Source organism: Microbacterium sp. CFBP 8801 (genome assembly GCF_014839455.1).
In the GTDB taxonomy this organism is placed as follows: Bacteria; Actinomycetota; Actinomycetes; order Actinomycetales; family Microbacteriaceae; genus Microbacterium.
Genome location: NZ_JACYNU010000003.1, coordinates 170,566 through 227,471, shown reverse-complemented (window position 1 = coordinate 227,471; position 56,906 = coordinate 170,566). Strand labels below are relative to the sequence as shown.

Genomic DNA, 56,906 nt, shown 5'->3' with positions numbered 1-56,906 from the left:
ACCGCACCTCTGTCGGAGCCGTCGTCCCCCGCCGCCTGTTCGGCTCGTTCGTCGAGCACATGGGCCGCTGCGTGTACGACGGCATCCACTCCCCCGAGCATCCGACCGCCGACGCCGACGGCTTCCGCGCCGACGTGCTCGAGCTGGTGCGCGAGCTCGGCGCCACCGTCGTGCGCTACCCCGGCGGCAACTTCGTGTCGGGCTACCGGTGGGAAGACGGCGTCGGCCCCCGCGCCGACCGACCGGTGCGGCTGGATGCCGCGTGGCACAGCACCGAGACCAACCAGGTCGGTCTGCACGAATTCGCCACCTGGGCCGACGCGGCGGGCGTCGAGCTGATGGAGGCGGTGAACCTGGGCACGCGCGGGGTGGCCGACGCCGCCGACCTGCTCGAATACGCCAACCACCCCGCCGGCACCGCGCTCAGCGAACGACGCCGCGCGAACGGCCGCGACGAGCCCTTCGGCATCCGCCTGTGGTGCCTGGGCAACGAGATGGACGGCCCCTGGCAGATCGGCCACAAGACCGCCGACGAGTACGGCCGCCTCGCCGCCGAGACCGCCCGCATGATGCGCTTCATCGACCCCACCGTCGAGCTGGTGGCCGCCGGCAGCTCCAACCACGAGATGCCCACGTTCGGCACCTGGGAGCGCGGCGTGCTCACCCACACCGCCGGTCTCATCGACCACATCTCGGTGCACGCGTACTACGAGGAAGACCCGGCCGACCCGGCGAGCTTCCTGGCCAGCGGCGCCGCTCTCGACCGCTACATCGGCGACGTCGCCGACATCATCGACGAGGTCGGCGCCACGACCCCCGACGGGGGCACCGTCGGCATCAGCGTCGACGAATGGAACGTGTGGAACCAGACCCGGTGGAACGAGGTCGACAAGCCGCGCGTGTTCACCGGCGACTGGCCCGTCGCCCCCCGTCTGATCGAAGACGACTACACCGTGACCGATGCCGTCGTCGTGGGTTCGCTGCTGATCACCCTCATCCGCCGGTCGGAGCGGGTGTCGATGGCCAACCTCGCCCAGCTGGTCAACGTCATCGGCCCCATCCGCACCGAGCCCGACGGCGGAGCCGCCTGGCGCCAGAGCACGTTCCACCCGTTCAAGCTCACCGCCGAAGCGGCGTCGGGCCGGGTCGTGGTCCCCCTCATCGAGGGCGCCACGATCGACACCGCCCGCCACGGCACCGTCGACGCCGTCGACGCGGTCGCCACGATCGACGGCGACCACGTGTCGGTGTTCCTCGCCCACCGCGACCTCGACGCCCCCACCGAGGTCGCGCTCGAGCTGGGCGCCATCGCCGACGTCGAGGCGGTCGTCGTCACGATCCCCGCGGGCGGCGACCGCCACACCACCAACTCCGCCGACGCCGAGCCCGTCGCCCCCGCCGAGCTCCCCGTGAGCGTCGGCGACGACGGCATCCTGCGTCTGACCCTCCCCGCCCTGGCCTGGGCGCGCATCCGCGCGCGGCTGGTCGACTGACACCCGAAAGACACCGTGACGACCTTCACCATCGGCGAGACCGACTTCCTGCTCGACGGGCGACCGCACCAGGTCATCTCGGGGACGCTCCACTACTTCCGCATCCACCCCGAGCACTGGGCGGATCGCATCCGCACGGCCAAGGCCATGGGCCTGAACACCATCGAGACCTACGTGGCGTGGAATGCCCACGAACCCGTGCAGGGCGAGTGGGATGCCACCGGGGCGAACGACCTCGGACGCTTCCTCGACCTCATCGCCGACGCGGGCCTGCACGCCATCGTGCGCCCCGGGCCCTACATCTGCGCCGAGTGGCACAACGGCGGGCTGCCGGTGTGGCTCACCTCGACGCCGGGGATCGGCATCCGCCGGTCGGAGCCGCAGTTCGTCGCGGCGGTGTCGCAGTACCTGCGCCGCGTATACGAGATCGTCGCTCCCCGCCAGATCGACCGCGGCGGCAACGTGGTGCTCGTGCAGATCGAGAACGAGTATGGCGCGTACGGCTCCGACAAGGAGTACCTGCGCGAGCTCGTGCGGGTGACGAAGGACGCCGGCATCACCGTGCCGCTGACCACCGTCGACCAGCCGATGCCCTGGATGCTCGAGGCCGGGAGCCTGCCCGAGCTGCACCTCACCGGCTCGTTCGGCTCGCGCTCCGAGGAGCGTCTGACGACGCTGCGCGAACACCAGCCCACCGGCCCGCTCATGTGCAGCGAGTTCTGGGACGGGTGGTTCGACTGGTGGGGCAGCATCCACCACACCACCGACCCCGCGGCATCCGCCCACGACCTCGACGTGCTGCTGGCGGCGGGCGCCTCGGTGAACATCTACATGGTGCACGGCGGGACGAACTTCGGCACCACGAACGGCGCGAACGACAAGGGCCGCTTCGATCCCATCGTCACCTCATACGACTACGACGCGCCCATCGACGAGTCGGGCCACCCGACGGCGAAGTTCCATGCCTTCCGCGAGGTCATCGCCCGGTACGCCCCCGTCGAGGGCGAGGTGCCCGCCGAGCGTGCGGCGGCCCCCGCGCTCGAGGTCGCCCTGACCGGCGAGGGCGAGTGGATGCCGGAGGCCGCCGAGGCCGCGATCACCGACGCCCCCGCCAGCTTCGAGCAGCTCGGCCACCTCGGCGCACTCGTGCGCTACGACGTCGACCTGCCCGCGTTCGACGACGCAGCGGGGGTCCTCGTCTTCGGCGAGGTGCGCGACCTCGCGTGGGTCGAGGTCGACGGCGTGCCGGTCGGGCGACTGTCGCGGTCGTTGCACGAGCGCGCCCTCGCGATCCCCGCGGGCGCGCACCTCACGGTGCTCGTCGAAGACCAGGGGCGCGTGAACTACGCCGATCGTCTCGGCGAGGCGAAGGGGCTCATCGGCGACGTGACGATCGACGGGCAGCCGCTCACCGGGTGGACCTCGACCCCGATCGAGGTGACGGCCATCGCGGCCGCCCGCTCGGGCTCGGACTCGGGCGTCGTGGGCCGCTCGGCCCTGCGCGGGTCCTTCTCGCTCGACGCTCCGGCCGACCTCTTCCTCGACACCGCGGCCTGGGGAAAGGGCTACGCCTTCGTCAACGGGTTCTTCGTCGGCCGGTACTGGCGCACCGTCCCGCAGAACACGATGTACGTGCCCGCCCCCGTCACCCGGGCCGGCGCGAACGAGATCGTCGTGCTCGAGCTCGAGCAGGTGCTCGAGCCCGTGGCACGGTTCGTGGCGGCACCGTCGCTCGGGCCGCTCGAGGAGTAGGCCGCTCGGGCAGGCCTCCGCGAGACGCGACGGACCGGTCGACACGACAGGTCCACTTCCCCGCGCTCCCGGTGAAGTACGGTCAGAGAAGGCCTCTCTCGTCGAGCGGAAGTGGGGAAACGACGGTGCCGCTGTTCGAGATGGAAGTCAGCCCGCGGGGGCGGTTCCGCGTCTTCCTCCGGGCTCAGCTCCCCTTCACGCTCGGGGTGGCGTTCCTCGTCGGCGTCGCCGGTCTCGCGGTCCCCTCGATCGCCACCACCGGGGTCGTCGTCGCCGGCCTCGCCGTCACCCTCCTCGCGACCCTGGCGGCGCTCGTCGTGCCGTGGGAGCGCCTCCCCCTGGCGTGGATGATGGCGGTCGCGGGTCTCGACCTGCTCGCCGTCGCCCTGCTGCGCGCCGAGTTGCTCGCGCTCTTTCCCAGCGTCACGATCCTCGCGATCTTCCCCGTGCTGTGGCTCGCCTACGGCTTCCCCTGGTACGGCATGGCGGTCGCCGTATTCGGGGCCGGGTTCATCACCTCGTTCCGCTTCGCCTACGTGGGCGCGTGGCCCGCGAACGCCGTCGAATGGGTCACCGTCGTCACCCTGCCGACCTTCATCGTCGGCGTCGCGGTCATCGTGTTCGTGGCCGCGCGGCACCTCCGCCGCAACTCCCGGCGCCTCGCCGATTCGTATCGCGCACAGGCCGCCGCCCTCGAGGAGGCACGGGATGCCGAGACCGTCGCCAGCGCCATCGTCGACACCGTCAGCGCGGGGGTGGCGTTCTACGGACCGACCGATCAGCTCGAGGTCGCCAATACCCGCGCGCACCGCTTCGCCGAGCTGGGCGGGTTCGACCTCGACACCCGCCCGTTCGCGGGACCCCACGTGCTCGCCGCCGATCGCGCGACGCCGATCCCCCCTCGGGCGCAGGTCCTCCCCCGCGCCCTGTCGGGCGAGGCCGTCGTCGACGAGCTGCAGTGGTGGGGAGCGGCCGGGACGCAGGCCGCCGTGCTCGTCTCGTCGAGCCGACTGCGGCGACCCGACGGGCGCATCCTCGGAACGGTCGTCGTGATCCACGACGTCACCGAGCTCGCCGAGGCGATCGAGGTGCGCGAGGAGTTCCTGCACACCGTCTCGCACGAGCTGCGCACCCCGCTCACGAGCATCACCGGGTTCCTCGACCTCATCGATGAGGCGATCGACCCGGAGCAGGTCACCCTGCGTCGCTACGTCGACGTCGCGACGCGACGCACCGCCGATCTGACGCAGCGGGTCGGCGAGCTGTTCGCCGCGGGCGAGAGCGAGAAGACCCTGCGTCCCGCCTCCGTCGACCTGGTCGATGTCGTGGCCGCGGCGGTGCGCGGTGTCACCTCGCTCGCCGAGACGCACGCGCATACGATCGAGACGACCTCGACGGGCCCCTCGCACGCCCATGCCGACCGCGCCCAGCTCGTGGTCGCCATTCGCGAGCTGCTCACGAACGCCGTGAAGTTCGGCATCCCCTCCCGCCCCATCACCGTCGCCCACGGGGTCTGCGAGGGACGGGTGCGTATCGCCGTGACCAACACCGGGCCCGGCATCGGGCGCGCCGAGCAGCGCCGTGCGTTCGACCGCTTCTACCGCACGCCGCTCGCACGCTCGCGCGAGATCCAGGGGTTCGGGCTCGGTCTCACGAACGTGCGGTCCATCGCCCTCGCCCACGGCGGCACGGTGCACATCGACAGCGTGCCCGGCGAGTTCACCACCGTCACCCTCGACCTACCCGCGACGGCCCCGGCCGCCTGAGCGCCCCCGCCCGGCGCGCGGGCGGGCGGGTGCGGCGGGCGGGGCGGGCGGGCGGGCGCGGCGGGTTTGGGGCGCATTCCGTGCACCGGGGCGCACGGTGACCGCCCCGCTGCACCGATCGCGCCCCACACGCGGCCCCGGTCGAGCCGCTGCGCGGCAGGCGCGGCAGGCAGGCGCGGCGCGCGGGCGCCGCGGGTTTGGGGCGCATTCCGTGCAGCGGGGCGCACGGCGACCGCCCCGCTGCACCGATCGCGCCCCACACGCGGCCCGCGACCGGCCACAGCGCGGCAGGCGCGGCGGGCAGGCGCGGCGCGCGGGCGGGGCGGCGGGCGCGGCGGGTTTGGGGCGCATTCCGTACAGCGGGGCGCACGATGACCGCCCCGCTGCACCGATCCCGCCCCACACGCGGCCCGGGACGAGCCGATGCCCGGCGGGCGCGGCGGGTGGACGCGGCAGGCGCCGCGGGCGGGGCGGGCGCCGCGGGTCTGGCGGGCGAGCGCCGCGGGTGTGGGGCGCATTCCGTGCACCGGGGCGCACGGCGACCGCCCCGCTGCACCGATCGCGCCCCACACGCGGCCCGGCACCGGCTACAGCGCGGCAGCCGGGGCGCGGCGGGCGTGACGGCCTCAGCCCGCGACGCTGCTCTCGCGCACCACCAGCGACGTCGGCACCGACTCGGCCACCGGCTCACCGCCCTCGATCGCCGCGATCAGCGCGACGACGACGCGCACGCCGAGGGCGTCGAAGTCCTGGCGCACGGTGCTCAACGGGGGCCGGTACTCGCCGGCATCCACGATGTCGTCGAAACCGACCACGGCGATGTCGTCGGGCACGCGCCGTCCCGCCTCGGCGAAGGCCCGCAGCGCCCCGAGGGCCATCTGGTCGTTCGCGACGAAGACGGCGGAGGCCTCGACCAGCGCACGCGCGGCGCGGTGACCCGAGGCCGAGGTCCAATCGCCGCGGACCGGTTCCGGCACAGTGACACCGGCCTCGACGAGGGCCGCGCGCCACCCGCGCTCGCGCTCGGCGGCGGCGAAGGAGCGCACCGGACCGGCCAGGTGGTGCACGGTGTCATGGCCGAGCGACAGCAGGTGCTCTGTTGCGGCGCGCGCCCCGGCGGCGTGGTCGGTCTGCACGATCGAGAAACGCGGGTCGGGCGGGGAGTCGACGACGACGAGGTGCAGATCGGCCGGGGGCTCGACGTCGCGCGCCAACTCGGTCGCCTCGTTCAGCACGACGGCGCCGTCGACGCCCTGCGAGCGCAGCCGGGCGAAGGCGTCGCGGATGCCGCGTTCTTTGACCGTCACGACGGCGAGGGCGTAGTCGCGGGCCGCGGCCGCCTCGGAGATCGCCTGCAGCATGCGGGAGTTGCCGACCGAGGCGAGGGTCGACACGACGAGGCCGATGGTCGAGGTCTGGCCGGTGCGCAGGGCGCGCGCGGCGCGGTGCATGCGGTAGCCGAGATCGGCCATGGCCTTCTCGACGCGGGCGCGGGTGGCCGGATCGACCCGGGGGCTGCCGTTGGCCACGCGCGACACCGTCTGCGCCGAGACCCCGGCCCGAACGGCCACGTCGGCCATGGATACGCGCATGATTCTCCCTCGATGTTGACGATAGCACGGGCGCGTTGTAGCGTGTTATCGTGAACACGGACACCCCCTCCGCGGTGCCTCTCGGCGCCGGAGTCGTCAAGCGCCCGACGGTGCTCGCCGACGGCCGCGAGCTCATCTACTTCGACGATCCCGGCACCGCGCTCGGCGCCGAGCGCTCGGTCGACGCCCGCACGCTCGACCCGCGGCCGACCACCGCGACCATGCGCCAGGACGTGCTGACCGGCGACTGGATCACCGTGGCATCCAACCGCCAGAACCGCGCGTTCCTGCCCCCCGCGCACCTCGACCCGCTGTCGCCGCAGACGCCGACGAACCCGTCGGAGATCCCGTCGCTCTACGACGTCGCGGTGTTCGAGAACAAGTCCCCGTCGTTCGGTCCCGCGCTCGACGTCGCGCTCGGCGACGTTCCCGCCGCCGTCGACCCGCCGCGCGGCGACGACGACCTCGAGCACCTCGGACTCGGTCGCACCCGCACCTCGGTCGGTCGCTGCGAGGTCGTCTGCTTCAGCCCCGCGCACGAGGGCTCGTTCGGTTCGCTCTCGCGCACCCGCGCCCGCACCGTGATCGAAGCGTGGGCCGACCGCACGGCGGCGTTGTCGGCTCTGCCCGGCATCCGCCAGGTGTTCCCGTTCGAGAACCGGGGGCAGGAGATCGGGGTCACCCTCGCCCACCCGCACGGGCAGATCTACGCCTACCCGTACGTCACCCCGCGCACGCACCGCCTGCTCGACACGATCTCGCGGAGCTCGAACGATCTGTTCGCGCGCATCCTCGAGTTCGAGTCGGCGGGAGAGCGCGTCGTGCTGCGGGGCGAGCACTGGACGGCGTTCGTGCCCTTCGCCGCGCGCTGGCCCGTCGAGGTGCACGTGCTGCCGCACCGCCACGTCGCCGACCTGGCCGAGACCACCGACGCCGAGCGCGACGAGCTCGCCCCGTTCTACCTGCGGCTGCTGCGCGGCATCGATGCGCTGTACGACACCCCCACGCCCTACATCGCCGCGTGGCACCAGGCCCCGGTCGGGCGCGGACGCGAAGCCGTGCGCCTCAACCTGCAGATCACCTCGCCCCGCCGTGCCGCCGACAAGCTGAAGTACCTCGCCGGATCCGAAGCCGCCATGGGCGCCTGGATCGGCGACGTGACCCCCGAGTCGCAGGCCGAGCGTCTGCGCGCCGCCCTCGACACCGTTCCGGAGGTGACGGCATGACCGCCGTCGACGACGCCCGCACCCTTCTCGCCACGCTGACCGATCGCCCCCTCGCGGGAGTGTGGTCGGCCCCCGGTCGCGCCAACCTCATCGGCGAGCACACCGACTACAACGAGGGCTTCGTCTTCCCCTTCGCGATCGCCCAGCGCACCGCCGCCGCCGTGGCCCTGCGCGACGACGACCTGATCCGCGTGCGTTCGACGTTCTCCGACGACACCGTGGAGGTGTCGCTCGCCGACCTCGACGCGCGCATCGCCGCCGGCGGCCTCGACTGGGCGGGCTACCCGCTGGGCGTCGCGTGGGCGCTGCGGCGGGCGGCCCCGGATGCCGTGACCCGCGGCGTCGACCTCGCCCTGGCGTCGGAGGTCCCCGTCGGCGCCGGACTGTCGTCGTCGGCCGCGATCGAGGGAGCCGTGGCCTCCGCCCTCGACGACGTGTGGGGCGCCGGGCTCGACAAGGTCGCCCTCGCCCGGGTCGGCCGCGTGGCCGAGAACGACGCGGTCGGCGCCCCGACGGGGATCATGGACCAGATGGCGTCGATGCTGGGCGTCGCGGACGCCGCGACCTTCCTCGACTGCCGCACGCTCGAGACCCGCCCCGTGGCGCTCGGGTTCGCCGAGGCGGGGCTGTCGATCCTCGTCGTCGACACGCTGGTCGAGCACGCGCACTCCTCGGGCGGCTACCGCGAACGCCGTGCCTCGTGCGAGAAGGGCGCCGCCGCCTTCGACGTGCCGGCACTGCGCGACCTCACCGTCGACGATCTGCCCCGCGCCGCAGAGATCCTGGATGACGTGACCTTCCGCCGCGTGCGGCACATCGTCACCGAGAACCAGCGCGTGCTCGACACCGTCGCCGCCCTCGACGCCGACGGTCCCTCCGCCATCGGCGACCTGCTCACCGCCTCGCACGTCTCGATGCGCGACGACTTCGAGATCTCGGTCCCCGAGCTCGACCTGGCCGTCGAGACGGCGCTGGCCTCGGGCGCCCTGGGCGCCCGCATGACCGGCGGCGGCTTCGGCGGAGCGGCGATCGCGCTGATCTCCACCGACCTCCTCCCGGCGGCGACCGAGGCCGTGCGCGCCGCGTTCGCGGCATCCGGGTTCCGCGCTCCGAACATCTTCACGGTGACCCCGTCGGAGGGCGCGCGCCGCGACGCGTGACGACCCTGCCGCGGGTGGTGGCAGGGGCCTGTACGCACCACGGGCCGCGGGCGTACCCTGCCGACAACCGGGAGGGACCATGAACGACGACGACGTGCTCGCCTGGCTGGCCGACAGCGACCCGAGCCTGCGATGGAAGGTCGAGCGCGATCTGCTCGACGCACCCGAGGAGCGATGGCGGGCCACCCGCGCCCGCGTCGCGCACGAGGGGTTCGGCGCACGCCTGCTCGCCGCCCAGGGCGACGACGGGCTCTGGGCCGGTGGCGCGCACTTCCCGGCGGACTTCACCGGAGAGGAGCCGCAGCCGTGGACGGCCACGTCGTGGTCGCTCATGAGCCTGCGCGAATGGGGGGTGGATGCCACGGCCCTGCGCACCGACACCGCCGGCCTCCTGGAGCGCAACGCCCGCTGGGAGTACGAGGACCGTCCTTTCTGGCACGGCGAGGTCGATGCGTGCATCAACGCGTTCACCCTCGCGAGCGGAGCGTGGCTGGGAGCCGACGTCGACGGCATCCGGACCTGGTTCGTCGCCCACCGACTGCCCGACGGCGGGTGGAACTGCGAGTGGGTCGAGGGGTCGACCCGGTCATCGTTCCACTCGACGATCAACTCCGTCATCGGCATCCTCGACGACGAGTGGCGCACCGGCGGAACGCCCGAGCTGCACGCCGCGCGCAAGGCGGCCGAGGAGTACCTGCTCGAACGGCGTCTGCTCCACCGCCTGTCCACCGGTGAGCGGCACGTCTGGGCGCATCACCTGGGCTATCCCTTCCGTTTCCGCTACAGCGCGCTGCGCGCGCTCGACCACTTCCGCGCCGCCGCGCTGCACGACGGCAACGGCCCCGACCCGCGTCTCGCCGATGCGATCGACCGGGTTCGGGCCTCGCGCGACTCCGACGGCACCTGGCATCAGGCGTATCCGCCCGAGGGCCGGGAGTGGTTCCCCGTCGACGTGCCCGCCGGCGAGCCGTCACGGTGGCTGACGTTCTTCGCGCTGCGCGTGCTGCGGTGGTGGGACGGAGCTTCGGGCACCTCGCGTGCGGGGGACGGGCGCGACGCGGCAGGATGAGGGGATGGATGCCGCTCCCCTCGCCGTGACCTCGAGAGGGGCGGTGCGCGGGTTCCGACGCGGGCCCACCGCCGTGTTCCTCGGCATCCCGTTCGCCCAGGCGCCCGTCGGGGCCCTGCGATTCGCCGCGCCGACCCCGGTCGAGCCCTGGGAGGGTGAACGCGACGCGACGGCGTACGGCCCCACCGCCCAGCGCGGCGACGCGGGCATCACCCTCATCCCCGAGCCGAGCGTGCCCGGAGACGCGACGCTGAACGTCAACGTCTTCGCTCCGGTCGACGCGACCCCGGATGCCGCCCTCCCCGTGCTCGTGTGGATCCACGGCGGGGGCTACACCTCGGGGTCTCCCGCCAGCCGCTGGTACGACGGCGACGCGTTCGCGCGCGACGGGGTCGTCACGGTCGTGATCTCGTACCGCATCGGGTTCGACGGGTACGGGCTCATCGAGGGCGCACCCGCGAACCGGGGGCTCCGCGATCAGATCGCCGCGCTGGAGTGGGTGCGCGACGAGATCCGCGCGTTCGGGGGCGACCCCTCCCGCGTGACGGTGGCGGGGCAGTCGGCGGGCGGCGGGTCGGTCCTCGCGCTGATGACGAGCCCCGCGGCATCCGGGCTCTTCCACGCCGCCCTGGCCCTCTCGCCCGCCATCGGCGCGGTGCACGCCGACCAGGCGCGGCGCTTCGCCGACCGCGTCGCCGCGCTCGGCGGGGTCGCGGCCGATCGGCGAGGGTTCGCGTCACTCCCGGAAGAACGGCTCGTCGTCCTGCAGAAAGCGGCCGGCACCCCGGAGCGCGGGCATGTTCTGGCCTCGATCACCGCGCTGCTCGACGACGGGCTGCCGATCGGCCCGGTGATCGACGGTGACCTGGTGCCGCGGCATCCGCTCGACGCCCTCGCCGACGGGGTGGCCGCCGACGTGCCGCTCCTGATCGGATCGACCGACGACGAGTTCACCATGCTGACCGCGAGGTTCCGTCGCCTGCTGCGCCTCGTCCCGGTGCCGTTCGCCCTGGCCGTCCTGGGGCTCGGCCGTTCGAGGCGTCGGGAGTATCTCGGGCGCACACGGCGGCGCGGGGCCGCGGCGGTGCTCGGCGGCTACGCGTCGGATCGGGTGATCCGCGCGACGGTGCTCCGTGTCGCGCGAGCGCGGAGCGGTGCGGCCACGTGGGTGTACCGCTTCGCCTGGCGGTCGCCGTCGCCGAAGCTCGGGGTCGCCTGCCACTGCCTCGACGTCCCGTTCTGGTTCGACCACCTCGACGCCGACGGGGTCACGACCATCGCCGGGATCGCACCGCCCTCCGACCTGGCCACCCAGCTGCACGGCGCCGCGATCTCGTTGGTGCGCGACGGCGATCCCGGGTGGCCGGCCTGGGATGCCGCGTCGCGACGCGCGCGCGTGTTCGACGCTCCGGCAGCCGTCCCACCCGTCGAGCTCGACGCCTACGCCGAGGTGGCTCCACTGGTTTGACGTTCCGCTCGCCCGCATGTGCGAAGTCGCGCGTCACGCGGGACGATGCGGGGCCGCGCTCGACCCGCCCGGGGCCTGCCACCGGCTCAGAGGTGCGGGATGACCGCGCGCTCGAACAGCGAGATGCCCGAGGTGTCGTACGCCGCCTCGGGGAAGTAGTGGATCGCGTAGCCGAGGCCGTGGGCGGCGCGTTCGCGCAACCGCTCGACGATCTGCTCGGGGGTGCCGAAGCCGTCGGAGGAGCGGTAGTCGGCCTCGATGGCGTCTGCCCGCTCGTCTCCCACGTGCGGGCGCAGCCGCGCGACGACCGCCGCGAGACGGTCGTTGGCCTCGGCCTCGGTCGCGGCGACGATCGTGTTGAAGTTGGTCGAGCGGGTGATCTCGCCGGCATCGCGACCGAGCGCCTCGCAGTGCCCGCGCAGGACCTCGGACTTGTGGTCGAACTCGTCGAGCGAGCCGCCGAAATTCGTATACGAGGCGTACTTCGCCGCGATCTTGAGCGTGACCTTCTCGCCACCTCCGGCGATCCACAGCGGAATTCCGCCCGGCTGCAGCGGACGCGGCTGCACGATCGCGCCGTCGACCTCGTAGTACTTGCCCGACAGGGTGGCTTCACCGGTGGTCCACGCCTGGTGCATGATCTCGACGCCCTCGCGCAGGCGCCCGAGACGCTCGGCGATGGGCGGGAAGCCGTAGCCGTAGGCGCGCCATTCGTGCTCGTACCAGCCGCCGCCGATGCCCATCTCGGCGCGACCTCCCGAGATGATGTCGACGGTGGCGGCGACCTTGGCGAGGTACGCGGGATTGCGGTAGCCCATGCACGTGCACATCTGACCGAGGCGCACGCGGTCGGTCGCCGCGGCGAAGGCGGCCATGAGCGTCCAGGCCTCGTGGGTCGCCTCGGCGCTGGGCACCGGGGTGGTGTGGAAGTGGTCGTAGACCCACAGCGACGCCCAGGGCCCGTCGTCGGCGCTCTGCGCGAGCGAGTTCATCACCCGCCAGTGCTCGGCGGGGTCGATGCCCACCAGGTCGAAGCGCCAGCCCTGCGGAACGAAGATGCCGAATTCCATGCGCTCACCCTAGGCGTGGCCGCCGACATCGCGCACCCCCCGGCCGGGTCCCGCCGCACCCCGATGCGAGACGCCGCGGTGCCGCGGGACGGAGCCCGCGGACCGGAGGCTCAGGGCCCGACCCGGCGCTGCTGCCAGGGCAGGGCGCCCATCATGCTCAGCACGGCGACGATCGCGATCCCCAGGGCCGCGGCGGCCCCCAGCAACGGCGCGACCACGGGCGGCAGGCCACCCCGCGCGGGCGGCACGAGACCGGCGGCCTGCGGCTGGGTGGTCACCGGGGCGTTCATCGCGAGGAACGAGGCCGCGGACGCGGCGGCGGGGATGCTCGCCGGTGCGCGGCGCAGCGGGTTCTCGGGCGCCGCCCCGGCGACCCCTCCGGCGCCCCCGCTCGAGGGGGGAGCCGCGACGGGCGCGGTGGCGTCGTAGCTCACCGTGACCGGCGACGCCGGCTTCGCGGCATCCCGGACTCCCCCGGTGGTGAGCCAGTATCCCTGCTGCCCCGTCTGCCGGTGGAAGTCGACGAACGACTGCGGGAACGATCCCCAGTAGGCCTCGTTGATCCCCGAGCGGGCCACCTGGCCGGCTCCGACGCTCACCACTCCCCGGAACTCGGGCGTGACCGAGAAGCCCCGGTCGGCACCCACGTCGGCGGAGCGGATGTCGGCGAGCACCACCTCTTGCTCGGCGATCGGATTCCACACCGTGACATCGTCCATCGACGCGCCGAACCCGCTCGCCGTCGCGACCAACCGGCCCGCGCCCGAGGCGTCGAGCGTGAGCCGAGGGTCGGTCACACTCCAGTACGTCATGCCGCCGTAGAAGGCCACGGTGAACGACCCCGACCACCGGATGTCGAGCGCTCCGTCGCGGCGCTGTCCGGTTCCGCCCTCGATGACGACCTGATTGCCCGTCGTGCTCGAGGTCGACGACACCGTCACGGCGGCTCCCGTCGGGTCGAGGCACTTCGTCTCCCACGACGCGGTGGCGAACTCGCCGTCGGCGGTGGGCTTCTCGACGCGCACCGCCCCCTCCTGCGCGCGGTAGAGCCCGTCGTCGCGCGTCCACACCCGGGATCCCCCCGCGTCGCCCGCGCGTCCGGCGCTGAGGAAGTTGCATCCGCCCGCGAAGGCTCCCCCGCCCGACTCGGCATTCAGCCCCCACCGCAGTTGCGCGTTCGAGATCGCGCCGTCGCCCCCGCCCGATCCCGTCGGCCCCGGCACCGTGACGATCACGTCGCCCGGGCCCGCGGCCGCCGCCGACAGGGGGACGCCCGCCACGAGAGCCACCGCGACGGCGATCCCCGCCCGCAGCATCGTCATCGACCTCATCGGGGTGCTCCCGCCGAGAGAGGCAGGGGTTCAGTCGGCGACGCCGCGGGCGCACCCGAGCCCGCGGGCGGCGCCGACGCCCCCGTGGGCGCGACCCGAGCCGCGCGGCGGGCCCGACGGCGCGCGCGAGCACGGACGAGGGCGGTGATGACGCTCGTGACCACCAGCGCCATCGACAGCACGATGCACGCCAGCAGCACCACGATCGCCCAGGTCGGAACGACCGGCGTCGTCTCGGCGACGGTCGCGCTCGTTCCCCCCGTCACGCTCACCTCCGCCTCGGCGACACCGCCGGAGCCAGCCCCGCGCAGCGTGATCAGGTGTGTCCCGTCGCGGATGTCGCGCGGAACCGGGAGGGCGGCGGCCACCTCGCCCTGCGTTCCGGCGGTCAACGGCCCCACCGCCGTGAGCCCGCCGTCGAGGGCGGCGACGATCTGCTCCCCGGGGGTGAACCCCTGCCCCGTGAAGACGATCGAGGAGCCGGCGACGACGCTCCCCGCCTCGACGCCGACGCGCACCGCTCCCGCCGCCACCGGCGCCGACCCGGCGGGTGCCGATTCGGCGGGGGTCGACTCGGCGGGGGCCGTCGCCTGGAAGGACAGTGGGGTGAAGGTCTCGTTGTTGGCGTTCTTCACGCCGTGCGCTCCGATGGTGATGATGCCGCACGTGACACGCCGGCAGTCCACCTCGCTGACGCGCCCCTCGCGATCCTGACTCTCGAACACCGCCCCCGGGATGACCATGCCGATGGACCACGACCCGTCGGCGCCGAGCGTGCCGTTCGCGGAGCTCTCGGTCTGGCTGCCGGGGAAGGCGAGGAACCGCTGATACCCGTTGTTCTCGGCGGACTCCGCGTCGGGAACGTATCGGTAGTCCTCGCCGACGACACCGCCCGCGCTCGGTCGCCACGACCCGCCGCCGGCGTCGTCGACCCAGCCGAAGAGCACGTAGATGCCGCCGAAGCCGTTCGGGATCGACTGGAAGCCCGACCCCGACACCGTCACCTCGGTGGCGTAGTCCGCATCGACCGAGGCCGAGCCGGAGGGGCCGGTGACCGACACGGATCCGGCGGCCCACGCGGGGGCGTCGGTGACGCCGACGACGCTCGCCGCCACGACCAGCGCGGTCGCGACGGCGACGAAGGAGCGGGTGAGGTTCTTCATGCGATGCGTTCTCCGGGCTCGGGGGGAGGGGCGAGGGAGGGGGCGACGACGACCAGCAGCGTGCCGCGAGGTCCGTCGATGACGTCGATCGGATGCCGGTACACCCGCGTGAGCAGGGCCGGATCGAGCACCTCGCGCGGCGGCCCGGCGGCGACGACGCGACCGTCGTCGAGCAGGGCGATGCGGTCGGCGTAGGCCGCGGCGAGTCCCAGATCGTGCAGCACCACGACGGCGGCGCCCCCGGCATCCACCCGCTCGCGTGTGCGCGCGAGCACCCGGTGCTGATGGCGGATGTCGAGGCTCGCGGTGGGCTCGTCGAGCAGCGCGATCGCGCACTCCTGGGCGAAGGAGCGGGCGAAGGCCGTGCGGGCGCGCTCGCCGCCCGAGAGCGCGGTGACGGGTCGTTCGGCGAATGCCTCGACCTCGCCGGCGGCCATCGCCGCAGCCACCGCGGCGTCGTCCCGCGACGCCGCGGGATGCCGACGCCAGGGCGCCCGCCCCATCCGCACCACGTCGTGGACGGCGAAGGGGAACGACACCTCGTTGCTCTGCGTGAGCACCGACCGTCGCCGCGCGCGCTCGGCGACCGGCCAGGCGTCGAGCGTCGCTCCGTCGAGCTCGACGGAGCCCTCCACCGGCGCCCGGTCTCCCGCCAGCACCGACAGCAGCGTCGATTTGCCCGCGCCGTTCGGTCCGACCAGCGCGAGGAGCTCGCCCGCCGAGAGATCGAGGTCGACGCCGTCGAGGACCCGGCGTCCGCCCACCTCGACCGACACTCCGCGTGCGCGCAGCACCGGCGTCATCCCCATCCTCCCGATCGGCGACGCGCGCGCCGCAGCAGCCAGAAGAAGAAGGGGCCGCCGATGAGGGCGGTGAGCATGCCGATCGGCAGCTCGGACCCCGGTACGGCGGTGCGCGCGACGAGGTCGCCCGCCACGAGCAGCACCGACCCGCCGAGCGCACTGGCGGGGAGCAGCAGCCGGTGCCCGGGGCCGAGCACCATGCGCATGAGGTGCGGCACGACGAGGCCGACGAAGCCGATGATCCCGCAGAAGGCGACGGCCGCGCACGTGAGCAGCGCGATCACGACGATGGCGACGACCCGCAGTCGCTCGACGCGCACGCCGAGATGCTCGGCCTGCCGCTCACCGAGGGCGAGCAGATCGAGGCTGCCCGCCAGGAACAGGCACGCGGTGATCCCCACCGCGGCGATCGGCGCGACGATCGCCAGGTCGTCCCAGCGGGTGCCGTTGAGCGAGCCGAGCTGCCAGAAGACGATCTGTTCCCGCTGCTGCGTCGACCCGAGGTAGGTGAACAGGGCGATCGCGGCTCCCCCGACGGCGTTGACGGCGATGCCGGTGAGCACGAGCGTGACGACCTCGGTGCGCCCGTCGGCGCGGGCGGAGGCGTACACGATGACGATCGCGATCAGTCCGCCCGCGAAGGCGAGCACCGGAAGGGTGAGCGGCCCGAGGAACGTCAGCCCGAAGACGATGGATGCCGAGGCCCCCACCGCCGCTCCCGACGAGATGCCGATGACCCCGGGCTCCGCCAGGGGGTTTCGGAAGACGCCCTGCATGACCACACCGGCGGCGGCGAGCGTGGCCCCGACGAGCACCGCCATGATCAGGCGGGGCATGCGGATGAGCCACAGCGTCGCCTCGCCGTTGACGTGCGCGATCGCCGCCCCCGGGGCCACCGCGAGCGCATCCAGCCCGAGCGCGCGCACACCGTCGTTCCAGGCACGTGCGAAGGCGCCCAGCACCTGGTCGGGAGGGATCGAGAGCTGACCGCTGCCGGCCGAGACGACGACGAGGACCACCAGCGCCGCGGACAGCGCGCCGAAGACCGCGGGGATCCGCAGGCGGGATCGCGCCGCGGGCGCGGCGACCCGCACCCGCTCGCGCGGGACGACGCCCGCGCTCACCCCGCGGCCTCCGGCGCGTACACGGCCACGGCGAGCGCGTCGAGCACGTCGGCGGCGGCGGGGCCGAAGCTCAGCACGGTGGTGTCGGACATGTCGACGATGCGGCGGTGGCGCCCGGCGTCGGTCTGCGCGACGGCGGGCAGATGCTCGACGAGCCCGTCGACGCCGTCGACCGACTCGAGGCCCTTCGTCATCATGATGAGCAGGTCGGGATTGGCGTCGACGAGCGCCTCGTCGGTGATGGGCCGCATCCCCGTCCACCCGATCTCGCCGGCGACGTCGATGCCGCCGAGCGCCTCGATCAGGCTGTCGGCGCCGGACTCCTCGCCGAAGAGGTAGTAGACGCCCGACTGCCCGCGCACATAGAGGAACATCATGCGGAGCTTGCGGGCGGGGTCGGCCGGTGCCACCGCCGCGATCTGGGCGATCTTGGCCTCGACGTCGGCGGTGCTGCGGGCGGCGAGGGCCGCCGCGCGCTCCGGGACGCCCAGCGCGGTTCCCACCTGCGCGATGAGTGAGCCGATCGAGTCGAGCGAGCGGTGGGAGTCCACGACGACGACGGGGATGCCGGCATCCCTCATCTGAAGGATCGTGTCCCACGGCCCGAGGCTCGAGTCGGTGAGGATGACGGTGGGGGCGGCGTCGAGGATCGCCTCGGCGTTGAGGTCGTGCCCGTTCTCGGTGACCACGGGCAGGTGAGCCGCCTCGGGGAAGGCGCTGGACACGTCGCGCGCGACGACGTGGTCGCCGAGGCCGAGCTCGAACACGATGCGCGAGAGCGAGCCGTAGATGTCGAGCGTGAGGATGCGCGTGGCGTCGGTGACGGTGACGGCGGTGCCCTGCGCGTCGGTGACCGTCGCCGGCAGCGTCTGCGCACCGTCGGTGACGGGGTCGATGGGGGCGGAGGCGGCGACCGCGGTCGATGGGCCCTCCCACGCGAGCGGGTCGCCGAGCGGCGTCACCTCGGCCAGCGGCGGCGTCGCGGCGGCCTCGCCCCCGTGCGCCGATCCGGCGGCGTCGCATGCCGTCACGGCGAGGGTGACCACCATCGCCAGGGCGAGCGTGGCGAGGGCGCGGGTCGTTCGACGAGTCATGAAAAGACCTCCAAGTAAGGTGAGCCTATCCTTAACATTGCCCCGCCGCGCGCCTTCTGCTTAGGTAAGGCTAACCTGTCCTCTCGCACCCACCCTCGGGTGCATCGACGCACGCCGTCGGGCCGCACCGGGGACAGAGAAGGGAATGACCGTGGACTCCTCCACGCGCAGGCACCGGTTCGCACGCCTCTCGGCAGCGACCCTCGCCACCACCGCACTCGCCCTGGGGGGCGCTCTCGTCGCGGCCCCCGCGCACGCCGCCGACACGAGCATCGACGACGCCGTGTTCCGCTGGGGCATCAACGCCGAGTCGAACGCCGCCGCCTTCGCCCCCGGCACGGTGAACCTGCTCTCGGCCGGGATCGTCACGGCCACCTCGGCGGCCGACCGCGTGACCTCGTCGAACTGGAAGCAGAGCGACGGCAACACGTCGATCCTGAAGCGTCAGTCCGACGGAAGCTACGCCGCCGCCACCTTCGCGGGACTGCGGACGGATGCCGCCGGCACGACCATCACGACCGGCAACGGCCTGAACTCCGGACACGTCGCCGAGATCACCGGCGGAACCGGCACGGTCGACGTCGACGCCAACACGGCGGTCATCCAGTGGACCGGCTCGTTCACGTCGGCCTACTACTCGGGCATGACCCGTTCGTGGATCACCGACCCGAAGCTCACCGTCGCCTCCGACGGCACCGGCACCGTCACCGCCACGCTCGGCGGCTACGGCACCTCGATGGACGACCCCGACAAGTTCGAGACCCTGACCCCGGCGACGAACGTGGTCGTGGCCACCCTCACCGGTGTCGACGTGACCCCCACCGGCTTCACCGTCACCCCCGACTACCTCGGCCGCACGATCACCGTGCCCGAGGGCTCGGTCGCCCAGGTCACCGGTGGGGCGAACGCCGGTGCGTTCCCGCAGTCGTTCGTCGACTTCCAGGGCAAGACCGGCCAGGGACCGTACTGGTACTCCTCGGGAGGCGCCGCCGACGCGCGCAAGCCCGCCAGCGCCCTGTCGGTCGCCTACACCGCGGCCCCGGTCGCCGCGACCCCCACGGTCACCGTGTCGAAGACCTCCGGCCTCGCGCAGGGCGAGACCGTCACCGTCAGCGGGAGCGGGTTCCTGCCCTCGGGCACCGCCACCAACGGCACGCGCCCGCCGCTCGCCGGGCAGTTCAGCGGCACGTACGTCGTCTTCGGCAAGTTCGCCGACACGTGGAAGCCCTCGGCCGGAGCCGCCTCGTCGGCGCGCTCGGTGATCGCCCAGAAGTGGGCCGTGCCCGCCGCGAGCATGGCGACCATCGGCGGCGTGAACGGCGGCGCCGTCGAGCTGAACGCCGACGGCACCTTCTCGGTCGACCTGGCGCTCACGACCACCGAGGCGCAGAACCTCGCCGCGGGCACGTTCGGCATCTACACCTATGCCGGCAGCGGCGCCGTGTACGCGCCCTTCGAGACCGCCACCCCCGTCACCTTCGCCTCGTCGTCCGACGTCATCGTCGAGGTTCCGGCGTGGGTCGAGAGCCCCACCGGTTCCTTCGGCTGGGCGTTCGAGGGCACCTCGCCCGCCAACCTCGGCACCGCCGTGCAGGACGGCGCGAACTTCGTGGCATCCGGATCGCTCACCAACCTCGTCGTGACCGACACGCGCGCCGGGGGCTCGTCGCCCTACACCTGGAGCATCTCGGGCCAGGTCGGCGACTTCGCGTCGTCGTCGGGCGGGTCGTTCTCGGGCGGACTGCTGGGGTGGAAGCCCAAGGTGGTCTCCGCAGGCAGCAGCGTCGCCGGTGGCGCCGAGGTGACCTCGACGCGACTGGGCGGCACGGGCCTGGGCGCGTCGCGCGTGCTGGCCTCGTCGACCTCGGCCGTCAGCGCGACCGTGGGAGCCGACCTCTCGTTGGTCATCCCGGGCACCACCCCCGCGGGCGACTACACCAGCAAGCTCACCATCACCGCCCTGCAGTAAGACACTCCCCGGGGGTCCCGGCTTCGGCCGGGGCCCCCTTTCCCATCGACCCGGAAGACACCGTGACCGCCTCGCCCTCCCTTCGCGTCCTCGCCCTCGCCGGCACCCTCGTCCTCGGACTGTCGACCCTGCCGCTCCCCGCCGCGGCGGCCGACGGCGGTGTGGCGTGGAGCGTGCAGACCGCCGACAACGCCAACGGCACCGGACGCGCCAACTTCTCGTACGACGTCGAGCCCGGCGCGGTCGTGACCGACACCATGGTCGTCGTCAACACCGGCACCGAGCCGCTGCCCCTGGCCGTCTACGCGGCCGACGCGTTCACCGCGCCGAGCGGCGAGATCGACGTGCTCGTCGACGGGGCGCCCTCGCTCGGCGCCGGCACGTGGGTCGCCGTGCCCCCGACGGCCCTGCAGCTGGCACCGGGCGAGTCCGCCGACGTCGCGTTCACGATCAGCGTGCCCGCCGACGCACGCCCCGGCGACCACGCCGCCGGGATCGTCACGTCGCTGACGAGCCAGGACGCATCGAGCACGCTGTCGGTGGACCGCCGCCTCGGCACCCGCATCAACCTGCGCGTCGCCGGGGAGCTCACCCCCGCCGCCGCGGTGACGGGCGTGACCGCGAGCTACGAGGGCTCGTGGAACCCCTTCGATTCGGGCCGCCTGATCGTGCGGTACTCGCTCGAGAACACCGGGAACACCCGCCTGACGGGCCTCGAGACGGTCACCACCTCGGGCCTGGCCGGGGTGCTGTCGACGACGACGCCGCCGACGCAGGTGACCGAGATCATCCCCGCCTCCACGATCGACATGGAGCGCGAGGTGCCGGCCTTCTCACTCGGCTGGATCACCGGCACGCTGACGATCGCCCCCGCGGGCGTCGGACTCGGGGCCGGAGCCGTGAGCGAGGTGGTCACCGACTTCGCGATCCCGGCCGTGCCGTGGAGCCTGTACGGCCTGATCGCCCTCGTCGCGGGTGCGGCCGTCGCGATCGCCCTGGTCGTGCGACGCTCGATGCGCCGCCGCGACGCGGGTCGCCCCGCCGCGGACGCTCAGGCGGTCTGAGCGGCCTTGGCCCGCGCCAGGTCGACGAACAGCTCGGTGTTGAAGCGGTAGGCGACGAGCACCTCGGCGATGACGCGCTCCTTCTCGTCGTCGTCCCAGGGGGCGGCGTCGAGCTGCTCGCGATAGACGCTCTTGAAGGCCTCCGGGTCGGCGATGTCGCCGAAGAGGTAGAACCCGATGCCGTTGGTGTCGAAGCCGAAGCGACGCTGCATGAGGCGACCGATGAACTGGCCCCCCGACAGGTCGCCGAGGTAGCGCGTGTAGTGGTGCGCGACGAAGCCGCCGGGCCAGGTCGCCGCGACCCGGCGGATGCGCGAGACGTAGGCCTGGGTGGTGGGCAGCGGCGAGACGAGGTCGCGCCAGTCGGCCCCGAGCAGGAACGCGAGGTCGGCCTCGAGGGCGGGGAGGCGCGTGAGCTTGTCACTGAGGAACACGGATGCCACGGGGTCGCGGCGCATGCGATCGGTGGCCTCCTCGAGCGCCTCGTAGATGAACCAGTGCTGCACGACGAGGGCGACGTAGTCCTCCCGCGTGCCGGCACCGCTCATCAGGTCGTTCATGAACCCGGCGTGCTCGCTCGTGGAGTGGGCGCTGCGCGAGCGCTCACGAAGAGCCGTGGAGAAGGAGATGAGGTCGCTCATGGGGCCATCATACGCAGGAAGTTAGGTTCACCTAACCTCCATTTTCCGATCAGTGGGGGCGTGGCGTCAGGCCCAGTCGCGCGCAGGCCGCGTCGTACAGCGCCACCACCTCGCGGCGCACCTCCCGGCGCTCGGTGATCGACCCCGCCGGCCAGGGAATCCGCACCGACGACGTCGCCCCCTCGTCGGAGGTGACGTCCCAGTCGCCGCCGTCGCCGTCGAATCCGGTCATGACCGCGGTCGACACCACCGGGTGCGGTCCGAACGCGCGGACGATCAACACGTTGTCGTCGAGGTGGTCGGCGTTCATGTGCGCGAGGACGGCGCGACGGGTGTCGAGGTCAAATTCGTGCGTCATTAGGCAAGCCTAACTTGGCACCCTCCCGCACGCAGAAGGGCGCGTCGTCCCCGCCCCCGGCGGGTCGACATTCCACGACTGCAGGTCTCGCTCCCAGACATCGGGGCGCAAAACGTGCGCCGGGGCGGTCGCCAAACGCCCCGATGCACGAAACACGCCCCGCTTCCCCCGCACACCCCACCACGAACGACAACCGAAGCGCGGCCTGACCGGTCGCGGCGGGGCCAGGATGCCGCTGCACCGAAGCGCGGTGCGGCCGGGGTGCCGCGACGCCGGGGCGCGGCGCGACCGGGGCGCGAAATGTGCACCGGGGCGGTCGCGGAACGACCCAACGCACAGAATGCGCCCCGCTGCAGCTTGAACACCGCTCTCCGCCCAGCGAGTTCCGCGGAGCAGCCGCTCAGGACGATCAGGGCGAGAACGCTCCCCACGGGCGGCGCCGTCGGCGCGCTCGCGCCTCAGCCGCGCACGGAGGCGTGGGGCAGACGCTTTCGCATCACGGCCACCGCGTCGGCGTTGTCGTCGATGAGCACCGCGTCGCGCCCGAGGGGGGCGGCGACGGCGCCGAGGGTGCCGCTTCCGGCGAACATGTCGAGCACGCGGTCGCCGGGGCGGCTCGACGCCTGCACCATGCGGCGAAGGACGCCCTCGGGCTTCTGCGTCGGGTACCCGGTCTTCTCGCGTCCCGTCGTCGGCACGATCGTGTGCCACCAGACGTCGGTGGGCATCTTGCCGCGGGCGGCCTTCTCGGCCGTCACCAGCCCGGGGGCCATGTACGGCTCGCGATCGACGGCGTCGGAGTCGAAGAAGTACCGCTGCGGGTTCTTCACGTAGACCAGGATCGTCTCGTGCTTCGTGGGCCAGCGGCGCTTGGTCTTCGCCCCGTAGTCATAGGCCCAGATCAACTCGTTGAGGAACTTGTCGCGCCCGAACAGCGCGTCGCACATGACCTTGGCGTAGTGCACCTCGCGGTAGTCGAGGTGCAGGTACAGCGTGCCGTCGTCGGCCAGCAGGCGCCAGGCCTCCACCAACCGGGGTTCGAGGAAGCCCCAGTAGTCGTCGAACCGGTCGTCGTAGGTGCGCAGGTCACCGCGCAACCGCGCGTACTCGCGCCCGTGGAAGCCGCGCTGCACCACGGGGGGCGGCGGCGGCTCCTCTTCGGGGAACACGAGCATGTTCGGGTCGTCGACCGATGCCGCCGCCTCGGGCTTCTCGGCATCCGGGGTCTCGTCGACCGGGGCCTTGCGCGTCGCCGACTCGACCGCTTTGGAGCGCGTGCGCCCGGTGTTGAAGGGCGGGTCGAGGTAGACCAGGGCGAAGGAGCCGTCGGGGTAGCCCGGGGTGACGGCCAGGTTGTCGGCGTGGTGGATCTCGACGCCGCCCGGCTCGGGGGCGTCGGTGGGGATCGGGGCGCTCACGGGACGCGCTGCAGCCACGCGTCGGTGGCGAACTTCGACTGCACGAGCGCCTCGGCCTCGGCGTACTCCTCGTCGGTGATGTGACCGGGGGTCGCGCCGTAGAGGGTCGTGAACGTCTGGATGAAACGCTCGATGACCTCGTCGCGCGGCAGGCCCGTCTGGCTGCGCAGCGGATCGACGCGCTTGGCGGCCGAGACCGTGCCCTTGTCGCTGAGCTTCTCGCGGCCGATGCGCAGCACCTCGGTGAGCACCTGGCCGTCCATGTCGTAGCTCAGGGTCGCGTGGTGCAGCACCCCGCCGTTGGCGAGGCGCTTCTGCGCGGCCCCGCCGATCTTGCCGTGGGGGCCGGCGATGTCGTTGAGCGGCTGGTACACCGCGTCGATGCCCAGCGAGCGCAGCGCCTGCAGCACCCAGTCGTCGAGGAAAGCGTACGAGTCGGCGAAGGTCATGCCCGCGACGAGGGAGGCCGGCACGTACAGCGAGTACGTCACGATCGAGTTCGCGGCCATCATCATCGCGCCGCCGCCCGAGATGCGACGCACGATGTCGAAGCCGTGCTTCTCGGCGCCGACGGGATCGACCTCGTTGCGCAGCGACTGGAACGAGCCGATGACGACGGCGCTCTCGTTCCACTCCCACAGGCGCAGCGTGGGTGTGCGCAGCCCCGCGCCGACGCGGGTGGTGAGCACCTCGTCGAGGGCGAGGTTCATGCGCGGCGAGACGGGGGCGTCGTGCACGACCTCCCACTCGAAGTCGGCCCAGCCGGGGGCGGTGACGAGGGCGCGGCGGATGGCCGTGGCGACCGACTCGGGGGTGAAGCCGAGCAGCTGCGCCCCCTCGGGCAGCGCGGCGCGAATGGCCGCCGCGATCGTGGGGACGTCGGACTCCACCGGCAGACCGGTGACGGCCGCGTCGATGTCTTCGAGGGCGTCGTCGGGCTCGAGGAAGAAGTCGCCCGCGAGGTGGAAGCCGTGGATGCGGCCCTCGCGCTCCTCGAGGTCGACGACGACCAGCTTCCCGCCGGGGACCTTGTACTCGCCGTGCATGCTCTCAGCCTACGGCGACGGCGGCGCGACGAGCACGGGGCCGTCCATCGCCCGGGGCTCCCGCTCGGCGAGCGCACGGCGGTGTCGGCGCTCGATGGCCTGACCCGCGTACGACGCGGCGATCACCAGCGCGGCGCCCGCGAGGCCGGGGAACCCCACCGCCTCTCCCCCGATCGCCACCCCCACCGCCAGCGCCCACACCGGCTCGGTGCCCATGAGGATGCTCGCGCGCGTCGCCGAGGTGCGGCGCACGGCCCACAGCTGCACGACGAAGGCGAACACCGAGCACATCAGGCCGAGGAACAGCACGTGGGCCCATCCGGATGCCGTGAGCCGTCCGACCGCCGGCGGCAGGTCGGCGCCGGCCACCGCCGACGAGGTCGCGGCGCACACGACGAGTTGCACGAACACCACGGCGAGGGAGCTGTCGGAGCGTCCGCGGGTGAGGCGCGCGCTGGCGGTGACGTGCACCGCCCGCACGACGGCGGCCGCGATCACGAGGGCGTCGCCGATCGTCGGGGCGCGCAGGCCTCCCCCCGACACGAGCAGCGCCACCCCCACCACCGCGGCGACCGCCGCGACGAAGTACGACCGCGGCAGCCACGACCTGGCCGCGAGGCTCTCGAGCACGGGGGTGAAGACGAGGGCGAGGCTGATGAGCACGCCCGCGTTGGTCGCCGAGGTCAGGTGCACGCCCGCGGTCTCGAGGCCGATGACCGTCGCCTGCGAGCAGCCGAGCAGGGCGGCGACGGCGAGGCCCCGACCCCGCGGCATCCGCTCGCGCCGCGCGAGGCAGATCGCCCCCAGCGCCACCGCGGCCACGACGAAGCGCAGCGCCACGGCGGGGGCGACGCCCACCTCGTCGGTGAGCGCCTTGGCCGAGAGGAAGCTCGCCCCCCACACCGCCGCCACGGCGAGCAGCAATACGTCGACGACGATCTCGGCGGGGCGGTGGGTCATGTCTCCAGCGTCGTCGCGCCCACTCGGAAGAACAACGGCCTGTGTCTTCACCGTCACGTAAGTTGTGACTTATGGATGCCGCTCACCTGCGCCTGCTGCGCGAACTCGGCGATCGGGGCAGCGTGGCCGCGGTCGCCGCCGCCCTGCACATCTCGGCCTCGGCGGTGTCGCAGCAGCTCGCGACCCTGCAGGCCCACGCTCCGGTGCCGTTGACCGTGCGCCGGGGGCGCGTGCTCACCCTCACCCCCGCGGGCGAGGCCCTCGCCGCCGCGGGCACCCGGGTCGATGAGGCGCTCACGGCCGCGCGCGAGGCGGTCGGAGCGTTCCTCGACGCCGCGGATCGCCCGGTGCGGGTCTCGGCCTTCCATAGTGCGGGGCTGGCCCTGTTCGGTCCGCTGCTGCGCGAGCTCGACGGCACCCCGCCCCTGCAGCTCGCCGACGCCGACGTCGCGCACCGCGACTTCCCGGGCCTCACCGCCGACCACGACCTCGTCATCGCGCACCGCCTCGCCCACGATGCGCCCTGGCCGCGCGACCGCGTCATCGCCACGGCGCTGCTCGCCGAGCCCCTCGACATCGCACTGCCCGAGGCGCATCCCCTCGCCGCGCGCGATCGCCTGCGCGCGGTCGACCTGGTCGAGGAGACGTGGGTGTCGGTGCACCCGGGGTTCCCGCTCGCCGGGGTGCTCGACCACCTCGCGGCGCACGTCGGTCGGCCGCTGCGCATCGCCCATCGCATCAACGAGTTCTCGGTGACGGCCGAGGTGGTGCGCACGGGCGCGGCGATCGCCGTGCTCCCCCGCACGACCGCGCTCCCCCTCGCCGTCGACGGACTCGTGCTGCGCCCCCTCGCCGACCTCGAGCTCGTGCGACACGTCGACGTCCTCGCCCGCCCGGATGCCCTCGCCCACGCCGCGGTACGGCACGTGCTGCGCGCACTGCGCACGGTGGCGGAACGGGCTACGGCCGCCGCGGGCTGAGACGCCGCGCGACGAGTTCGGCGGCACCCGTCGTCCGCTGTCGGGCCCGCCTCAGGCGGGAAGGAACGCGGCGGTGAACGACTCGGGCGAGAGCGCGTGCTCGATGGCCAGCATGCTCGCCCCCCGCACACCGGCGTGCTCGGCGGCGACCGACTGCACGATCGAGAGGTACTCCGTCGCCAGCGGCGTCGAACGCGAATAGACCACTTCGCGCACCCCCGCGATGAGGTGCTCCCCGACGCGCGCCATCGACCCGCCGACGGCGATGACCGACGGGTTCATCAGGCTGACGCAGGTCGTGAGCACCTCGCCGATGTCGCGGCCGGCCTGGCGCACCGCCTGGATCGCGTCGATGTTGCCGCGCTTGACGAGGTCGACCACGTCGGAGCCCGTGTGCGCCTCGATGCCCTGCGCGCGCAGAGCGCGGGCGATGGCGGGACCGGATGCCAGGGCCTCGAGGCATCCGCGATTGCCGCACTGGCACGGGATGTCGGCGCCGCGCGCGACCTGCACGTGCCCGATGTCGCCGGCGATGCCCTGCGCGCCGCGCTGCAGGCGGCCGTCGGAGATGATGCCGGTGCCGATACCGGTGGCGATCTTGACGAACATGAGGTGGTCGACCCCCGGCCAGGCGAGCCCGCGCTCGCCGAGCGCCATGATGTTCACGTCGTTGTCGACGAGTACGGCAACCGGCATGTGCTCGAAGATCCACGCGGGGATGTCGAAGTGGTCCCATCCGGGCATGATCGGCGGGTTCACCGGCTGACCGGTCGAGTGCTCGACGGGCCCGGGGACGCCGATGCCCATCGCGGCCACGTCGTCGACGGTGCGCTCCACCGAGGCGAGCAGTTCGCGCGCTCCGTCGACGAGCCACGTCAGCACGGGCTCGGGCCCGAGGGCGATGTCGAGCGACGCGCTCGTCTCGGCGAGCACGGTGCCGGCGAGATCGACGATCGCGACGGTCGCGTGCGAGGCGCCGAGGTCGGCGGCGACGACGACCTTGGCGGCCGGGTTGATCGCGAACTGCGACGGCGGGCGCCCGCCGGTCGACACCGCATCGGCCACCGGGGTGATCAGTCCCATACGCATGAGCTCGTCGACGCGGACGGCGACGGTGGATCGCGCGAGACCCGTGGTCTTCGCCAACTCGGCCCGGGTGCGCGGGATCCCATCACGCAGCAATTGGAAGAGCTGACCGGCACCGTTGGCCGTCTGCACCGCATCTGTGCTCATCCGCTTCACGCCCTCAGTACACCATCACTTGCTATCGACACGATCCGCGAGCCGACGGTGACTGCACGGAAAGCGCAGTCACCGTCGGCAGAAGTCGCGCCTCAGCCCCGGCCCGGCGGGCGGGAGAAGCGCTGCTGCAGAAGGACCGCGACGACGATGATGACACCTTTCGCGACGGCCTGGACCGACGACGACAGGTTGTTCTGGATGAAGACGTTGGTCAGCGTCGCGAAGATCAGCACCCCGAACACCGTGCCGGTGATCGTTCCACGACCGCCCACGAGCAGGGTGCCGCCGACCACGACCGCCGCGATGACGTCGAGTTCGAGCAGCTGCCCGTTGGTCGAGCTGCCCGCGGTCGTCCGGCCCAGGAACATGACGCCGGCGATGCCCGACGCGAGCCCGACGAGCACGTAGAGCCACATGACGTGACGCCGCACGTCGATGCCGGCCAGTCGCGCGGCCTCGCGGTTGCCGCCGATGGCGACGGTGCGACGCCCGAACGTCGTGCGGTTGAGCAGCACCCACCCGAGCACGGCGACGATCGCGAAGATCCAGATGAGCATGTTCACCCCGAGGATGTCGGCGTTCATGAAGGTGATGAACCCGCGGTCCTGCACCACGAGGGTGCGCCGCTCGGCGAGGATCTCGGCCAACCCGCGGGCGCCGACGAGCATGGCCAGGGTGGCCATGAAGGCGACCACGTTCCCGTAGGCGATGACGATGCCGTTGATGAGGCCCGCCACCGCACCCACCGCGAGCGCGAAGAGCACGAAGACGATCCAGTGCATCGAGTCGGCGAGGTCCTGCACGACGGCGAGGGTGCCGACCACCGAGGCCAGCCCGGTGACCGAGCCGACCGAGAGGTCGATGCCCCCGGCGATGATCACGAGGGTCATCGCCACCGCGATCACCCCGGTGATCGAGGCCTGACGCAGGATCACGAAGACGTTGTCGACGGTGAGGAACGTGCCCGGCGCGGTGATCGCTCCGACGACGAACATCACCAGCAGCGCGATGACGAGTCCGATGTTGCGCCCGGCGGAACCGGACAGGACGCGCCGCCAGGCCGGGGTCGAGGTGGCCGACGGGGAGAGTCCCGCTTCGGCGGGGACCGTGCGTGCACGGGTCGGGGTGGTCGGCTCGCTCACGCGGCGGATCCTTTCATGACGAGGTCGAGCACGCCGTGCTCGTCGATCTGGTGGGAGGGGAGGGTGTCGAGGATCCGACCGTCGGCGACGACGAGCACGGTGTCGGCGAGGCCGAGCACCTCCTCGATCTCGCTCGAGACGATGACGACCGCGTTGCCGGCGGCGGCGAGGTCGCGGATGAGCGTGTAGATCTCGGCGCGGGCACCGACGTCGACACCGCGGGTGGGCTCGTCGAGCAGCAGCACGGTCGTGCCGTGCACGAGCCACCGCGCGAGCAGGATCTTCTGCTGGTTGCCGCCCGACAGGGTGCGGGCGGGGCGATCGGGGTCGGCGGGACGCAGTTCGAAGGCGTCGATCTGCTCGCGCGCCACGCGGCGGGCGGAGCGGTCGTCGAGGAACCCGCCCTTCGCGAACCGCTTCATCGAAGCGAGCGCGATGTTGACGAAGATCGGCTCGTCGAGCACGAGCCCCTGGCTCTTGCGCTCCTCGGGGGACAGTCCCATGCCCGCACCGACCGCGGCGCGCACCGATCCGCGGGGCAGCACCGCATCGCGCACGGCCACGCGTCCGGCCGAGGACTTGCGCGCCCCGTAGACCGTCTCGAGGATCTCGGAGCGCCCCGAGCCCACGAGGCCGGCGAGACCCACGACCTCGCCCGCGCGCACCGAGAACGACACGTCGGAGAAGACCCCGGCCAGAGCGAGTCCCTGGACGTCCAGCACGACGGGGGCGTCGGGTTCGATGGGCGCCCGCTCGGGGAAGACGTTGGCGATGTCGCGCCCCGTCATCAGGCGGATGAGTTCGGCGGTGGGGGTGTCGGCGGCCGCGAGACCCACGGCCGTGGTGCGTCCGTCCTTCAGGACCGTGATGCGGTCGCCGATCTCGCGGATCTCCTCGAGCCGGTGCGTGATGTAGACCACGGCGATGCCCTCCGCGGTGAGCTCGCGCACGACCGCGAACAGGTTCTTCACCTCTTCGGTGTCGAGGACGGCCGAGGGCTCGTCCATGATGATGAGCCGGATGTCGTGCGACAGCGCCCGCGCCATGCTCACGATCTGCTTGTTCGCGGCGCTGAGGCTTCCCACCTCGGTGTGCGGCGACAGGTTCGCGTGCCCCAGGCGCCTCAGCAGTTCGGTGGTGCGCCGGGCGGCCTCGGAGCGATGGGTGAAACCGCCGCGCGAGAGCTCGTGCCCGAGGAAGACGTTCTCGGCGATGGTGAGCCCGTCGACGACGTCGAGTTCCTGGTACATCGTGGCGATGCCCAACTCGATGGCCGCGTCGGGGTCGGCGATCTCGACGGTCTCGCCTCGCCACACGAGTTCTCCCCCGTCGGGACGGTGCACGCCGGCGAGCGTCTTGATCAGCGTCGACTTGCCGGCGCCGTTCTGCCCCAGCACGCAGTGCACCTCGCCGGGGACGATGTCGAGATCGACGCCGCGCAGGGCCTGGACGCCCCCGAACGACTTGGTCACGCCCCGGGCGACGAGTAATGACTGTTCATGGTCAACTTTGATCACGCGGCGAACATAACACGGTCGCACGCCGGACGCGAGAGGCGTTCGATCCGCGCCGACGGCAGCACATCCGCCGGGCTGATGAACCGTATGGCCCCGGTATTGCGGTGCTCGTCCCGCGCATTTCGCTTTTGACGAGGCTCGAACAAAAGTTGACTATTCGAAGAACCATTCTGCTAGCGTGAGCCCCGTCAAAGTGGACTCCTCCTCGGATCGGGGCCGCATTGGCACCTGCCGCATCACATTCAAGGAGGAAAGACATGCGCTCACAGCTGACTTCGCGCTCCCGCCTCATCCTGACGGGAACCGCCTTCGTCGCGGCCATCGGGCTGCTGGCCGGCTGCACCGGTTCGAGCGGCGACAACCAGAACGTCGTCGACCAGGGCACCACCACCGAAGAGAACGCCGCCAGCGGCGACACCGTCACCATCGGCTTCTCGGGCCCCGCCGCCGACCACGGCTGGCTCGGCGCCATCAACTCCGGTGCGCTCGCCGCCGCCGAGAGCTTCCCCGACGTCGACCTGCAGGTCGCCGAGGGCACCAACGACGTGAACGCGCAGATCGCCGCGGTCGAGACCTTCATCAACAACAAGGTGGATGCCATCGTGCTGCTGCCGAGCGACGGAGCCGCCCTCACCGAGGTCGCCACCCGCGCGATGGAGGCCGGCATCCCGGTCGTCAACGTCGACCGGGAGTTCTCGAGCCCCTTCGCCGCCCGCTCGACCGTGCTCGGCGACAACTACGGCATGGGCGTCAGCGCCGGCACCTACATCTGCGAGCAGCTGAGCGGCCAGAGCGACGCCGTCGTCGCCGAGATCGCCGGCATCGACTCGCTGCCGCTCACGCAGGACCGCTCGGCCGGGTTCAAGGACGCCCTGGCGGACTGCGGTCTCGACGTCGGCCCGCGCGTCGCGGCCGACTTCACGGTGGCCGGTGGCGAGGCCTCGACCTCGCAGCTGCTGTCGGCCAACCCGAAGATCGACGCCATCTGGAACCACGACGACGACCAGGGCATCGGCGTCCTCGCCGCCATCACGGCGGCCGGTCGCGACGAGTTCTTCATGGTCGGCGGCGCGGGAAGCCGTAACGCCATGGAGGCCATCCAGGCCGGGGACACCCCGCTGCAGGCGACGGTGATCTACCCGTCGACCCAGGCGGCCGACGGCATCGCCCTGGCCCGCCTGATCGCGCAGGGCAAGACCGCCGGCGACCTGATCACGCCGAGCGTCCCCAACCGCATCGTGCTCGACGCGCCGGTGGTGACGAAGGACAACGTGGACTCGTACATCGACCTGTCGTTCGAGTCCTGATCGATCGAACCACCACGGGGGCGTCTGCGATCGACGCGGGCGCCCCCTCCCCTTCCCCCATCGAAAGGCCGCGATCATGACCTCGCCCCTCCGCATCGCCATGATCGGCGCCGGATTCATGGGTGCCGCGCACTCCCAAGGGTGGCGCGTGGGCCCCCGCTTCTTCGACCTCCCCCTCGCCCCCGAGATGAGCGTGCTCGTCGGTCGCGACGCCGCACGCACCCGGGATGCCGCCGACACCTGGGGCTGGAACGAGAGCTCCACCGACTGGCGCGAGATCGTCGAACGCCCCGACATCGACGTCGTCGACATCGTCACCCCGGGCGACTCCCACGCCGAGATCGCCCTCGCCGCCCTGGCTGCCGGAAAGCACGTCCTGTGCGAGAAGCCCCTCGCCAACACCGTCGACGAAGCCCGCCGCATGGCCGCGGCCGCCGACGACGCCGCCACCCGCGGCATCCGTTCGATGGTGGGGTTCACCTATCGACGCCTGCCGGCCACCACCTTCGCGCGCGACCTCGTCGCCGCGGGTCGCTTGGGCGAGATCCGCCAGGTGCGCGCCGAGTACCTGCAGGACTGGCTCAGCGACGCCGACGCGCCGCTCACCTGGCGCCTGCAGAAGGACCGGGCCGGCTCCGGCGCCCTGGGCGACATCGGCGCCCACGCCGTCGACCTCACCGAGTACATCACCGGTCAGCACCTCACCCGCGTGGCGGGAGTCCTCGAGACCATCGTCTCTGAGCGCCCGGTGCTCGCCGCGTCGTCGGGACTGTCGGGCACCGCGGGCGCGGACCGCGGACCCGTCACCGTCGATGACCTCGCCCTGTTCACCGGGCGTCTCGAGAACGGCGCCCTCGCCTCGTTCGAGGCGTCGCGCTTCCGCCTCGGCCGCAAGAACGCCCTGCGCGTCGAGATCTCGGGCAGCGACGGCGCGCTCTCGTTCGACCTCGAGAGCCCCAACGAGCTGCAGTTCTACGACGCCACCCTGCCGGCCTCCGAACAGGGCTTCCGCCGCATCCTCGTCACCGAACCCGAGCACCCGTATATGGGGGCGTGGTGGCCGACCGGTCACATGCTCGGGTACGAGCACGGGTTCACGCACCAGGCGAAGGACTTCGTCGAAGCCGTCGCCGACGGCCGCGATCCCCGCCCCTCCTTCGCCGACGGCCTGCACGTGCAGCGGGTGCTCGACGCCGTCGCGCAGAGCTCCGGCGCCGACGGCGTCTGGACCGGCGTGGACCGGGCGAGCGCCCCCGCCTCCGACAGCCGCACGTTCGCGGCATCCTGAATCGACGAGAGGACTGACGCGATGACGCGACCGATCACGCTCTTCACCGGCCAGTGGGCCGATCTGCCCTTCGAGGAGGTGGCCCGCCTCGCCGGCGAGTGGGGGTACGACGGCCTCGAGATCGCCTGCTGGGGCGATCACCTCGACCCGTGGCGCTGGGACGACGAGGAGTACGTCCAGGGCAAGCTCGACGTGCTCGAGCGCAACGGCCTGAAGGTCTGGACGATCTCGAACCACCTCAAGGGCCAGGTCGTGTGCGACGACCCCATCGACCAGCGCCACCGCGACATCGTGTCGGACCGCGTCTGGGGCGACGGCGACCCCGAGGGCGTGCGTCAGCGCGCCGCCGAGGAGCTGAAGAACACCGCGCGCCTGGCATCCAAGCTGGGGGTGAAGACCGTCACCGGCTTCACCGGGTCGAGCATCTGGAAGTACGTCGCGATGTTCCCGCCGGCCACCGAGGAGATGGTCGAGGCCGGGTACCGGGACTTCGCCGACCGGTGGAACCCCATCCTCGACGTGTTCGACGAGGTGGGCGTGCGCTTCGCCCACGAGGTGCATCCGTCCGAGATCGCCTACGACTACTGGACGACGAAGCGGGCGCTCGAGGCCATCGGCCACCGCGAGGCATTCGGGCTGAACTGGGACCCCTCGCACATGGTGTGGCAGGACATCGACCCGGTCGCGTTCCTCTGGGACTTCCAGGACAAGATCATCCACGTGCACTGCAAGGACACGAAGAAGCGTCTGACCAACGGCCGGAACGGCCGGCTGTCGTCGCACCTGCCGTGGGCCGATCCGCGGCGCGGGTGGGACTTCATCTCGACCGGTCACGGCGACGTGCCGTGGGAAGACGCGTTCCGCATGCTGAACGCGATCGGCTACGACGGACCACTGTCGGTCGAGTGGGAGGACGCCGGCATGGACCGGCTCGTCGGCGCACCCGAAGCGCTCGGATTCGTGCGACGACTGTCGTCGTACGAACCGTCGGGTGAGGCATTCGACGCGGCGTTCAGCCAGCGCTGAGACCCGAGGGGGCATTCGGGAGCAGGGGGGCGTGGGGCCGGGCGCGGGGGGCGTCCGGCCCCACCGTCGTTCCCGGGCCCCTTCCCGCCGCGCGAGATCACGCACCGTCGTCGAGACACCACGACACGACGGGTGATCTCACCGACGCCGTGTGATCTCGGCATCCGATCACGCACGCCAGGTCAGGCGCGAGCGGGGAGGCGCGCGTCGAGCCAGGCGAGCAGATCGGCGCGCACGTGCGCCTGATCGATCTCGGCGAAGATCTCGTGGCGCGCGCCCGGGTAGACCAGCGTCGTGATGTCGGTGAGTCCCGATCGATCGCGGTAGGCGTCGGCCAGCAGGTGAACGCTCCGCGGGCCGCCGACGGTGTCGTCTCGACCCACCAGGAGCAGCAGCGGAAGGTCGACGCCGAGATCGCGGCGCGGGCGGCCGAACAGCTTCGCGGCCTCGATCGGCCCGAACAGCGCGAGCAGGGGCTTCGAGGTGGTCAGCGGGTCGGCGACGAAGTCGCGTCCGACCTGTTCGTCGCTCGAAAGCCACTCCATGCCCGACCCGCGCTGATGCTTCCACGGAGCGTTGAGGTCGCCGGCGTTCAGCGCCCCCGGCCACCGCAGGGCCGAGCCGCTCAGCACGACCGCGTCGTAGGCATCCGGATGCCGATCCACCAGCATCTGCGCGAGGAACGACCCCCACGAATGCCCGAGCAGCACCAGGGGCAGGCCGGGGTTCTCTTCGCGGATGCGCTGGCTCAGCGTCCAGACCGCGTCGCGGGCGGCGCCGAGACCACCCGGCCCCAGCCGGCCGAGCTTGCGGTGATCGCCGTTCCACTGGCGCAGTCCGGTGCGCCCGTGCCCGCGGTGGTCGTCGGCGTAGACGGTGTACCCGTCGGCGACGAGGGCCTCGATCAGGGCGCCGTACCGACCGGCGTGCTCTCCGACGCCGTGCAGCAGCTGCACGATCGCCCGCGGCGTCTCGGCGACGTGCACGTCGTAGACGATCGTGATCCCGTACGCGTCGACGAACTCCGGCATGGGGTGAGTCTAGGGGCGGGGTGAGGGTGACCGGCCGGCCGAGTCCGCCCGCCAGCGGTGGGCCGGAACACGCTCGCGGCGGGCCGGGTGACGCGACCGCCATACCGTTAGCAAGACTAATGAGCAAGACTAATGAGCTAGACTAACGATCACGAACATGAATGACAGCGTCGACGAATCCCCCCTTCACGACCTGACTTCTGCCCGCGGCGCTGAGCCCTCGCACGATCTCAGCGCCGCGGCATCGCAATTGCGCATGGCGACGTTCCGCCTGGCCCGGCGCCTGCGGGCACAGCGGGCCGTCGACACCATGAGCGACGGGCAGTTCGCCGTGCTCGCCGCCCTCACCGTGCACGGGGCGCACACCCTCGGCCAACTCGCCGACCGTGAGCGCGTCACCGCCCCGTCGATGAATCGCACGGTGTCCCTGCTCGAAGAGGCCGGGTACCTCACCCGCACCCCCGACGAGGTCGACCGGCGCAAGGTCACGATCGACCTCACCGACGACGGACGCACCGTCGTCGACGAGACCGTACGCCGCCGAGACGCCTGGCTCGAAGAAGCCCTGGCGGGGCTCTCGCCCGACGACCGTCACACGCTGGCCCAGGCCGCGGAGATCATGAGAAAGGTGGCCGAGAGATGAGCACGTCGATGTTCCGGTCCCTGTCGATCTTCAACTACCGCGTCTGGTTCTTCGGCGCCCTCGTCTCCAACGTCGGCGCGTGGATGCAGGCGACGGCGCAGAACTGGGTCGTGCTCACGCAGCTGACCGACAACGACGCCGCCGCGATGGGCGTCACCATGGCGCTCCAGTTCGCCCCGCCCCTGCTGCTGGTGGGCGTGACCGGCTGGGTGGCCGACCGCTTCGATCGCCGCAAGCTCATCATGTGCACGCAGGCGTCGCTGCTGCTGCTCGCCCTCGCGCTGGGGACACTGCTGCTCACCGGCCTGATGACCCTGCCGATGATGTACGGCTTCGCCCTGGCGCTCGGCGTCGTCACCGCGTTCGACAACCCCGCGCGCCAGGCGTTCGTGTCCGACCTCGTCGCGCAGGAGAACGCCTCGAACGCGGTGGCCCTCAACGCCGCGTCGTTCAACACCGCACGCCTCATCGGCCCCGCCGTGGCCGGCGTGATGATCGTCGTCGTCGGCACGGGATGGGTGTTCCTCGTCAACGCGGTGACGTTCCTCGCGATGATCGCCGCGCTGCTGCTCATGCGCCCGCACGAGCTCGTGGTGCACCACCGCCGTGGCGGGCCCGCGCGTCTGGCCGACGGCTTCCGCTACGTCGCGCGCCGCCCCGACCTGATCGTCACGTTCGTCATGGTCTTCCTGCTCGGTGCGTTCGGCATGAACTTCCCGATCTTCGCCTCGACCATGGCGCTGGAGTTCGGTCGCGGGGCCGACGGCTTCGGGCTGCTGAGCTCGTTCGTGGCCATCGGCTCCCTCGCCGGAGCCCTGCTGGCCGCACGCCGCGAGCGCGCGCGGATGCGCGTGGTGATCCTGGGCGCCGGCGGCTTCGCCGCGGCATCCACCCTCTCGGTCTTCGCCCCCAGCTACGGCGCGTACGCGGCCACGCTCGTGTTCACCGGCTTCGCCGTCGTGACCACCCTGACCACGGCGAACGGCTACGTGCAGACGACCACCGATCCGGCGCTGCGCGGACGCGTGCTGGCGCTGTACATGGCGATCCTGCTCGGCGGCACGCCGGTGGGTGCCCCGATCGTCGGCGCGATCGCGAGCGAGTACGGCCCGCGCGTGGCCATCGCCCTGGCCGCCGCCGTCGCGCTGATCGCCTGCGGCATCGGTGTCGTCTGGACGCTCGCCTCGGGGCGCGTGCACCGGCACGAGACCAAGCGCTTCCGCCTCACGCTGGATGAGACGCAGCCCCTGCACACGATCACGCCCGAGCCCGAGGACTTCAGCGACGAGGTGGCCGGCACGACGCCGCTGCCGCTGCCGCCGGCGGACCGCACGCCGCGCCTGACGTCGCGCCCGCGCCACGGCGGCTGAGTCACGCCGGCTGGGTTACGGCGGCCGAGTCATGCCGCGGGGTGACAACACCGGAGCCACGGCACCGGGCGGCACCCGGCGCGATGGGTCGTGCGCAAGAAACGGGCTAGATAGCTAGAAAAGCTAGCGATATACTCGTCGCATGGACACCGTCGGGAACCGCACCGGGCGCCGCTGGGCGGGGCTCGTCTTCATCAGCATCGCCGTCTCGCTGATCATCGTCGACTCGACGATCGTCAACGTCGCGGTGCCCTCGATCGTCGAGGACCTGGGGATCTCGTCGACCGAGGTGCAGTGGGTGCAAGAGGCCTACACCCTGGTGTTCGCCTCGCTCCTGCTCGTGTTCGGCAGCCTCGCCGACCGGTTCGGGCGACGCCGACTGATGCTCGTCGGCGTCGTCGTCTTCGCCGCGGCCTCGATCGCCGCCTCGTTCGCCCCCACGGGCGAGCTACTCATCGCCGCGCGCCTCGTGCAGGGAATCGGCGGGGCGATGATCCTGCCCACCACCCTGTCGCTCATCAACGCCACCTTCCGCGGGCGGGAGCGCGGCATCGCCTTCGCCGTGTGGGGCTCGACCATCGGGGGAATGGCGGCCGTCGGCCCCCTGCTCGGCGGCTGGCTGACCACCGCGTTCTCGTGGCGGTGGGCGTTCGGCATCAACATCCCGCTCGGGGTGATCATCGTCATCGGCGTGCTGCTCACCGTCGCCGAATCGCGCAGCGATCGCGCCGAGCGCATCGACGGCGTCGGTGCCCTGCTGTCGGTGCTGACCATGGCTCCCCTGGTCTTCGGCCTGATCGAGGGGCGCACCTACGGCTGGTGGACGGTCGACGCCGTTCCGCAGGTCGGCGGGTGGACCTGGCCGTTCGCCCTGTCGCCCGTTCCCCTCGCCTTCGCCCTCGCGCTCGCCGCCCTCGCCGCCTTCATCGCCTGGGGCCTGCACCGGCAGCGGCAGGGACGATCCACGCTGCTCGCGTTCGCCCTCTTCCGCATCTCGTCGTTCCGCAACGGCAACATCGCCGCCGCCGTGGTCTCGCTGGGCGAGTTCGGCATCATCCTGGCGCTCCCGCTCTGGCTGCAGTTCGTCGTGGGCTTCGACGCCCTGCAGACCGGCCTGCTGCTGCTGTCGCTGGCCGTGGGCTCGTTCGTCGCGAGCGGTGTCGCCGGAGCGCTCAGCGGCCGGGTCGCCCCGGTCTGGGTCGTGCGCGCCGGCCTGCTGGCCGAGATCGTCGGCGTCGCCGGCGTCGCCCTGACGATCGGTCCGGATGCCACGTGGGGACCGCTCATCCCGCTGCTGTTCGTCTACGGACTCGGGGTCGGCCTGGCCACCGCCCAGCTCACCGGGGTCGTCCTCGCCGAGGTCCCGCCCGCAGCCAGCGGACAGGCGTCGGGCACGCAGTCGACCTCGCGGCAGTTGGGTGCCGCTCTGGGCGTCGCGATCCTCGGCACGGTGCTGTTCTCGACGACGGCCGGGGTTCTCGCCTCGTCACTCGATCAGCGGGGAGTCCCCGCCGATCAGCGCGATCAGGTCGTGTCGCAGGTGGTCGACAGCGCCGGCGCCGCGATCGCCGGTCTCGCCCAGTCGCCCCAGACCCAGGGCGCCGCCGCCGACGCGCGCGCCGCCTTCAGCGACGGCACCCGGGCGGCGGCGTTCACTGCCGCGGGCTTCCTCACCCTGGGCCTGGCGTCGACGCTCGCGCTCGGCGCCGGCGGCTCTCGCCGGCATCCGAAAGGCGCGCCGGTCCACGAAGCAGGGAAAACCGACACGGCCTGAGACCACCCGGGCGGGATCGCTGGCCCGGTTCCGGTCACGGCGGCCCGTTCGTTTCCGGGCGGCCGGTCTGCCGCCGAGCGCCCCCGGCCGCCCGGAGGCGGCCGGGGTGCGACTCAGAGGGTGCGGGCGAACGGGTCGAAGTCGCGCGGCACCGCCGGCACGGGCCCGCTCAGCGAACTCCGCACCGGCACGAAGCCCGCTCCCGCCACCGATTCCTCGGCCGAGAGCAGCACGTCGAGCACGTGGTGTCCGAGCTCGCCGGTCGCCACGTGGGGGCGCACCTCGGCGGTGGCCCGCACCATGTCGAGCACCCCGAGCCCGCGCCCGACGACGACGCCCTCCTGCGGCACCGCGATCCGCGGCTGCTCCGGCCGGTCGTCGTCGAGCAGCACCCCGAGCGGTTCGATGCGGGCGATCTCGCCCTCGAAGTGGTTCGGGTCGGGCAGCACCAGCGTGCCCTCGGTGCCGTGGATCTCGAGCACGCCCGCGCGCTCGAGCGCCGAGTCGAAGCTGAACTGCCCCTGCGCCTGCTGACCGCCCTCGAACGCGGCGATGAGCTGCACGGTGGTGGCGACCTCGACGTCGAACACGTCGCCGGCGGCGGGCCCGGTGTGGATGCGGCGCTGCCGCCGCGGGCGCGTGCCGACCGCGGCCACCCGGTCGACCGGTCCCAGCAGGCTGACCAGCGCGCTGACGTAGTACGGCCCCATGTCGAGCAGCGGTCCCGCGCCGCGCGCGAAGAGGAACTGCGGCCCCGGATGCCAGAGGTCGGGCCCCTGCGTCTGGAACGACGCCTGAGCGAACAGGGGTTCTCCGATCGCCCCCTCGAGGATGGCGCGCTTGGCCGACTGGAACCCCGGGCCCAGGAGGGTGTCGGGGGCGGAGCCGATGCGCAGCCCCGCAGCCTCGGCATCGCGGAGCAGCTGCGCGGTGCTCTCGCGGTCGAGCCCCAGCGGCTTCTCGGTCCACACGTGCTTGCCCGCGGCGATCGCGGCGGACGAGACCTCGACGTGAACGGCCGGGACGGTGAGGTTCACGACGAGCTGCACGTCGGGGTGGGCGAGCACGTCGTCGGCCGTGCCCCACGCGGGCACGCCGTACTGCTCGGCGCGCGACCGCGCGCGCTCCGGGTCCAGGTCGGCGACGATGAGCACCTCGACGTCGGGGAACGCCGTGAGGTTGCTCAGGTAGGTGTCGCTGATGACGCCGGCTCCGATGATGCCGACCCCCACGGGCCCGCTCATACCGCGAGGCCGTTCTCGAGCAGGAACGCGTGGCTGGCGGCGATGTCGTCGAACACGTCGCCGGGCGACTGGTCGTACTCGATGACGGCCCACCGCACGGCATCCGTCGCCCGCATCGCCTCGACGAGCGGAACCTCGCCCTCGCCCGGGCGGCGCTGGTCGAGGTGACGGGTGACGGCACGGTCGACGTCGGGGGCGAAGGGGTTCTCGGCCGGGACGAAGCCGTCCTTGACGTGCACGGCGAGCAGACGCGAACCGAGACGCTGCACGAGGGCGGGCACGTCCTGGCCGCCGGTGAGCGCCCAGAACAGATCGAGCTCCACGGCGATGCGCTCGTCGGTGTGCGCCACGACGTACTCGAGCGCGCTCGCGCCGTCGATGTCGATGAGGAACTCCTGCGCGTGGTTGTGGTACCCCACGGTGAGTCCGTAGCCGGCCGCCAGATCGGCGACGGCGTTGAGCCGATCGGCGATCTCGGCGACGCCGTCGACGGTCGCCCAGCGCGCGGGCTCGACGAAGGGGTCGATCACGGTGCTCAGCCCCAGGGTCGCCGCCGCCGCCAGCACGGCCTCGGGCTCGGGCGTGGGGATGGAACCGTGGGGAGTCCACAGCTCGGTCGACAGCAGGGGCGCGTGCCCGGTCGGGGCGGTGAGCCCGCTGGCATCCAGAGCCGCGCGGATCTCGGCGGGGCGGCTCACGAAATCGAAGGCCTCGACGTGGCGCAGGCCGATCGCGGCGAGGCGATCGAGCGAGCGAGCCGGATCGGCACGGAATTCGTCGACCAGCGTGTAGAGCTGGACGGAAGAGGTGGGGAGCGACATCGGGCCTTCCTTGTTCGTCGTCGAACGGCGCGGGTGTCCGGCGCCGGTGGGAACGCTACCATTAAACCATCCAGTGGTCACTTTTCAGCGGTCTACACTGACGGGATGCGGCGCGAAGACGAGACCCCCGACGTCGGCGACCCGGTCGACCCGGCGGGCGACGGCGCCGCCCACGCCGCCGACGATCGCCTCGGCCGCTCCGGCGCGTACTCGAAGGGTGTCGCACGACGGCAGGAGATCCTCGACCGCGCCATCGGCGTCTTCGCCGAACGCGGCGCCGAGGGGGCGTCGCTGCGCAGCATCGCGCGCGCCCTGGGCGTCTCGCACGCGGCCCTGCTGCACTACTTCGACTCGCGCGAGCAACTGCTCGTCGCCGTGTACGACCACGCCAACCGCCAGACTCCCCCGGCACCCGACGCCACCGCGCTGTCATCGCTGACCGACGCCGCCGCCCACAACACCTCGGTGCCCGGCCTCGTCGAGCTGTACACCACGCTCGTCGCCGCCTCACTGAAGGACGACAGCGCGACGGCCCGCGCCTACTTCACCGAGCGCTTCGCGCGCCTGCGCGGAGAGCTCGCCGCGCGCCTCCGCAGCGAACAGGCCGAGGGACTCGTGCGCGCCGACCTCGACCCCGACCAGGTCGCCGCCCTGCTCATCGCCGCCTCCGACGGCCTGCAGGTGCAGTGGCTGCTCGAGCCGTCGATGCCCCTGGCCGACGTGCTCGGGGCGCTGGGCGGCCTGTTGGCGCCCGCCCGCTGACCCGGGCCCGCGGGTCGCGCCCGCGGATCACACCCGCGCGTCGGTCCCCTGACCGGCGACGGGCACCAGGCGCGTGAGCTGCGTGACGTGACGCGGCTCGAGCTCGTCGAGCGACGAGACGCCGAGCAGCGTCATCGTGCGCTCGATCTCGCTGCGCAGGATCTCGATCGTGCGATCGACGCCCTGGCGCCCCCCGGCCATGAGGCCGTACAGGTACGCGCGCCCGATGAGCGTGAACTTCGCGCCCAGGGCGATGGATGCCACGATGTCGGCGCCGTTCATGATGCCGGTGTCGACCATGACCGTGGCGTCCTTGCCCACCTCGCGCACCACCTGCGGCAGCAGGCGGAAGGGGATGGGCGCGCGGTCGAGCTGGCGTCCACCGTGGTTCGACAGCACGATGCCGTCGACGCCCAGGTCGACCAGGCGGGCGGCGTCGGTGACGTTCTGCACGCCCTTGACCACGAGCTTGCCCGGCCACATGGCGCGGATGATGTCGAGGTCGTCGTAGCTGATGGTCGGGTCCATGGCCGCGTTCAGCAGCTCGCCGACGGTGCCGCCGGTGGTGCTGAGCGAGGCGAACTCCAGCTTGGGGGTGGTCAGGAAGTCGACCCACCACCACGGCCGCGGAATGGCGTTGACGATCGTGCCCACCGTCAGCTGCGGGGGGATCGAGAACCCGTTGCGCTTGTCGCGCAGGCGGGCGCCGGCGATCGGGGTGTCGACGGTGAACTGCAGCGTGTCGAAGCCCGCCGCCGCGGCCCGCTCGACGAGGCCGTACGAGATGGCGCGGTCTTTCATGACGTACAGCTGGAACCAGTTACGCCCGACGGGGTTGGCCGCTTTGACACCCTCGATCGAGGTCGTGCCGAGCGTCGACAGGGTGAAGGGGATGCCGGCCGCCGCCGCCGCGGACGCACCGGCCGTCTCGCCCTCGGTCTGCATGAGACGTGTGAAGCCGGTGGGGGCGATGCCGAACGGCAGAGCGGACGGGCCGCCGAGGATCTGGCACGAGGTGTCGACGTGCGCGGCCGGGCGCAGGATGTCGGGGTGGAACTCCACGTCTTCGAAGGCGCGGCGCGCGCGGTCGAGCGAGAGCTCGCCCTCGGCCGCCCCATCGGTGTAGTCGAAGGCCGCCTTGGGCGTGCGCCGCTTGGCGATCGAGCGCAGGTCGTCGATCGTCAGCGCCGCGTCGAGACGCCGTTTGCGCGCATCGAGCTCGGGCTTCTTGAACTGCATGAGCTCGAGGAGCTCGCCGACCTTCGGCAGCTGACGCTGAACCATGGGAATGCTCTCCTTCGTGTGGTCTGACCACATACTAGGGCCAACCGGACGTCGCCGGGAGGGGGGTCAGGAACGCGGATCGAAACGCCGCGGCGGGAACGCCTCGGCCACCCGCGCACGCAGGTCTTCGAGCGAGGCGCGGCGGCCGAAGACACCGAGCGCTCGGGCCTGCACGAGCACGTTGCCGAGGGCGGTCGCCTCGACCGGCCCCGCCAGCACGACGCGTCCCGAGCGGTCGGCCGTGGCCTGGCAGAGCAGGGCGTTCATGGCCCCGCCCCCGACCAGGTGCACGACATCGATGCGCCGATCGGCGAGCTCTCCCGCGGTGCGCAGGGCCGCCGCGAAGGCCTCGGCGATGCTCTCGACGATCGCCCGCGCGAAGGCCGGTCGCCCCTCGATGCCCGGGACCTCGCCGCCGAGCAGGGCCGCGATGCGCGTCGGCATATCGCCGGGGGCGGCCAACGACGGGTCGTTCGCGTCGAACAGGTGCGGGGGCTCCGGGGCCGCCGCCGCGGCCTCCAGCAGCGACGGCAGATCGACGGGGGCACCGTCGGCCTCCGACCACGCGCGCACCGTCTCGCTCAGCAGCCAGAGTCCGGTGACGTTGTGCAGGAACCGCACGCGCCCGTCGACCCCGCCCTCGTTGGTGAAGTTCGCCGCGCGGGCGGCATCCGTCACGATCGGGGCGTCGAGCTCCAGGCCCACCAGGCCCCACGTGCCGCACGAGATGTAGGCCGCGTTCGGGCTCGACAGCGGCACCGCCACGATGGCCGAGGCCGTGTCGTGCGACCCGACGGCGATCACGGGCCGCGCGCCCAGGTCGTCGGAGGTCGTGCCGATCGTGTCGCCCGGATCGACGAGCGGCGGCAGCACGCGCACCGGGATGCCGAGAGCCTCGGCGAGCGCGGTGTCCCACTCCCCCGTGTGCACGTCGAGCAGTCCCGTGGTCGAGGCGTTCGTGCGCTCGGCGACGGCGCGCCCGGTCAGCCGATGGGCGAGCAGGTCGGGGACGAGCAGGCTCGTCTCGGCCTCGGCGAGACGCGCGTCGGCGGCGTACTGGTACACGGTGTTGAACGGCAGGAACTGCAGGCCGGCGCGGCGGTACAGCTCGTCGAACGGCACCGTGGCGTGCACGAGGTCGACGCCGCGCGCCGTGCGCTCGTCGCGGTAGTGAAACGGCTCGGCGAGCAGTTCGCCGTCGCGGAGCAGCCCGTAGTCGACCGCCCACGAATCGATGCCGATGCTCTCGATCGCGGGTTCACGGCGCAGCGCCTCGGCGAGCCCCGCGCGCACGTGCTCCCAGAGCGCGTCGATGTCCCAGTGCCAGCCGTCGGCGCGCGGCACCGGACCGTTGGCGAAGCGGGCGACCTGCTCGAGTGCGAGAGTGCCCTCGCCGACGCGGCCGATCATCACGCGGCCGCTGGTGGCGCCGAGGTCGACGGCCGCGACCGCGCGGGTACGGCTCATCGCAGGAACGCCGCGGCGACGCCGGAGTCGACCGGAACGTGCAGTCCGGTCGTGCGCGTGAGCTCGGGACCGGTGAGCACGTACACCGCGTCGGCGACGTTCTCGGGGACGACCTCGCGCTTGAGGATCGTGCGGTTGGCGTAGAACTGCCCGAGGTCCTTCTCGTCGACGCCGTAGGTCGCGGCGCGGTTGGCGCCCCAGCCCGCGGCGAAGATGCCGGAGCCGCGCACGACGCCGTCGGGGTTGATGCCGTTGACGCGCACGCCGTACTCGCCGAGCTCGACCGCGAGCAGGCGCACCTGGTGCGCCTGGTCGGCCTTCGTGGCCGAGTAGGCGATGTTGTTGGGGCCGGCGAACACGGAGTTCTTCGACGAGATGTAGATGACGTCGCCGCCCATCCCCTGAGCGATCAGGGCTCTCGCCGCCGCCTTCGACACGAGGAACGAGCCCTTCGCCATGACGTCGTGCTGCAGATCCCAGTCCTTCTCGGTGGTCTCCAGCAGCGGCTTCGACAGCGACAGCCCGGCGTTGTTGACGACGAGGTCGACACCGCCGAAGGCCAGCACGGTGGCGTCGATCGCGGCCTGCACGCCCTCGGCATCCGCCACGTTCGCCGCCACGCCGATGGCGACGTCGCTCGATCCGAGCTCCGCGGCGACCGCTCGCGCCTTCTCGAGGTCGAGGTCGGCGACGACGACGCACGCGCCCTCGGCCGCCAGACGGGTCGCGATGGCCTTGCCGATCCCGGATGCCGCACCCGTGACGAACGCGACGCGACCCTGGTGGGTCTTGGGCTTCGGTGCGCGCAGCAGCTTGGCCTCTTCCAGCGCCCAGTACTCGATGCGGAACTTCTCGGCATCCGAGATCGGCGCGTACGTCGAGAGGGCCTCGGCCCCGCGCATGACGTTGATGGCGTTGACGTAGAACTCGCCCGCCACCCGCGCGGTCTGCTTGTTCGCGCCGTACGAGAACATGCCCACGCCCGGCACGAGCACGATGAGCGGGTCGGCGCCGCGGATCGCGGGGCTGTCGGCGTCGGCGTGGGCGTCGTAGTACGCCTGGTAGTCGGCGCGATAGGCGGCGTGCAGCTCGCGCAGACGCGCGATCGAGTCCTCGACGGAGGCACCGGCGGGCACGTCGAGGATCAGCGGCTTGACCTTGGTGCGCAGGAAGTGGTCGGGGCAGCTCGTGCCGAGCGCGGCCAGGGCGGGAGCCTTCTCGGATGCCAGGAACTCGAGCACGACGTCGGCATCGGTGAAGTGGCCGACCATCGGCTTGTCGGTCGAGGCCAGACCGCGGATGGTCGGAGCCAGGGCTGCCGCCTTCGCGCGTCGTTCGGCCTCGGGGAGCGCCGAGAAGCCGTCGCGCACGCCGCCGAACGGCTCGGCGACCCCGTGCTGGTCGATGTAGGCCTGGGCGGTGTCGATGATCCAGAGGCTGTTGCGCTCGGCCTCCTCCGACGTGTCGCCCCAGGCCGTGATGCCGTGCCCGCCGAGGATCGTGCCGATCGCCTGCGGGTTCTTCGCCTTGATGGCCGCGATGTCGAGTCCGAGCTGGAAGCCCGGGCGACGCCACGGCACCCACACGACCGCGTCGCCGAAGATCCGCGTGGTCAGTTCCTCGCCGTCGGCGGCGGTGGCGATCGCGATGCCGGCGTCGGGGTGCAGGTGGTCGACGTGCGCGGCATCCACGAGTCCGTGCATGGCGGTGTCGATCGAGGGCGCGGCCCCGCCCTTGCCGTGCAGGCAGTAGTCGAAGGCGGCGACCATCTCGTCTTCGCGCTCGACGCCGGGGTACACCTCGACGAGCGCACGCATGCGGTCGAGCCGCAGCACGGCCAGCCCCTTCTCGGTCAGGGTGCCGAGGTCGCCCCCCGAGCCCTTGACCCACAGCAGCTCCACCGGCTCACCCGTGACGGGGTCGATGTCGGTGCCCTTGGCGGAGGTGTTGCCGCCGGCGTAGTTGGTGACCTTCGGGTCGGAGCCGAGGCGGTTGCTGCGGGCGACGAGGTCGGCGGCGGTGGAGCGGGTCATGACGGTCCTCACGGGATTCGAAGGGGTGGGCGGCGGCACGAGGGGCCGCGCGAGAAGAAGCGCCGGGGCGACGTGGGCGTCGCCCCCGCGGGGCGGGGTCAGGCGCCCCAGCCGGCCTGGGTTCCGCCCGCGCGCTCGTCGGCGAGGCGGGCGAGGTGGCCCGAGGCGGCGAAGGCCGCCATGGGGTCGGCGGGGAGGCCGCGCGATTCCCGCCACTCGGCGAGCGCCGGGCGCACGTCGGTGTAGAACGCGTCCATGAGCACGGCGTTGGCGCCGAGCACGTCGTTCGCCTGCTGCGCGGCGGCCAGAGCGTCACGGTCGACGAGCAGGGCGCGCGCCGTCATCTCCTGCACGTTGAGTACCGAGCGGATCTGGCCGGGGATCTTGTCCTCGATGTTGTGGCACTGATCGAGCATGAACGCCACGTCGGGGTTGTTCAGGCCCCCGCCGCGGACGACCTCGGTGAGGATGCGGAACAGCTGGAACGGGTCGGCCGATCCGACGATGAGGTCGTCGTCGGCGTAGAAGCGCGAGTTGAAGTCGAACGAGCCGAGCTTTCCGAGGCGCAGCAGCTGCATGACGATGAACTCGATGTTGGTGCCGGGCGCGTGATGCCCGGTGTCGAGGCAGACCATCGCCTTGTCGCCGAGCGACGCCACCTGCGCGTACGACGTTCCCCAGTCGGGGACGTCGGTGTGGTAGAACGACGGCTCGAAGAACTTGTACTCCAGCACCAGGCGCTGGTCGTCGCCGAGGCGGGCGTAGATCTGCTGCAGCGAGTCCTGCAGGCGGTCCTGGCGACCGCGCATGTCGTTCTGCCCGGGGTAGTTGGAGCCCTCGGCGAGCCAGATCTTCAGATCGCGCGAGCCCGTGGCATCCATCACGTCGATGCACGCGAGGTGGTGGTCGATGGCCTTTCGGCGGATGACGTCGTCGTGGTGCGTGAGGGCACCGAACTTGTAGTCCTCGTCCTGGAAGGTGTTCGAGTTGATCGTGCCGAGGCGCACGCCCAGGTCGTCGGCGTGGCGGCGCAGCGCCCCGAAGTCGTCGACCAGGTCCCACGGGATGTGCAGGGCCACGCTCGGCGCGAGGGCGGTGAGGCGGTGGACCTCGGCGGCATCGGCGATCTTCTCGAACGCGTCGCGCGGGGTGCCCGGCGTCGGGAACACGCGGAAGCGGGTGCCGGAGTTGCCGAACGCCCAGGAGGGCAGCTCGATCGCCTGCTGTTCGAGGGCGGAGAGGATCTCGGGGCCGAGAGTGGTCATGACGGGTTCCTTCCCGCGTATGCGAGCTGGTCGGCGAGGTGGAAGACCTCGGTGAGGGCGGTGGCGGCCTGGTCGGGACGACCCTCGAGGCCGAGGAAGAACGGGGCCATCTCGGCCTCCCACGCGGCCGCGATCGGCGAGGCGGCCAGGTACGCCTGGGCGGCCGCGTCGTCGTCGGTCTCGTAGTAGCCGATGAGCCGCCCGTGCTCGCCGAGGAACAGCGAGTAGTTGCGTCGCCCGGCCGCGGCGATCTCGTCGAGCATCTCGGTCGGCACGGGCGTGTGCCGTGCGACGTACTCGTCGATCAGCTCGGGCCGGACGCGGAGTTCGAAGCAGACGCGCGTGGTCTGTGCGGACATGGGGCGGGTTCTCTTCCTCGAGAATGAATCGTTTCATCGCACGATAGCACAGCGGGTGTGCGCGTGCGATATCGTCGTCGGATCATGGCGGTCAAGATCACGGACGTCGCGGCGCGCGCGGGGGTCTCGGTGGGCACCGTGTCGAACGTCCTCAACGGTCGGGCCACGGTGTCGGCCGCCGCCGCCGAGCGCGTGCGCGCGGCCATCGACGCCCTCGGGTACGTGCGCAACGACGCCGCCCGCCAGCTGCGCGCCGGTCGCAGCCGCAGCATCGCGCTCATCGTGCTCGACGCCGGCAACCCCTTCTTCGCCGCCGTCGCCCGCGGCGCCGAAGCCCGCGCCGCCGACGACGGCTACGTCGTGCTGCTCGGCTCCAGCGGCGCCGACCCCGACTACGAGCGTCTCTACCTCGACCAGTTCCGAGAGCAACGGGTGGCCGGGGTGCTGCTCACCCCCGCCGACGCCGACGGCGACGTCGTCGAACGCCTGGCGGCCGCCGGCATCCCCGTCGTGCTCGTCGACGAGCAGATGCACGGCTCCGACGTCTGCGCCGTCTCGGTCGACGACGTCGAGGGCGGCCACCTGGCCGTCGCGCATCTGCTCGCACGGGGACGCCGCCGGATCGCCTTCGTCGCCGGTCCCCTGACCACGCGCCAGGTCGCCGATCGCCTCGCCGGAGCCCGCCGCGCGGTCGCCGAGGTCGACGGCGCCGAGCTCGAGGTGATCGAGGCCGATGCCATGACCGTGCTCGCCGGCCGCGCCGCGGGTGAGCGCATGCGCGAGCGCGCCGACCGCCCTGACGCCGTCTTCGCCGCCAACGACCTGCTCGCCGTCGGCGTGCTGCAGGCCCTCACGATGCTCGGCGACATCCGCGTGCCCGACGACATCGCTCTCGTCGGCTACGACGACATCGACTTCGCCGCCGCCACCGTCGTGCCGCTGACCTCGGTGCGTCAGCCCGCCGAGGCCCTGGGTTCCACGGCCGTCGACCTGCTGCTGCGTCAGCTCGACGGCGAGCTCGACCCCGCCGAGCGCCAGGTGAGGTTCCGTCCCGAGCTGATCGTGCGGGCGTCGAGCGGTTAGTCGCCGGATGCCGCGGCCTTTTCGGCCGCCGGGCCCTCGGTGCCTCCACGCGCGCCCGCCCCTTCGCGGTACCGCGGGCGAGGGAATCGCCGCCGAGGGGTGTACTGACGGGGCGTCCCTGCCCGTCGGGTTCGGGCGTAGCGTCGACCGCATGGACGACAGGGCCGACGGGCGCGGGGTCCGCGTCGCCGAGCCGGAATCGGGCAGTTCCGAGCGGATGCGGCGGCGCGCCGCCTGTCCGTCGACGACCGACGCCGAGTCCCGGGGTGGACTCGCACACGATGCCGCCGCGGCGGCGCGGGAGGAGTGACAGCATGCACACACGGACTCTGGGGCAGGGCCTCGAGGTATCGGCGGTCGGGCTCGGCTGCATGGGGATGTCGCAGTCGTACGGCCCGAACCCCGGCGACCGCGACGAGATGATCGCGGTGCTCCGGTCGGCTCTCGATGCGGGCGTCACCTTCTTCGACACGGCGGAGGTCTACGGCCCCTACGACAACGAAGAGCTGGTCGGCGAGGCACTGGAGCCGATCCGCGATCAGGTCGTCATCGCCACCAAGTTCGGGTGGGACATCCGCGAGGGGGCGATGGCCGGGCTCGACAGCCGCCCCGAGCAGATCCGACGGGTGGCGGACGCCTCGCTCACCCGCCTGCGCACCGACGTGATCGACCTCTTCTACCAGCACCGCGTCGACCCCGACGTCCCGATCGAAGACGTCGCGGGAACGGTCGGCGAACTCGTCGCCGCCGGCAAGGTCCGCCATTTCGGCTTGTCCGAAGCCTCGGCGGCCACCGTCCGCGCCGCCCACGAGACGTTCCCGGTGACGGCGCTGCAGAGCGAGTACTCGCTGTGGACGCGAGACCCCGAGGCCGAGATCCTCCCCACCCTCGCCGAGCTCGGCATCGGGTTCGTGCCCTTCAGCCCGCTGGGCAAGGGCTTCCTCACGGGCACCGTCGACACCTCGACGACGTTCAGCGACGGCGACATCCGTACGCGTGTCCCCCGCTTCGAGGCCGACAACCTCGCCGCGAACCAGGCGCTCGTCGCGCACGTGCGCGAGCTCGCCGCGCGAAAGGACTGCACGCCCGGGCAGATCGCCCTCGCGTGGCTGCTCGCCCAGGGGGCGCACATCGCGCCAATCCCCGGAACGCGCCGCACCGCGCGGATCCACGAGAACGCCCGCTCGAGCGAGATCGCCCTCTCGGCGGACGACAGGGCCGACCTCGACGGCCTGGCCCGTCGCATCGGCGTGCACGGCGACCGCTACAACGCACAGCACATGGGATTCGTGGGCCGCTGAGGGCCAGGGGCGGGCTCGTGCCCGCCGATCCCCGGTGCGACGCGCGCCGCGCTCCTTCCCCGTGGCCGCGCGCGCCACGCCGCGAACGACCGAGGCCCCGACCGCCACGAGGGCGGCCGGGGCCAGGGGCGGGGCTTCGGATCAGAAGTCGAAGTCCGCGATGTTCGCCGAATCGAACACGTACGGGTCGCCCAACAGCACCGTCGCGTCAGCGCCGACGGTGAACTCGCCGAGCTTGCCGGCTTCGAACGTGTCGCCCTCGGCGCCGGTGATCTGCCCGTCGATCAGCGCCTTCGTCGCGAACGCCGAGAGGTAGCCGAGGTCGGCGGGGTTCCACAGCGCGAACGCGGTGATGGTGCCGTCCTGCACGTACTCGCGCAGCTGGTTGGGCGTGCCGAGGCCGGTGAGCGCGACCTTGCCCTTGTACTCCGAGGTCGACAGGTACCGGCCGGCCGCGGCGATGCCCACGGTGGTCGGCGAGACGATGCCCTTGAGGTTCGGGTAGGTCTGGAGCAGCGCTGCGGTGCGGTCGAACGAGGTCTGGTCGTCGTCGTCGCCGTAGACGACGTCGACGAGCTCGATGTTCGGGTGGTTGGCGGCGAGGTCGGTCTTCATCAGCTCGATCCAGGCGTTCTGGTTCGTGGCGTTCGCGGCCGCCGACAGCACGGCCACCTGACCGGAGTCACCGATCTGCTCGGCGATCAGGTCGACCTGCACCTTGGCGATGCCCTCGGCCGTGGCCTGGTTGATGAAGAGGTCGCGGCACTCGGCGTCGGTGTCGGAGTCGAAGGTGACGACCTTCACGCCGGCGCTGCGGGCCTCGTCGAGCGCGTCGCAGATCGCCGAGGGGTCGTTGGCCGAGATGACCAGGCCCCCCACGCCCTGCTGGGCCGCGGTCTGGATGTACTGCACCTGCGAGGTCGGGGTCGCCTCGCTGGGGCCGACCTGTTCGAAGGTGCCGCCGAACTCGCCGATGGCTTCTTCGCCGCCCTTGTTCGAGGTCTCGAAGTACGGGTTGCCGAGGTTCTTCGGCAAGAAGGTGATGGCCAGGTTTCCGCCATCCCCTCCGCCGGTGGATCCTCCGCCGCTGCCGCCGGAGCAGCCGGTGGCGACGAGGGTGACCGCCAGGGCGAGGGCGGCGGCAGCGGTGCCGACGCGGGTCTTGCGAGTGAATGCGAACATCGTTGTTTCCTTCCGTTGTGCAGATGTGTGGCGCGGGTGGTGTGCGGGTCAGACGGTCGACGCCGGAGCGGTCGAGCGCGACCCCTTCCTCTTGCCGAGCGCGGTTGCGCGTCGAGATTGCAGCCAGGCGAGAAAACTGGCGGACACCACCGAGAGCACGAGGAGGGCTCCGGTGATGACGTTGATGATGTCGCTGGTGACTCCGGCCAGGCGCAGGGCGCTGCCCAGGGTGCCGATGAGCAGCACGCCCGCGATCACGCCGTGCAGGGCTCCGCGACCGCCGAAGATCGACACGCCGCCCAGCAGCACCGCCGCGATGATCTGCAGCTCCATTCCCATGGCGTTCTCGCCGCGGGCGTTGCTGTAAAGCAGGGTGAAGTACACCCCCGCGAAGCCCGACACCGCGCCGCTCAGCACGAACAGCAGGAACTTGGTGCGGGCGACGTCGATGCCCGAGAACTGCGCCGCTTCCTTGTTCAGGCCGATCGCGTACAGCGAGCGGCCGAACGGGGTGAGGTGCAGCAGCACCGCGAACACGATGGCGAGCACCGCGAAGGGCACCATGATCAGCGGCAGCGGCGTGCCCGGGATGTTGGCCTTGGCGAGGTCGGTCCACGTCTCGGGGAACTCGGTGACGGCCTCGGTGCCCAAGAGCCCCACCGCGATGCCGCGGAACAGGGCCAGGGTTCCGATCGTCACCGCGAGCGAGGGGAGCCCCACGACGGTGACGAGGAAGCCGTTGATCGCCCCGGCGACGAGGCCCACCACGATCGCGGCGAGGGCGGCGATCTCGAACGGCCAACCGGCCTGGGTGAGCACCCCCACTGTGACGCTCGAGAGTCCGACGATGCTCGCGACCGACAGGTCGATCTCTTCGGTGATGATGATGAGCGTCATCGGCAGGGCGATGAGCAGGATCGGGGCGATGTCACGCAGCAGATACGTGACCGTCAGTGGGCTGTCGAAGTTGCGCACGGTCGCGATCGACACGACGATGACCAGCAGCAGGATGCCGATGATGGCGGCCTCGCGGGTGAGTAGGGCCCGACGCCAGAACGGGCGGGCGTGCGCGCGGTAGGTGCGCGCGCGGTCGTCGACGGTGGTGGAGGTCATCGACCCGTCTCCCTCTGTGCGGTGAGCGTGCGGGACTGGCGGACCGCGAGCACACGGTCGAGCACGATGGCGCCGAGGATGAGCGCACCCACGACGGCCCGCTGCCAGAAATCGTCGATGCCGAGGATCGGCAGCGCACGGTTGATCGTGAGCAGCAGATAGGCGCCGATCGCGGCGCCCCAGACCGTTCCCACGCCGCCCGAGATGGCGACGCCGCCGATCACGGCCGCGCCGATGGCCTGCAGTTCCCAGCCGAAGCCGGCGTTCGAGGCGACGGTGCCGTAGCGCGCGGCGTACAGCACACCCGCGAGGCCCGCCAGGGCACCGCTGGTGACGAAGGCGCCGATGATGCGACGGTTGACCTTGAGTCCGTAGAGGTGGGCGGCCGCCGGGTCGGACCCGAGGGCGTAGAGCTCGCGACCGCTGCGCAGGTTGCGCAGGTACCAGGCGGCGGCGATCAGCACGATCACGGCGAGGATCGTCAGCAGCGGGATGCCGAGGATCTGCCCGGTCCCGAGTCCCCGGAAGTCCGCGGGCAGGTCGCCGGCGTTGACGCGGTTGCTTCCCGCCCAGGCGACGTTGAGGCCGCGGTAGATGTACATCGTGCCGAGCGTGATGACCAGGGCGGGGACCTTGGCGTAGGCGACCAGCGCCCCGTTGACGAATCCGAGGATGCCGCCGACCACGATGCCCGCGAGGAACACCACCACGAGCGGGAGTCCCGGCACGTCGATGAAGAGCCGGCCGGTGAGGTACGCGGTGATACCCACGACGGAGCCGACCGAGAGGTCGACGTTGCGCGTGATGATGACGATCGCCTGGCCGACCGCCACGAGCAGCAGCAGCGAGGGGGTCAGCAGCAGGTCGCGGAAGCCGTCGGGAGAGAAGAGGAAGGTGGGGTTGTTCACCGTCGCGACGACGACGATCAGCACGAGCGCGAGCACGATGCCGCTCTCGCGCGCCGTGGCGACGTGCGAGACGAGTCGTGCCGCGGGGCTCGTGCCCGGACGGATGGGGGTGGCGGTGCTCACGAGGTGGCCTCCACATCGGCGGTCGCGGCGAACATGATGGTTTCGGGGGTGGCATCCGCTCGCGAGAACTCGCCCGTCAGCCGCCCCTCGCGCATGACGAGCACGCGGTCGGCCATTCCGAGGACCTCGGGCAGCTCGCTGGAGATCATGAGGATCGCGAGCCCCTGCTGGGCGAGTTCGGAGAGCAACCTGTGCACCTCCGACTTGGTGCCCACGTCGATGCCGCGGGTCGGCTCGTCGACGATGAGCACGCGCGGCTGGGTGGCGAGCCACTTGCCGATGACGACCTTCTGCTGGTTGCCTCCGCTGAGCGTTCCCGCGGTGGCATCCAGAGCGGCGGTCTTCACCTCGAGCCGGCTCGCCCACTCGCGGGCGGCACGGTTCTCGTCGGTGGTGCGCAGCAGACCCCACCGCGAGAGCTTCGTCCGGATCGCGAGGGTGATGTTGCGCGAGACCCCCTCGTCGAGCACGAGGCCCTGCTTGCGGCGATCCTCGGGGACGAGGGCGAGGCCTCGCGCGGTGGCGAGGCGGACGCTTCCCTTCGGCAGCGCTGCACCGCTCAGCCGCACGGTGCCCGATTCGTAGGTGTCGACGCCGAAGATCGCGCGGGCGACCTCGCTGCGGCCCGCACCGACGAGTCCCGCGAGACCGACGATCTCACCGGCGCGCAGCGAGAACGACACGTCGCGGAACACTCCGCGGCGCGTCAGCCCCTCGACCTCGAGCACGACCTCGCCCGGGGTGGACGGCAGCTTGGGGAACAGCTCGGTGACGTCGCGTCCCACCATCTGGCGCACGAGGTCGTCGACCGTGGTGTCGGCCAACGACGTCGTGTGCACGTACGCGCCGTCGCGCATGACGGTGACGGTGTCGCACAGGGCGAACACCTCGTCGAAGCGGTGCGAGATGAACAGCAGCGCGCGCCCCTCGTCGCGGAGGCTGCGGGCGACCGCGAACAGTCGCTCGACCTCGACGCCGCTGAGGGCGGCGGTGGGCTCGTCCATGATCAGCACGCGGGCGTCGAGCGAGATGGCCTTGGCGATCTCGATGATCTGCTGGTCGGCGATCGAGAGCCCCTCGGTCACCCGGTCGGGATCGAGCGAGACACCGAGACGCGCGAAGATGCGGGTCGCCTCGTCGCGCATCTTCCCCCGGTCGATGCGCCCCAGACGCCCGGTGGGCTGGCGTCCCATGAAGATGTTCTCGGTGACCGACAGGTCGGGGAAGAGCGTGGGCTCCTGGTAGATCACGGCGATGCCGGCGGCCTTGGATTGCGCCGTGCTGGCGAAGTCGACGCTCTCGCCGTCGAGCAGGAAGTCGCCGTCGTCGCGGCGGTACAGCCCCGCGATGATCTTCACGAGCGTGGACTTGCCCGCGCCGTTCTCACCGATCAGGGCGTGGATCGATCCGCGGTCGAGCGTGAGGCTCCCCGACCGCAGAGCAACCACGGGGCCGAACGATTTCATCACGCGCCGGAGCTCGAGGGCGTGGTGGGGCGTGGCGGGTGTCGCGTCCATCGCGTCAGCCATGCGGCCTCCTCATCGAGGGTGGAGCCGGTTGCCCGGCACAATCTGAATCGTTTCAGATTGGATGCCAGTCACTGTAGGGTGAGCCCGACGACGCGGTCAAGTCGGGATCGCGCCGAGACCGGATCGTGACGTGAGGAGGCGCCGTGTCGATCAGCATCCGCGACGTCGCCACCCTCGCGGGCGTCTCGGTGGGCACCGTCTCGAACGTGCTCAACAGACCCGACGCCGTCTCGGCCGCCTCGATCCAGCGGGTGAACCACGCCATCGAAGAGCTCGGGTACGTGCGCAACGACGCCGCCCGGCAACTGCGCGCGGGCGTCAGCACCACCGTCGGCTTCGTCGCCCTCGACGGGCGCAATCCCTTCTTCGCCGACGTCGTCGGCGGCGCCGAGAACGAGGCGACCGCGCGCGGCCTGGCGCTCCTGCACGGCAACAGCGACGAAGACGCCGCGCGCGAGACGCTGTACATCGACCTCTTCGAACAGCAGATGGTGCGGGGGTTGCTCATCGCCCCGTTCGGCGACGTCACCGCCCGACTCACCCGGCTGCGCTCGCGCGGCATCCCCTCGGTGCTCATCGACCGGTTCTCGGGTGACGCGCGCTTCTCGTCGGTCTCGGTCGACAGCGTCGCCGGGGGCCGACTCGCGGCCGAGCACCTGCTCGCGACCGGGCGCCGCCACCTCGCGTTCGTCGGCGGATCCTTCGACATCCGGCAGGTGACCGACCGCCTGGCCGGCGCCCGCAGCGCCGTCGAGAACAGCGTGCATCGCGCGAGTCTCGAGGTGGTCCCCACGCACGCGCTCACCGTCGACGAGGGCGTCGCCGCCGGTCGACGCCTGCTCGCCCGCGACAGACCGGACCGCCCCGACGCGGTGTTCGCCGCGAACGACCTGCTCGCCCTGGGACTCCTGCAGGGACTCGTCGTCGACGGCCGCATGCTCGTCCCCGACGAGATCGCCGTGGTGGGGTTCGACGACATCCCGTTCGCCGCCGCCGCGGCGGTGCCCCTCACCTCGGTCCGTCAGCCCAGTGCCCTCATCGGCGGCACCGCGATGCGCATCCTGCTCGACGAGGCCGACGACCCCGACCGCCCGACGCGGCAGACGGTGTTCGCGCCCGAGCTGGTGGCGCGGGCGTCGACGGGGGTGCCGTAACGGGGGCGTCGGCGCGCCGCCCGAGCACGACGAAACGCCGCTCCCGCGCGCACCGTCGGACGGCCCGCGCGGGAGCGGCGTGGAGACGTCAGTGCGCCGGCATCGCCTCGGCGTCGTCGACCTGGGCCGGCGTCCGCACGAACGCCGCCAGCACGATGACCGCCAGCGACAGGCACGCCGCGACGAAGAACGCGGTGTGGATGCCGGATGCCGTGGCATCCACGGCCGATGCGCCCCGGTCGGCCACGGCCGACGCCGCGCCCACGGTCATGAGCGTGACGAACACCGCGGTGCCCGCCGCGCCCGCGAGCTGCTGCACGGTCGACACGATCGCGGAGCCGTGCGGGTAGAGCCGGCGCGGGAGCGATCCGAGCGCCGCGGTCATGAGCGG

The 56,906-nt window shown here is 72.1% G+C and carries 49 protein-coding genes (2 of these 49 only partly in view); 21 read left to right on the top strand and 28 right to left on the bottom strand.

Annotated features, from left to right (window positions below):
* The 3 genes from IFR11_RS05745 to IFR11_RS05735 all read left to right on the top strand — a co-directional run.
* Positions 1-1,493, top strand: partial view of an alpha-N-arabinofuranosidase gene (locus tag IFR11_RS05745; RefSeq protein WP_191915522.1) — the 3' portion only. 28 nt of this gene lie to the left of the window's left edge; the window shows 1,493 of its 1,521 coding nt (coding positions 29-1,521); the start codon falls outside the window, past its left edge; it ends in the stop codon at positions 1,491-1,493.
* Positions 1,494-1,508: 15 nt separating this feature from the next.
* A complete protein-coding gene (locus IFR11_RS05740; protein ID WP_191915521.1) occupies positions 1,509-3,245 on the top strand; it encodes a beta-galactosidase in 1,737 nt (578 codons plus the stop codon).
* Between the two features lie 125 nt (positions 3,246-3,370).
* Positions 3,371-5,011: an ATP-binding protein gene (locus IFR11_RS05735; RefSeq protein ID WP_191915520.1), complete on the top strand. Its 1,641-nt coding sequence runs from the start codon at positions 3,371-3,373 to the stop codon at positions 5,009-5,011.
* Between the two features lie 626 nt (positions 5,012-5,637).
* On the opposite strand, the gene IFR11_RS05730 is transcribed toward IFR11_RS05735, so the two are convergent.
* On the bottom strand, positions 5,638-6,603 hold the full coding sequence (locus IFR11_RS05730; RefSeq protein WP_244630598.1) for a LacI family DNA-binding transcriptional regulator: 966 nt from the start codon (positions 6,601-6,603) through the stop codon (positions 5,638-5,640).
* A gap of 50 nt (positions 6,604-6,653) precedes the next feature.
* Here IFR11_RS05730 and galT point away from each other — a divergent pair, with 50 nt between their 5' ends.
* From galT to IFR11_RS05710, 4 genes are all read left to right on the top strand, one after another.
* The gene (galT, locus tag IFR11_RS05725; RefSeq protein ID WP_191915519.1) at positions 6,654-7,829 is read left to right on the top strand and encodes a galactose-1-phosphate uridylyltransferase; all 1,176 of its coding nucleotides are present in this window, start codon (positions 6,654-6,656) and stop codon (positions 7,827-7,829) included.
* On the top strand, positions 7,826-8,989 hold the full coding sequence (gene galK, locus IFR11_RS05720) for a galactokinase (protein WP_070409188.1): 1,164 nt from the start codon (positions 7,826-7,828) through the stop codon (positions 8,987-8,989). The genes galT and galK overlap by 4 nt, the downstream gene beginning before the upstream one ends.
* A gap of 79 nt (positions 8,990-9,068) precedes the next feature.
* Positions 9,069-10,058, top strand: coding sequence for a squalene cyclase (locus IFR11_RS05715; protein ID WP_191915518.1), 990 nt, complete (start codon positions 9,069-9,071; stop codon positions 10,056-10,058).
* A 4-nt stretch (positions 10,059-10,062) separates the two neighbouring features.
* Positions 10,063-11,526, top strand: a complete 1,464-nt coding sequence (locus IFR11_RS05710) for a carboxylesterase/lipase family protein (protein ID WP_191915517.1) — start codon at positions 10,063-10,065, stop codon at positions 11,524-11,526.
* An 86-nt stretch (positions 11,527-11,612) separates the two neighbouring features.
* Here IFR11_RS05710 and IFR11_RS05705 read toward each other — a convergent pair whose 3' ends face one another.
* The 6 genes from IFR11_RS05705 to IFR11_RS05680 all read right to left on the bottom strand — a co-directional run bounded on the left by IFR11_RS05705 (position 11,613) and on the right by IFR11_RS05680 (position 18,111).
* On the bottom strand, positions 11,613-12,596 hold the full coding sequence (locus tag IFR11_RS05705; protein ID WP_055832894.1) for an LLM class F420-dependent oxidoreductase: 984 nt from the start codon (positions 12,594-12,596) through the stop codon (positions 11,613-11,615).
* A gap of 110 nt (positions 12,597-12,706) precedes the next feature.
* Entirely contained in the window at positions 12,707-13,927 is a 1,221-nt protein-coding gene (locus tag IFR11_RS05700; protein ID WP_206755297.1) for a hypothetical protein, read from the bottom strand.
* Positions 13,924-15,090: a hypothetical protein gene (locus tag IFR11_RS05695; RefSeq protein WP_191915515.1), complete on the bottom strand. Its 1,167-nt coding sequence runs from the start codon at positions 15,088-15,090 to the stop codon at positions 13,924-13,926. Before IFR11_RS05695 ends, IFR11_RS05700 begins: the two co-directional genes overlap by 4 nt.
* Entirely contained in the window at positions 15,087-15,893 is an 807-nt protein-coding gene (locus IFR11_RS05690; protein ID WP_191915514.1) for a heme ABC transporter ATP-binding protein, read from the bottom strand. Before IFR11_RS05690 ends, IFR11_RS05695 begins: the two co-directional genes overlap by 4 nt.
* The gene (locus IFR11_RS05685; protein WP_441005400.1) at positions 15,890-17,017 is read right to left on the bottom strand and encodes a FecCD family ABC transporter permease; all 1,128 of its coding nucleotides are present in this window, start codon (positions 17,015-17,017) and stop codon (positions 15,890-15,892) included. The genes IFR11_RS05690 and IFR11_RS05685 overlap by 4 nt, the downstream gene beginning before the upstream one ends.
* A complete protein-coding gene (locus IFR11_RS05680) occupies positions 17,014-18,111 on the bottom strand; it encodes a heme/hemin ABC transporter substrate-binding protein (protein ID WP_191915513.1) in 1,098 nt (365 codons plus the stop codon). Before IFR11_RS05680 ends, IFR11_RS05685 begins: the two co-directional genes overlap by 4 nt.
* A 145-nt stretch (positions 18,112-18,256) precedes the next feature.
* Here IFR11_RS05680 and IFR11_RS05675 point away from each other — a divergent pair, with 145 nt between their 5' ends.
* Together IFR11_RS05675 and IFR11_RS05670 are read left to right on the top strand one after the other, a co-directional pair.
* Positions 18,257-20,080 carry a hypothetical protein gene (locus tag IFR11_RS05675; RefSeq protein WP_192040430.1) on the top strand — a complete coding sequence of 608 codons (1,824 nt, stop codon included), beginning with the start codon at positions 18,257-18,259 and terminating at the stop codon, positions 20,078-20,080.
* 62 nt (positions 20,081-20,142) lie between these two features.
* Positions 20,143-21,144, top strand: coding sequence for a WxL protein peptidoglycan domain-containing protein (locus IFR11_RS05670; RefSeq protein ID WP_191915511.1), 1,002 nt, complete (start codon positions 20,143-20,145; stop codon positions 21,142-21,144).
* On the opposite strand, the gene IFR11_RS05665 is transcribed toward IFR11_RS05670, so the two are convergent.
* The 5 genes from IFR11_RS05665 to IFR11_RS05645 all read right to left on the bottom strand — a co-directional run bounded on the left by IFR11_RS05665 (position 21,132) and on the right by IFR11_RS05645 (position 25,567).
* Positions 21,132-21,785: a biliverdin-producing heme oxygenase gene (locus tag IFR11_RS05665; RefSeq protein WP_070409180.1), complete on the bottom strand. Its 654-nt coding sequence runs from the start codon at positions 21,783-21,785 to the stop codon at positions 21,132-21,134. The two genes, IFR11_RS05670 and IFR11_RS05665, sit on opposite strands and share 13 nt — an antisense overlap.
* Positions 21,786-21,834: 49 nt before the next feature.
* On the bottom strand, positions 21,835-22,143 hold the full coding sequence (locus tag IFR11_RS05660; protein WP_191915510.1) for a DUF2470 domain-containing protein: 309 nt from the start codon (positions 22,141-22,143) through the stop codon (positions 21,835-21,837).
* 458 nt (positions 22,144-22,601) lie between these two features.
* Complete coding sequence (locus tag IFR11_RS05655) at positions 22,602-23,561, bottom strand: DNA-methyltransferase (protein WP_342030249.1); 960 nt, start codon at positions 23,559-23,561, stop codon at positions 22,602-22,604.
* Positions 23,558-24,607 carry a lipoate--protein ligase family protein gene (locus IFR11_RS05650; protein ID WP_191915509.1) on the bottom strand — a complete coding sequence of 350 codons (1,050 nt, stop codon included), beginning with the start codon at positions 24,605-24,607 and terminating at the stop codon, positions 23,558-23,560. Before IFR11_RS05650 ends, IFR11_RS05655 begins: the two co-directional genes overlap by 4 nt.
* Positions 24,608-24,616: 9 nt before the next feature.
* Positions 24,617-25,567, bottom strand: coding sequence for a DMT family transporter (locus IFR11_RS05645; protein WP_191915508.1), 951 nt, complete (start codon positions 25,565-25,567; stop codon positions 24,617-24,619).
* A 71-nt stretch (positions 25,568-25,638) separates the two neighbouring features.
* Between IFR11_RS05645 and IFR11_RS05640 the strand changes: the two genes are divergently transcribed.
* Entirely contained in the window at positions 25,639-26,547 is a 909-nt protein-coding gene (locus IFR11_RS05640; protein WP_191915507.1) for a LysR family transcriptional regulator, read from the top strand.
* A 51-nt stretch (positions 26,548-26,598) separates the two neighbouring features.
* On the opposite strand, the gene IFR11_RS05635 is transcribed toward IFR11_RS05640, so the two are convergent.
* The 3 genes from IFR11_RS05635 to IFR11_RS05625 form a co-directional block, all read right to left on the bottom strand.
* A complete protein-coding gene (locus tag IFR11_RS05635) occupies positions 26,599-27,780 on the bottom strand; it encodes an ROK family transcriptional regulator (RefSeq protein ID WP_191915506.1) in 1,182 nt (393 codons plus the stop codon).
* 101 nt (positions 27,781-27,881) lie between these two features.
* Positions 27,882-28,931, bottom strand: a complete 1,050-nt coding sequence (locus IFR11_RS05630) for an ABC transporter permease (protein ID WP_055832880.1) — start codon at positions 28,929-28,931, stop codon at positions 27,882-27,884.
* Positions 28,928-30,403 carry a sugar ABC transporter ATP-binding protein gene (locus IFR11_RS05625; RefSeq protein WP_055832879.1) on the bottom strand — a complete coding sequence of 492 codons (1,476 nt, stop codon included), beginning with the start codon at positions 30,401-30,403 and terminating at the stop codon, positions 28,928-28,930. Before IFR11_RS05625 ends, IFR11_RS05630 begins: the two co-directional genes overlap by 4 nt.
* A gap of 302 nt (positions 30,404-30,705) precedes the next feature.
* Between IFR11_RS05625 and IFR11_RS05620 the strand changes: the two genes are divergently transcribed.
* From IFR11_RS05620 to IFR11_RS05610, 3 genes are all read left to right on the top strand, one after another.
* Positions 30,706-31,755 carry a substrate-binding domain-containing protein gene (locus IFR11_RS05620; RefSeq protein WP_055832878.1) on the top strand — a complete coding sequence of 350 codons (1,050 nt, stop codon included), beginning with the start codon at positions 30,706-30,708 and terminating at the stop codon, positions 31,753-31,755.
* Positions 31,756-31,831: 76 nt separating this feature from the next.
* On the top strand, positions 31,832-33,043 hold the full coding sequence (locus IFR11_RS05615) for a Gfo/Idh/MocA family protein (RefSeq protein ID WP_244630597.1): 1,212 nt from the start codon (positions 31,832-31,834) through the stop codon (positions 33,041-33,043).
* Positions 33,044-33,064: 21 nt separating this feature from the next.
* On the top strand, positions 33,065-34,069 hold the full coding sequence (locus IFR11_RS05610; protein ID WP_191915505.1) for a sugar phosphate isomerase/epimerase family protein: 1,005 nt from the start codon (positions 33,065-33,067) through the stop codon (positions 34,067-34,069).
* 182 nt (positions 34,070-34,251) lie between these two features.
* Here IFR11_RS05610 and IFR11_RS05605 read toward each other — a convergent pair whose 3' ends face one another.
* Entirely contained in the window at positions 34,252-35,100 is an 849-nt protein-coding gene (locus tag IFR11_RS05605) for an alpha/beta fold hydrolase (protein WP_191915504.1), read from the bottom strand.
* 157 nt (positions 35,101-35,257) lie between these two features.
* Between IFR11_RS05605 and IFR11_RS05600 the strand changes: the two genes are divergently transcribed.
* The 3 genes from IFR11_RS05600 (at position 35,258) to IFR11_RS05590 (ending at position 38,887) form a co-directional block, all read left to right on the top strand.
* Positions 35,258-35,743: a MarR family winged helix-turn-helix transcriptional regulator gene (locus IFR11_RS05600; RefSeq protein WP_191915503.1), complete on the top strand. Its 486-nt coding sequence runs from the start codon at positions 35,258-35,260 to the stop codon at positions 35,741-35,743.
* On the top strand, positions 35,740-37,113 hold the full coding sequence (locus tag IFR11_RS05595) for an MFS transporter (protein WP_244630596.1): 1,374 nt from the start codon (positions 35,740-35,742) through the stop codon (positions 37,111-37,113). The genes IFR11_RS05600 and IFR11_RS05595 overlap by 4 nt, the downstream gene beginning before the upstream one ends.
* A 142-nt stretch (positions 37,114-37,255) precedes the next feature.
* Complete coding sequence (locus tag IFR11_RS05590; protein WP_244630595.1) at positions 37,256-38,887, top strand: DHA2 family efflux MFS transporter permease subunit; 1,632 nt, start codon at positions 37,256-37,258, stop codon at positions 38,885-38,887.
* A gap of 113 nt (positions 38,888-39,000) precedes the next feature.
* Here the strand turns inward: IFR11_RS05590 and IFR11_RS05585 are convergent, their stop codons facing one another.
* Both IFR11_RS05585 and IFR11_RS05580 read right to left on the bottom strand, forming a co-directional pair.
* Positions 39,001-40,131, bottom strand: coding sequence for a Gfo/Idh/MocA family protein (locus IFR11_RS05585; protein ID WP_191915502.1), 1,131 nt, complete (start codon positions 40,129-40,131; stop codon positions 39,001-39,003).
* Positions 40,128-40,952 (bottom strand): sugar phosphate isomerase/epimerase family protein, encoded by an 825-nt coding sequence (locus tag IFR11_RS05580; RefSeq protein ID WP_191915501.1) that lies wholly within the window; start codon positions 40,950-40,952, stop codon positions 40,128-40,130. The genes IFR11_RS05585 and IFR11_RS05580 overlap by 4 nt, the downstream gene beginning before the upstream one ends.
* Before the next feature lie 105 nt (positions 40,953-41,057).
* Between IFR11_RS05580 and IFR11_RS05575 the strand changes: the two genes are divergently transcribed.
* A complete protein-coding gene (locus tag IFR11_RS05575; RefSeq protein ID WP_055832870.1) occupies positions 41,058-41,714 on the top strand; it encodes a TetR/AcrR family transcriptional regulator in 657 nt (218 codons plus the stop codon).
* A 27-nt stretch (positions 41,715-41,741) separates the two neighbouring features.
* On the opposite strand, the gene IFR11_RS05570 is transcribed toward IFR11_RS05575, so the two are convergent.
* The 5 genes from IFR11_RS05570 to IFR11_RS05550 all read right to left on the bottom strand — a co-directional run bounded on the left by IFR11_RS05570 (position 41,742) and on the right by IFR11_RS05550 (position 48,122).
* Complete coding sequence (locus IFR11_RS05570) at positions 41,742-42,998, bottom strand: alpha-hydroxy acid oxidase (protein ID WP_055940792.1); 1,257 nt, start codon at positions 42,996-42,998, stop codon at positions 41,742-41,744.
* Between the two features lie 66 nt (positions 42,999-43,064).
* Entirely contained in the window at positions 43,065-44,465 is a 1,401-nt protein-coding gene (locus IFR11_RS05565; RefSeq protein WP_191915500.1) for a rhamnulokinase, read from the bottom strand.
* Complete coding sequence (locus IFR11_RS05560) at positions 44,462-46,498, bottom strand: bifunctional aldolase/short-chain dehydrogenase (protein WP_191915499.1); 2,037 nt, start codon at positions 46,496-46,498, stop codon at positions 44,462-44,464. Before IFR11_RS05560 ends, IFR11_RS05565 begins: the two co-directional genes overlap by 4 nt.
* Before the next feature lie 98 nt (positions 46,499-46,596).
* The gene (gene rhaI / locus IFR11_RS05555; RefSeq protein ID WP_191915498.1) at positions 46,597-47,763 is read right to left on the bottom strand and encodes an L-rhamnose isomerase; all 1,167 of its coding nucleotides are present in this window, start codon (positions 47,761-47,763) and stop codon (positions 46,597-46,599) included.
* Complete coding sequence (locus IFR11_RS05550) at positions 47,760-48,122, bottom strand: L-rhamnose mutarotase (protein ID WP_055832865.1); 363 nt, start codon at positions 48,120-48,122, stop codon at positions 47,760-47,762. Before IFR11_RS05550 ends, rhaI begins: the two co-directional genes overlap by 4 nt.
* Positions 48,123-48,206: 84 nt before the next feature.
* Here IFR11_RS05550 and IFR11_RS05545 point away from each other — a divergent pair, with 84 nt between their 5' ends.
* From IFR11_RS05545 to IFR11_RS05535, 3 genes are all read left to right on the top strand, one after another.
* The gene (locus tag IFR11_RS05545) at positions 48,207-49,205 is read left to right on the top strand and encodes a LacI family DNA-binding transcriptional regulator (protein ID WP_191915497.1); all 999 of its coding nucleotides are present in this window, start codon (positions 48,207-48,209) and stop codon (positions 49,203-49,205) included.
* Positions 49,206-49,356: 151 nt separating this feature from the next.
* Complete coding sequence (locus IFR11_RS05540; RefSeq protein WP_191915496.1) at positions 49,357-49,515, top strand: hypothetical protein; 159 nt, start codon at positions 49,357-49,359, stop codon at positions 49,513-49,515.
* 4 nt (positions 49,516-49,519) lie between these two features.
* Entirely contained in the window at positions 49,520-50,506 is a 987-nt protein-coding gene (locus IFR11_RS05535) for an aldo/keto reductase (protein ID WP_191915495.1), read from the top strand.
* Positions 50,507-50,647: 141 nt separating this feature from the next.
* On the opposite strand, the gene rhaS is transcribed toward IFR11_RS05535, so the two are convergent.
* The 4 genes from rhaS to IFR11_RS05515 are packed head-to-tail and all read right to left on the bottom strand — an operon-like array spanning position 50,648 to position 55,361.
* A complete protein-coding gene (gene rhaS, locus IFR11_RS05530; protein ID WP_055832862.1) occupies positions 50,648-51,688 on the bottom strand; it encodes a rhamnose ABC transporter substrate-binding protein in 1,041 nt (346 codons plus the stop codon).
* A gap of 48 nt (positions 51,689-51,736) precedes the next feature.
* A complete protein-coding gene (locus IFR11_RS05525; RefSeq protein ID WP_070409162.1) occupies positions 51,737-52,801 on the bottom strand; it encodes an ABC transporter permease in 1,065 nt (354 codons plus the stop codon).
* The gene (locus IFR11_RS05520) at positions 52,798-53,832 is read right to left on the bottom strand and encodes an ABC transporter permease (RefSeq protein WP_070409161.1); all 1,035 of its coding nucleotides are present in this window, start codon (positions 53,830-53,832) and stop codon (positions 52,798-52,800) included. The genes IFR11_RS05525 and IFR11_RS05520 overlap by 4 nt, the downstream gene beginning before the upstream one ends.
* Positions 53,829-55,361 carry a sugar ABC transporter ATP-binding protein gene (locus IFR11_RS05515; protein WP_191915494.1) on the bottom strand — a complete coding sequence of 511 codons (1,533 nt, stop codon included), beginning with the start codon at positions 55,359-55,361 and terminating at the stop codon, positions 53,829-53,831. The genes IFR11_RS05520 and IFR11_RS05515 overlap by 4 nt, the downstream gene beginning before the upstream one ends.
* Before the next feature lie 143 nt (positions 55,362-55,504).
* On the opposite strand from IFR11_RS05515, the gene IFR11_RS05510 reads away from it, so the two are divergent.
* The gene (locus IFR11_RS05510) at positions 55,505-56,515 is read left to right on the top strand and encodes a substrate-binding domain-containing protein (RefSeq protein ID WP_191915493.1); all 1,011 of its coding nucleotides are present in this window, start codon (positions 55,505-55,507) and stop codon (positions 56,513-56,515) included.
* An 88-nt stretch (positions 56,516-56,603) separates the two neighbouring features.
* Here IFR11_RS05510 and IFR11_RS05505 read toward each other — a convergent pair whose 3' ends face one another.
* Positions 56,604-56,906 carry the final stretch of an MDR family MFS transporter gene (locus tag IFR11_RS05505; protein WP_191915492.1) on the bottom strand. It continues 1,176 nt past the right edge of the window, so the window shows 303 of its 1,479 coding nt (coding positions 1,177-1,479); the start codon falls outside the window, past its right edge; it ends in the stop codon at positions 56,604-56,606.

Bases quoted from the DNA above. Each gene is read 5' to 3' on its own strand.
- IFR11_RS05540 (WP_191915496.1), top strand. From the start codon at position 49,357: ATGGACGACAGGGCCGACGGGCGCGGGGTCCGCGTCGCCGAGCCGGAA.
- rhaI (WP_191915498.1), bottom strand. From the start codon at position 47,763: ATGACCACTCTCGGCCCCGAGATCCTCTCCGCCCTCGAACAGCAGGCG.
- IFR11_RS05660 (WP_191915510.1), bottom strand. From the start codon at position 22,143: ATGACGCACGAATTTGACCTCGACACCCGTCGCGCCGTCCTCGCGCAC.
- IFR11_RS05515 (WP_191915494.1), bottom strand. From the start codon at position 55,361: ATGGCTGACGCGATGGACGCGACACCCGCCACGCCCCACCACGCCCTC.
- rhaS (WP_055832862.1), bottom strand. From the start codon at position 51,688: ATGTTCGCATTCACTCGCAAGACCCGCGTCGGCACCGCTGCCGCCGCC.
- IFR11_RS05615 (WP_244630597.1), top strand. From the start codon at position 31,832: ATGACCTCGCCCCTCCGCATCGCCATGATCGGCGCCGGATTCATGGGT.
- IFR11_RS05610 (WP_191915505.1), top strand. From the start codon at position 33,065: ATGACGCGACCGATCACGCTCTTCACCGGCCAGTGGGCCGATCTGCCC.
- IFR11_RS05590 (WP_244630595.1), top strand. From the start codon at position 37,256: ATGGACACCGTCGGGAACCGCACCGGGCGCCGCTGGGCGGGGCTCGTC.
- IFR11_RS05620 (WP_055832878.1), top strand. From the start codon at position 30,706: ATGCGCTCACAGCTGACTTCGCGCTCCCGCCTCATCCTGACGGGAACC.
- IFR11_RS05680 (WP_191915513.1), bottom strand. From the start codon at position 18,111: ATGACTCGTCGAACGACCCGCGCCCTCGCCACGCTCGCCCTGGCGATG.
- galK (WP_070409188.1), top strand. From the start codon at position 7,826: ATGACCGCCGTCGACGACGCCCGCACCCTTCTCGCCACGCTGACCGAT.
- IFR11_RS05560 (WP_191915499.1), bottom strand. From the start codon at position 46,498: ATGACCCGCTCCACCGCCGCCGACCTCGTCGCCCGCAGCAACCGCCTC.
- IFR11_RS05710 (WP_191915517.1), top strand. From the start codon at position 10,063: ATGGATGCCGCTCCCCTCGCCGTGACCTCGAGAGGGGCGGTGCGCGGG.
- IFR11_RS05635 (WP_191915506.1), bottom strand. From the start codon at position 27,780: ATGAGCACAGATGCGGTGCAGACGGCCAACGGTGCCGGTCAGCTCTTC.
- IFR11_RS05730 (WP_244630598.1), bottom strand. From the start codon at position 6,603: ATGCGCGTATCCATGGCCGACGTGGCCGTTCGGGCCGGGGTCTCGGCG.
- IFR11_RS05705 (WP_055832894.1), bottom strand. From the start codon at position 12,596: ATGGAATTCGGCATCTTCGTTCCGCAGGGCTGGCGCTTCGACCTGGTG.
- IFR11_RS05645 (WP_191915508.1), bottom strand. From the start codon at position 25,567: ATGACCCACCGCCCCGCCGAGATCGTCGTCGACGTATTGCTGCTCGCC.
- IFR11_RS05585 (WP_191915502.1), bottom strand. From the start codon at position 40,131: ATGAGCGGGCCCGTGGGGGTCGGCATCATCGGAGCCGGCGTCATCAGC.
- IFR11_RS05545 (WP_191915497.1), top strand. From the start codon at position 48,207: ATGGCGGTCAAGATCACGGACGTCGCGGCGCGCGCGGGGGTCTCGGTG.
- IFR11_RS05580 (WP_191915501.1), bottom strand. From the start codon at position 40,952: ATGTCGCTCCCCACCTCTTCCGTCCAGCTCTACACGCTGGTCGACGAA.
- IFR11_RS05570 (WP_055940792.1), bottom strand. From the start codon at position 42,998: ATGGTTCAGCGTCAGCTGCCGAAGGTCGGCGAGCTCCTCGAGCTCATG.
- IFR11_RS05715 (WP_191915518.1), top strand. From the start codon at position 9,069: ATGAACGACGACGACGTGCTCGCCTGGCTGGCCGACAGCGACCCGAGC.
- IFR11_RS05565 (WP_191915500.1), bottom strand. From the start codon at position 44,465: ATGAGCCGTACCCGCGCGGTCGCGGCCGTCGACCTCGGCGCCACCAGC.
- IFR11_RS05595 (WP_244630596.1), top strand. From the start codon at position 35,740: ATGAGCACGTCGATGTTCCGGTCCCTGTCGATCTTCAACTACCGCGTC.
- IFR11_RS05535 (WP_191915495.1), top strand. From the start codon at position 49,520: ATGCACACACGGACTCTGGGGCAGGGCCTCGAGGTATCGGCGGTCGGG.
- IFR11_RS05575 (WP_055832870.1), top strand. From the start codon at position 41,058: ATGCGGCGCGAAGACGAGACCCCCGACGTCGGCGACCCGGTCGACCCG.
- IFR11_RS05605 (WP_191915504.1), bottom strand. From the start codon at position 35,100: ATGCCGGAGTTCGTCGACGCGTACGGGATCACGATCGTCTACGACGTG.
- IFR11_RS05695 (WP_191915515.1), bottom strand. From the start codon at position 15,090: ATGAAGAACCTCACCCGCTCCTTCGTCGCCGTCGCGACCGCGCTGGTC.
- IFR11_RS05600 (WP_191915503.1), top strand. From the start codon at position 35,258: ATGAATGACAGCGTCGACGAATCCCCCCTTCACGACCTGACTTCTGCC.
- IFR11_RS05640 (WP_191915507.1), top strand. From the start codon at position 25,639: ATGGATGCCGCTCACCTGCGCCTGCTGCGCGAACTCGGCGATCGGGGC.
- IFR11_RS05675 (WP_192040430.1), top strand. From the start codon at position 18,257: ATGACCGTGGACTCCTCCACGCGCAGGCACCGGTTCGCACGCCTCTCG.
- IFR11_RS05700 (WP_206755297.1), bottom strand. From the start codon at position 13,927: ATGAGGTCGATGACGATGCTGCGGGCGGGGATCGCCGTCGCGGTGGCT.
- IFR11_RS05550 (WP_055832865.1), bottom strand. From the start codon at position 48,122: ATGTCCGCACAGACCACGCGCGTCTGCTTCGAACTCCGCGTCCGGCCC.
- IFR11_RS05690 (WP_191915514.1), bottom strand. From the start codon at position 15,893: ATGACGCCGGTGCTGCGCGCACGCGGAGTGTCGGTCGAGGTGGGCGGA.
- IFR11_RS05650 (WP_191915509.1), bottom strand. From the start codon at position 24,607: ATGCACGGCGAGTACAAGGTCCCCGGCGGGAAGCTGGTCGTCGTCGAC.
- IFR11_RS05665 (WP_070409180.1), bottom strand. From the start codon at position 21,785: ATGAGCGACCTCATCTCCTTCTCCACGGCTCTTCGTGAGCGCTCGCGC.
- IFR11_RS05525 (WP_070409162.1), bottom strand. From the start codon at position 52,801: ATGACCTCCACCACCGTCGACGACCGCGCGCGCACCTACCGCGCGCAC.